This is a genomic window from Azospirillum brasilense (assembly GCF_001315015.1).
Taxonomy (GTDB): Bacteria; Pseudomonadota; Alphaproteobacteria; order Azospirillales; family Azospirillaceae; genus Azospirillum; species Azospirillum brasilense.
Genome location: NZ_CP012914.1, coordinates 57,672 through 112,224, shown reverse-complemented (window position 1 = coordinate 112,224; position 54,553 = coordinate 57,672). Strand labels below are relative to the sequence as shown.

The following is a 54,553-nucleotide window of genomic DNA, read 5'->3' as shown; positions in this document are numbered from 1 at the left end:
TCGGAGATCGACCTGCCGGGATTTCACGTCTTCGTCGCGATGCTGCGCGACCTCAGCGCCTTCAAGGCCGCCGAGCAGGCGCTGATCGAGGCCAAGGAGGCGGCGGAGCTGGCCAACCGCGCCAAGACCGCCTTCCTCGCCAACATGAGCCACGAGCTGCGCACGCCGCTGAACGGCATCCTGGGCTTCGCCGACGTGATCCACCAGCAGATGCTGGGGTCCCTGGAAAACCCCATGTACGTCAACTTCGCGGCGGAGATCAAACGGTCGGGCGAGCTGCTGCTCGCCAACATCAACGACCTGCTGGAGATGGCCACCATCGAGGCCGGTCAGGTCGGTGTCGAAGAGGCGCTCTGCGACTTCCGCGACGTGGTGGTGTCCTGCGTCCGTCTGGTCGCCAAGCGGGCGGAGCGCGGCAAGCTGCACGTCGAGGCCGACATCGCCAGCGAGCTGCCGCCCCTGCTGGCCGACCCGCGGGCGCTGAAGCAGGTTTTGCTGCATCTTCTGTCCAACGCCATCAAGTTCACCCCCGAAGGCGGGCGCATCGGCGTGTCGGCCCGCGTGGACTCCGCGGGCGCCCTGGTGGCCGAGGTGTTCGACAGCGGCGTCGGCATCCCGGAGGACCGGCTGGAAACCGTCTTCCAGCCCTTTTTCCAGGGCGACTCCTCTCTGGCCCGCCGGTTCGAGGGCATCGGGCTCGGCCTGTCCATCGCCAAGTCGCTGGTGGAACGCCACGGCGGCCGGCTGGAGATCCGCTCGCTGGAGGGGACCGGCACGTCGGTGGTTATCCACCTGCCGAAGGAGCGTTTCCTGACGGATTGGTGAGGTCCAGCCGGCGTGTGAGCCCGATGGCGTCGAGGAAGGCCTCGTCGTGGCTGACCACCAGCAGCGCCCCGTCATAGGCGCGCAGCCCGGCTTCCACCGCTTCGATGGACTCGATGTCCAGGTGGTTGGTCGGCTCGTCCAGGATCAGCAGGGGCGGAGGGACGGCACCGCCGAGGACGCAGGCGAGGCCGGCGCGCAGCGTCTGCCCGCCGCTGAGGGTCGACACGCGCTGCAACGCGGCGTCGGCGCGGAACATGAAGCGGGCCAGCGACGCCCGGCAGGCGTTCTCCCCTTCCCGCGGGTTGAGGCGCCGGAAATTGTCCAGGATCGTCGCCGACGGATCGAGAAGGCTCACCCGCTGGTCGAGCATGACGGCGCCGGCAACGACGCGGACCGTCCCGGACCAGGGAGCGCGATGGCCGGCGACGAGCGCCAGCAGCGTTGTCTTGCCCGATCCATTGGGTCCGGTGACGGCGACGCGCTCCGGCCCGGTGATGGTGAGGGACAGGTCGCGGACGACCGGCCTTCCCGCTTCGTAGCCGGCGGTGACGCCATCGAACGTCAGCACGGTCCGGCCAGGCGGAAGGCCGGTGGGCGGCAGCACGACCGACAGCGGCTGAAGGACTTCGATGCGTGCGCGGGCGCCGGCCACGGCGTCGAGCGCGTCGGCCTTCTGCTGGACGGCGCGGCGGGCGTTGTCGCCGCCGGTGGCCTCGCTGCGCTCCTTCCGGCCGCCAAGGAGGATGCGCGGCAGATCGCCCTTCGCCGCCTTCCGCTGCCCCGCCCGGTCCTTGCGCGCCTTCCGTTCGGCGGTGGCCTGCGCCGTCCGGGCCGCCTCCGCCACGCGTTTCTCGGCATCCGCCAGATCGTGGCGAGCGGCGTCGAGGGCCAGCGCCCGGGCGGCGCGGTAGTGGCTCCAGTTTCCGCCATAGCGGGTCGCACCGAGGGACGTCAGCTCGACGATGGCGTCCATGTGGTCGAGCAGGTTCCGGTCGTGGCTGACCACCACCGCCCCGCCCCGCCAGGAGGCCAGCAGCCCGATGACCGCCTCCCTCCCCTCGCGGTCGAGATCGTTGGTCGGCTCATCCAGCAGCAGGACATCGGGCTCCGGAAAGATCGCCGCAGCCAGGGCGGCGCGGGTGCGCTGCCCGCCCGACAGGCAGGTCAGCGGCGTCTCGGGCTCCGCCTCCAGCCCCACCCGGCCGAGCGCCGACCGGATGCGGCCTTCCAGCGTCCAATCCACCTCGGCCAGCGCGTCGGCGTCCGCGTCGCCCCGCTCGGCGCGGCGCAGCAGGTCCAGCATGGCGGTCGCGCCGAACAGCCCGGCGACCGTGTCGTCCGGTCTCACCGACAGGTTCTGATTCAGGATTCCCAGGCTGCCGCGGACCGACACCGTCCCGGATTGCGGGCGCAGCGCGCCCGTCATCAGCTTGAGAAGAGTCGATTTCCCGGTGCCGTTGCGTCCGACGAGCCCGGTCCGTTCAAGACCGAACCCCAGGCTGATGTCGGATAGGACGGGACGCCCGTCAGGCGTGGACCAGGACAGGTTCGCCAGGGTGATGGCGGGCGGTGTGATGGAAGCAGGCATGGACGCGGATTTCCCCGAAGACGAAACGAACGGACGTTGCGGTCGGGTTGAAATCCATCGTTCTACGCATCCTGCCGTGATGAGATGCCGACCATCCTAAGGCCAGCCGGGCCGCCGATCAAGAAAGCCGATCAAGGCGGGTGGACTCTCATAGCCCTCTCCCCTCTGGGGAGAGGGTGCCCGCGAAGCGGGCGGTGAGGGGGTTGCGCGTGGCGGTACGTCCGGCACAAGCGCAACCCCCTCACCCTAACCCTCTCCCCAGAGGGGAGAGGGGACTTCAATGCGATAGCCGCAGCGCGCCCTACAGAATGAACTTCGACAGGTCGGCGTTCTTGGCGAGGCCGCCGACCTGGGCGCGGACGGTCTCCGCGTCGATGGTGACGGTCTGGCCGGCCTTGTCGCTGGCGGTGAAGCTGATGTCTTCCAGCAGCCTTTCCAGGACGGTGTGCAGGCGCCGCGCCCCGATGTTCTCCACCGTGGCGTTGATCTCGGTGGCAAGGCGGGCCAGCTCGTCGATGGCGTCGTCGGTGAAGACGAGATCGACCTCCTCGGTCTTCAGCAGCGCCTTGTACTGCTTGATCAGGCTGGCTTCCGGCTCGGTCAGGATGCGGCGGAAATCGTCCTGCTCCAGCGCCTTCAGCTCGACGCGGATCGGCAGGCGGCCCTGCAGCTCCGGCAGCAGGTCCGACGGCTTGGACAGGTGGAAGGCGCCGGACGCGATGAACAGGATGTGGTCGGTCTTCACCGCGCCATGCTTGGTGCTGACCGTCGTGCCCTCGATCAGCGGCAGCAGGTCGCGCTGCACGCCCTCGCGGCTGACGTCGGCGCCGCCCTTGTAGTCGGAACGGGCGGAGATCTTGTCGATCTCGTCGAGGAAGACGATGCCGTTCTGCTCGACCGCCTGGATCGCTTCCGAAACGACCTTTTCCTGGTCCAGCAGCTTGTCCGACTCTTCCGCCATCAGGACGGTGTAGCTCTCGGCGACGGACATGCGCCGGGACTTGGTGCGCCCGCCCATCGCCTTGCCGAAGATGTCGTTCAGGTTGAGCATGCCCATCTGGGCGCCCGGCATGCCGGGGATGTCGAAGGTCGGCAGGCCGCCGGCGGTGTCGGCCACCTGGATTTCGATCTCGCGGTCGTTCAGTGTGCCCTCGCGCAGCATCTTGCGGAACTTCTGCCGCGTCTCCGGGCTGGCGTTCTCGCCGCACAGCGCGTCGACCACGCGCTCCTCGGCGCGCAGCTCGGCCTTGGCAGCCACTTCCTTGCGCAGCCGCTCCTTGGTCAGGCCGATGGCGGCCTCCACCAGATCGCGGACGATCTGCTCGACGTCGCGGCCGACATAGCCGACCTCGGTGAACTTGGTCGCCTCGACCTTCAGGAAGGGTGCCTGGGCCAGCTTCGCCAGACGGCGGGCGATCTCCGTCTTGCCGACGCCGGTCGGGCCGATCATCAGGATGTTCTTGGGCAGAACCTCCTCGCGCAGCCCCTCGGGGAGCTGCTGGCGGCGCCAGCGGTTGCGCAGCGCGATGGCGACCGCGCGCTTGGCCTCGTGCTGGCCGACGATGTAGCGGTCGAGTTCGGAGACGATCTCGCGCGGGCTGAAGGCGGCGGTGGCGGCGGCGATGCTGGGGGCGGACATGGCGTGGGACCCGGTCTGAGGGTTAGAGCTTTTCAAGCGTGACGTTCTCGTTGGTGTAGACGCAGATGCCGGCGGCGATCTTCATCGCCTTGCGGGCCACGGCCTCCGCGTCCAGACCATCGACGTCGACCAGCGCGCGCGCCGCCGACAGGGCGTAGGCGCCGCCGGAGCCGATGCCAATGAGGCCGTCCTCCGGCTCCAGCACGTCGCCGTTGCCGGTCAGGATCAGGCTGACGTTGCGGTCGGCCACGGCCATCATGGCCTCCAGCCGGCGCAGGTAGCGGTCGGTGCGCCAGTCCTTGGCCATCTCCACGCAGGCGCGCAGCAGCTGGCCGGGGTGCTTCTCCAGCTTGGTCTCCAGCCGCTCGAACAGGGTCAGCGCGTCGGCGGTGGCGCCGGCGAAGCCGCCCATCACCGTGCCGCCGGCGAGCCAGCGCACCTTGCGGGCGTTCGATTTCATGACCGTCTGGCCGACGGACACCTGGCCGTCGCCGGCAATGACCACCTGCCCGTTCTTGCGGACCGAGAGGATGGTGGTGCCGTGCCACTGGATGGGATCGTGGGAAGTCATCGGGACCGTGGTCTAAGGAAGAGGCGCCCGTGCCCGAACGGCCCGGCGCGAACCCGGCCGATATAGGCACATCGGAACACGGGTCTATGTGGGGGGACGGCGGGTCCCGTCAAGTCTGGCGTCATGGGGCGGCCTACCATGTGGTGGAATTGGCCGGGGAGCAAGCTGCGTCATCTCAACCCCCAGGCGGGCCAGCGCCTCCATCACCGGGACGAAGGCGGACAGGCCGTGCCCGCCACCCGGCGGCGGACCGGAACGGGCGACGCCCAGCAGGTTGCCCGCCTCGTCCACCAGCGCGTCGCCCGGCGCCGCGTCCGGCCCGGTCAAATCGGCCTGGAGCAGCGTCGCCTCCACCCCCGGCGCGGCTTGCGGATCGGGGCGCCGGGCCGCCAGAATGCCCGCCGCCGTGTCGTCGCCCCGCTCCAGGACCGCTGTCACCGGCTCGCTGACCGCCGGGATGTCCAGACGCAGCGGCGCCGCGCGCAGCCGGGCCGGCACGCGGATCAGGGCGATTCCGCCCGGAACGTCGCGCGCCATCACCGTTCCGTCCAGCGACACCCCGCGGGACGGCGCGACGGTGACGGTCGCGTCCGGCCCGGCGTCGAGCGTCAGCAGAAGCGACTGGCCGTCCAGTTCCCCCAGCACGATTCCCCGGCCTTTGCGCTCGTCCGGTCCGACGCGAACCGTGGCGGCGGACACGCGGGCGGCGGGATCGTCGGCGTAGCCTTGGAGCGGGTCGGCGATGCGCAGAATCAAGGTCGGCGGGCGGGTTTTCTCCAGAAAAGGTGCCGGTCCGCCGGACGCGCCGCCAGGATCAACCGTCGCGGTTGACACCACAGCCGGGCCACTTGACGCACCCGTGGGTGCACTTGACACTCCCACCACCCCACTTGACACTACCGGGGCCGCACTTGACGCTCCCGGATGGGCGGTTGACACTCCTCCCCACCCACTTGACACTATGGCAGCGCCACTTGACGCTATCGCCCCGCCCCGCGACACCGCGGCGCGGAAGCCGGGGTCGGCGCCCAGCGCCTCCACCGCCGTGCCGAAGGCCTCCTCGATCAGCAGAACGTCGCCCTGCGGCACGCCGCTGTCCTTGCGGGCCACCCCCGTCGTGGTGACGCGGTGGACGAGCCGGCCCGTCACGGCGTCGTAGACCGCCCAGTCGACCCGCAGGCTACCGATGCCGGACACCCCCTCGCTGCTCCCTGTCAGCCAGCTCCGGCGGCGGCACAGGTCGCTGTTCACCGCGCGCAGGTCGCCGCGCAGGATGTAGCGGGCGCGCTTGCGATCGAACTCCGCCTCGTAGTCGCTGCCTTGGACGCCCGCCACGTCGTAGCCGGCGTCGGTCAGAACCTCGGCGAAGCGCTCCTGAAAGGTGGAATTCTCGTGCAGACTGCGCCCGCTGGTCCAATAGACGTCCTCATAGGGCGGCCAGCACTCCAGCGCCCAGACATAGCGCCCCGTCACCATGCCCCGCCGCATCGAGCCGAGCGAGAGGCCGTCGAAGCGGACCGGCTCCGTCGAACCGCGGGCGACGGGTGGGGATTTGCGGGTCTGCGGCAGCTCCCCGCCCATGCAGGCGGCCAGCACCAGCAGGGCCGCGAGGGACAGGAAAAGGCGTCCGGGCGTCGGCATGTCCGATGGCATATCCCATTATGCGCGTTGAGCGTGCACACGACCATGCACACACACGCATTATGCGGCATCGCGACCGACGGTCATAGGCGTTTTCGGAGGCGGCACCTCTGGCGCGCCCGCGCGCTTCCTGATAAAACCCGGACTCATGGACCAGAGCCTTGCCAATGGCGTCCGCCGCGCCTCGATCGAGCGGAACACCACCGAAACCCGGATCCGGGTCGCCGTGAATCTGGACGGCACCGGCGTCTATGACGTGAAGACCGGCGTCGGCTTCCTCGACCACATGCTGGAGCAGCTGTCGCGCCACAGCCTGATGGACCTGTCGGTGGCGGCGGAGGGCGACCTGCACATCGACGCCCACCACACGACCGAGGACAGCGGCATCGCCATCGGCCAAGCGGTGGCGAAGGCGCTGGGCGACCGCAAGGGCATCCAGCGCTACGGCCACGCCTACGTCCCGATGGACGAGACGCTGACCCGCGTCGCGCTCGACTTCTCCAACCGGCCCTACCTGATCTGGAAGGTGTCCTTCAGCCGCGACAAGATCGGCGACATGGACACTGAGCTGTTCCGCGAGTGGTTCCAGGCCTTCGCCATGGCCGCGGGCGTGACGCTGCACGTCGAATGCCTCTATGGCGAGAACAACCACCACATCGTGGAAAGCTGCTACAAGGCGCTTGCCCGCGCGCTGCGGGCCGGGATCGAAATCGACCCGCGCAAGCGCGACGCCGTGCCCTCGACCAAAGGGACGCTGGGCGGCTCCCTCTGAAAAAAACCGGCGGCTTCGACAAGGCCGGGTCTCTGCTGAAGGCTTTCGTTTCATGGAAACCGTTGCGCTGATCGATTACGGCTCCGGCAACCTGCGTTCCGCCGCCAAGGCTCTGGAGCGCGCGGCGGCGGGGTGCCATGCCTCCTTCCAAGTCCTGGTGACCTCCGACGCCGACGCCGTGCGCAAGGCCGACCGCGTCGTCCTGCCGGGCGTCGGCGCCTTCGCCGACTGCAAGCGCGGCCTGTCGGAGGTTCCCGGCATGCTCGACGCGTTGGAGGAGGTGGTGCACGGCAAGGGCCGCCCCTTCCTGGGCATCTGCGTCGGCATGCAGCTGATGGCGGAGCGCGGGCGCGAGTACGGCGTGACCGAGGGGCTGGGCTGGATCAAGGGCGAGGTGGTGAAGCTGGAGCCCGCCGACCCGACGCTGAAGATCCCGCACATGGGCTGGAACGAGCTGGACATCCGCCGGGAGCACCCGGTGCTGGCCGGCCTGCCGGAGCGGGCGCACGCCTACTTCGTCCACTCCTACCGCTTCGCCGTGGAGCGGCCGGAGGACGTGATCGCCAGCGCCGATTACGGCGGGCCTTTCGCAGCGGTGGTCGGACGCGACAATCTGGTCGGCACCCAGTTCCACCCGGAAAAGAGCCAGGAGACCGGCCTCGCCCTGGTCGCCAACTTCCTGACCTGGCGGGTCTGACGATGACCGACGTCACGGTCGAGCGCATCGACACGCTGAAGACCGGCGATCTGCACGACCTGTGCGACGCCGCCGACGACGCCGTCAAGGCGGGGGGCGGCTTCGGCTGGGTGGCGCCGCCCGCCCGCGAAATCATGGAACGCTATTGGAAGGGCGTTCTGGTGGTGCCGGAACGCATCCTGTTCGTCGGCCGGCTGGACGGCGTCATCGCCGGCTCCGCCCAGCTGGTGAAGCCGGCCCGCAACAACGAGGCGCAGGCCCACGCCGCCACCCTGACCACCAGCTTCGTCGCCCCCTGGGCGCGCGGCCACGGGCTGGCCCGCCGCCTGACCGTGGCGGTGGAGGAGGAGGCGCGGGCGTCCGGCTTCCGCGTGCTGAACCTCGATGTGCGCGAAACCCAGAGCGCAGCCATCACGCTGTACGAGGATCTGGGCTTCCGCCGTTGGGGCACGCATCCCTTCTATGCGCTGGTGGACGGCAAAAGGCTGGCCGGACATTTCTATGTGAAAGACCTCACCCCCGACACGCTTCACGACACGCCATAGGACGAGACACCGCGATGATCATCTATCCCGCCATCGACCTCAAAGACGGTGCCTGCGTTCGGCTGCTGCGCGGCGAGATGAGCCAGGCGACCGTCTTCAACACCGAACCCGCCGACCAGGCCCGCCTGTTCGAAAGCCAGGGCTTCGAATGGCTGCATCTGGTCGATCTGAACGGCGCCTTTGAAGGCAAGCCGGTCAACGGCAAGGCGGTCGAGAGCATCCTGGGCGCCGTGACCGTTCCGGTGCAGTTGGGCGGCGGCATCCGCGACCTGAAGACCATCGCCCTGTGGCTGGAGAAGGGCGTCAGCCGCGTCATCCTGGGCACCGTCGCCTTGCGCGAGCCGGAACTGGTCCGCGAAGCCTGCCGGGAGTTCCCCGGCAAGGTCGCCGTGGGCATCGACGCGCGCGAGGGTTATGTGGCGGTCGCCGGCTGGGCCGAGACCTCGACCATCAAGGCGCTGGATCTGGCGCTGAAGTTCGAGGACAGCGGCGTCGCCGCCATCATCTACACCGACATCAACCGCGACGGTGCCATGGGCGGCGTGAACGTCGAGGCGACCTCCGACCTCGCCTTCCACCTGACCACCCCGGTGATCGCGTCGGGCGGCGTTTCCTCCATCGACGATCTGATCGCGTTGAAGAAGGAGGAGGACACCGGCATCCAGGGCGTCATCTGCGGCCGCGCGCTCTACGACGGGCGCATCGATCCGAAGACGGCGCTTGATCTCCTCTCATCCGTTTCCGTTTCTGGCACCCCCGTCACCGGAAAGGCCGGCTGATGCTCAAGATGCGCGTCATCCCCTGCCTGGACGTCAAGGACGGGCGGGTCGTCAAGGGGGTCAACTTCGTCGATCTGATCGACGCCGGCGACCCCGTGGAGCAGGCCCGCGTCTATGACCGGGAAGGGGCGGACGAGCTGACCTTCCTCGACATCACGGCCAGCCACGAGAACCGCGACACCATCTACGACGTGGTGCGCCGCACCGCCGAGCAGGTGTTCATGCCGCTGACCGTCGGCGGCGGCGTGCGCACGGTGGACGACATCCGCAAGCTGCTGCTGGCCGGCGCCGACAAGGTGTCGATCAACACCGCGGCCATCCACCGTCCGGAGTTCGTCCAAGAGGCGGCGGAGAAGTTCGGCGCCCAATGCATCGTCGTCGCCATCGACGCCAAGCAGGTCGAGCCAGGCCGCTGGGAGATCTTCACCCACGGCGGGCGCAAGGCCACGGGCATCGACGCCATCGAGTGGGCCAAGCGCATGGAGTCCTACGGGGCCGGCGAAATCCTGCTGACCTCGATGGACCGCGACGGCACCAAGAGCGGCTTCGACCTCGCCCTGACCCGCAAGGTGGCCGACGGGCTGCGCATACCGGTGATCGCGTCGGGCGGCGTCGGCACCCTGGACCATCTGGTGGAGGGCATCCGTGAGGGCCACGCCACGGCGGTGCTGGCGGCCTCCATCTTCCATTTCGGCACCTACACCATCGGGCAGGCCAAGGCGGCGCTGGCCGAGGCCGGCATTCCGGTGCGCCCGGCCCGCATGGCGGAGGCCGCACATGGCTGAGGACAAGATCTCCGCCGCGGTCCTGGACCGGCTCTACGCCACCGTCCAGGCGCGCAAGGGCGCCGATCCGGAGACCTCCTACACCGCCAAGCTGTTCCACCGCGGCACCGCCAAGATCGCCCAGAAGGTCGGCGAGGAAGCGGTGGAGACGGTCATCGAGGCGGTGCGCGGCGACAAGGCGGCCATGGCCTCGGAATCGGCGGACCTGCTCTATCACCTGATGGTGCTGTGGGCCGACGCCGGGCTGGAGCCCGCCGCGGTGTGGGAGAAGCTGGCCCAGCGCGAGGGCACCAGCGGCATCGCCGAGAAGAACGCGCGCAAGTCTTAAAGAACATCAAGGCGGAAGGGGAAACGACGCGATGGCCAAGACCTACGATCCGAACAACGTCTTCGCCCGCATCCTGCGCGGCGAAATCCCGTGCAAGAAGGTCCTGGAGACCGAGCACGCTCTGGCCTTCCACGACATCAACCCGCAGGCCCCGACGCACATCCTGGTGATCCCCAAGGGCGCCTACGTCGACATGGACGATTTCAGCGCCCGCGCGACGGAGGCGGAGATCGCCGGCCTGTTTCGCGCGGTCGGCGAGGTGGCGCGCGGCGCCGGCGCCGCCGAGCCCGGTTACCGCATCCTGTCCAACTGCGGCGAGGACGCGAACCAGGAGGTTCCGCACCTGCACATCCACGTCTTCGCCGGCCGCCGCCTCGGTCCGATGATCACCAAGGGGTGAGCCTCGGCGTGGCGATCCACGTGAAACATCGGCCTGAAACAGAAGGGCGCGGGGGAAACCCCCGGCGCCCTTTTCTTTTGGTCCGGTTCTTTTCGCTCACACCATGGCGCGGATCTGCCGCTCCGCCGCTTCGCCGTCGATGCGGCAGTAGACGGCCTGGACGACGCTGAAGGCACCGAAGGCGAACAGCCCGGCGGCCACCACCCCGAGCAGCCAGGGGCCGTAGGGCTGCTGCTGGAGAAACTGCAGCGCCTTGAGCAGCCCGCCGGACTCCGACGAGTCCGACTGCCACGCCGCCACCAGGAAGAAGCTGCCGACCACCGCGAAGACCAGCCCCTTGGCGGCGAAGCCGAAGCGGCCGATCGGACAGATGACTTTCATGGTGTCCGGGTCGGCGTTCAGCTCGCGGCGGAAGCTGGCCTTGTAGGCCTTGACGGCGTGGGCGACGGCCGCACCGATGATGGCGACCCCCACCGCGGCGACCAGGACGCGGCCCATCGGTTTGGCCAGCAGCCACGCCGTCCAGTCGTGCGCCGCTGTCTCGCCGTCGCCGCGCCCGCCGCCTTGCCCGGCCAGCAGCTTGATGGCGAAGATCGCCAGACCGGCGTGGATCACCCCGGCGACGATGAAGCCGGCGCGGACCACCAGCCCCTTGGGCGAGGTCCCGACATGGTCGACGTCCAGCACCGCCTGCATGACCCGCCACAACGCGTAGCCGGCCAGACCGAGCGCGGTCAGCGCCAGCAGGACCGAACCGAAGGGGTTCTGGAACAGCTCGACCAACGCGCCCTTGGTGTCGGTCGGCCGGTTGCTGCCGTAGGCCGCCGTGACGGCGAACCAGCCGACGATCAGATAGACGAGGCCGCGCGCGGCGTAGCCGAGCCGCGCCAGCCCTTCGATTTCGTTGAGCCTGTCGATGTGCCGTTGCAGCGGGGTCATGGCCCCCTCCCCCGTGTGTCAACCAGAGCCGCCGTTGGCCGGAACGACCAGGATCGGCGGTGGTTGACACAACCGAAGCCGCTGCGCTTCGGTTCCTCGGCGGGAGGAAAGAGACGCCGATCAGCTTGCCGGGGCGACGGTCTTCGGCAACAGGACGTAATACTCCCCGGCGCTCTTCATCACGCCGGCCTTCTCCTCCGCCTCCGGACCGTGACCCCAGAAGACGTCGCCGCGGACCGGGCCGCGGATGGCACCGCCGGTGTCCTGGGCGATCAGCAGGCGGCGCAGCCGCGTCTGGGCGTCCAGCGGGTCCTCGGCGTCCAGCCAGACCGGCACGCCGTAGGGCAGGAACTTGGAATCGATGGCGAGGCTGCGCCCCGGCGTCAGGGCGACATTCTGGGCGCCGTTCGGCCCCTCCCCCTTCAGCTCCTGGAAGAAGACGTAGGACGGGTTCTTGTTCATCAGCGCCGCCGCCTCGCCGGGGTTGGCCTGCAACCAGGCGCGGATGGTCTGGAGCGACACCTCCTCGCGCTTCAGGGCGCCGCGGTCGATCAGCTCCCGCCCGATGGCCACGTATTTGTGGCCGTTCTGGGCGGCGTAGCCGACGCGCGTCTCCGTTCCGTCGGGGAAGCTGACCCGGCCCGACCCCTGGATGTGCAGGAAGAAGGTGGCGATGGGGTCCTGCAGCCAGACCAGCTCCAGCCCCTTGCCGCTCAGCGCCCCAGCCTCGATGGCCGCGCGGTCCTCGAAGGGCTTCAGCCGGCCCGCGGTGACCCGCCCGGCGGTGCGCTCGCCCTTCCAGCGGTCGGCGAACTCGCCGAGATCGACCATCACCAGATCGGCGGGGCGCTTGTAGAGCGGCACCGGAAAGGCCGGGTCCGGCGTCCGGCTGCCCTTCAGCTCGACCTCGTAATAGCCGGTGAAGAGGCCGCGCCGCTCCTCGTTGTTGGCCGCGGCGTAGGGGGTGAACCACGTCTCGAAATAGGCGCGGGCCGCCGCGTCGTCGCCGGGCGGCAGCTTGGCCAGCTCGGCGCAAGGGGCCTGCCAGTCCGCCGCCTTGCCGCCGACCCCGTCGGGGCCGATGGAGCGGTCGGCGGCCAGCGCCTTGACCTTCGCGCAGGAGCGCTGGAAGGCCGGGACGGCCTCCGCCACGCGGTCGGCGCTCCAGCCGGGCAGCGCCGCGAAGGCGACGGGGGTGAGGACCAGCTTCTCGGGCGGAGGCGGAGGCGGCGCCTTGGCCTCCTCCTCCTTCCGCTCGCAGCCAATGAGAAACGCCGCGGCAAGGACTGCCGCGGCGCTGAGACGAACAACCGGAAGAGACAGCATCAGAACCGATCGGTCATTGAGGGGTGCGGGTTTCGACGAGCGCCCAGTTCGGGTCGCCGGCGCGGGTGTTGCGGGCGAAGGTCCAGACGTCCACGGCCTCGACCACGCTGTTCGGATCGCCGTCCACCACGGCGCCGGCGCTGTTGCGCACGACGTTCATCTGCTCCGACACGAATTTCACCGTGACCAGGGCGGTGCGGCCGTCCATGCGGGCCTCCACCACGTCGGCGTCGGTGATCGTCTCGATGCGGGTTTCCAGCGTCTCGCCGGCCGACTGGCGCTCGCGCACCGCACGAGCGAAGTTGTCGTAGACCTCGTCCGAGAGCAGCGGGCGCAGCGTGGCCGTGTCGCCCTTGGCGAAGGCCTCCACGATCATCTGGAAGGCGCCGCGGGCGCCCTGCAGGAAATACTTCTCGTCGAAGCTGGGGTCGGCGGCCTTGATCTGCTCCAGCGCGGTGGCCAGCGACACCGGCTCGTCGGGCGACGGGGCGGCGTTCGGCACGGGCCGCTCGCGGTTGGGCATCGCCACCACGTTGTCGGGCTGGTTGTTGGGGCGGGCCGTGAAGGGGTTCGGCCGCTGACGTTCCTCACCGGTGCGCCGGCCGAGCACGCTGCGCAGCCGGTACACGAGAAACGCCGCGATCATCGCGAAGATCAGGATCTCGACGAACACAAACCCATCTCCCATCATCCATCCTTCCGGGTGACTGAAGGCCGGCCCCGAAATCACCGGCCCCGCTTGATCCACTACTGGACCCTCCGGCGGGTGAGCATTAAGTGTACCGGAACGGTGCCGGGACCAAGTCCCTGCTCGCTCTCTCCGCCGAGGATTCCACCCGATGACCCGTGCCGGAGCTGTTCTTCCAACCAAAGATCGGGTGCGTACCCTGGTGTAGATAGGCCCTTGGGGTTGAAAGAGCAAGGACGGCCATGAATCCACTGTTGCTGTTGTTCCTTCTGCTGCCGATCGCGGAGATCGCGACCTTCATCGAGGTCGGCGACTGGATCGGCGCCGGTCCGACGGTCGGGCTGGTCATCCTGTCCGCCATCCTCGGGTCCGTCCTGATCCGCTGGCAGGGCCTGTCCGTGCTGAAGCGCGCGCAAGCGTCGGCGGAGCGCGGCGAGAGCCCGGTCGGCGCGGTGTTCGAGGGCTTCTGCGTCGTCGTCGCCGGCCTGCTGCTGATCATCCCCGGCTTCCTGACGGACATCGTCGGACTCCTGCTGTTCGTGCGCCCGATCCGCAACGCCTTGGGCCGCTGGCTGTTCGACCGTATGAAGGGGGTCGCGTCCTACCAGATGGGGGGCCGCATGGGGGGCCGGAGCTGGAGCAGCAGCGGCCCCGCCGGGTCGGACGGTCACCCGCGCAACCGCCCGCCGCCAGGGGTGATCGACGTCGATTACCAGGAGGTCGACCCCGACGGCGGCCGTCCGGGAAGCGGCGGTCCGGCGGACCGCGACGGGCGCGACGGGCCCGACGACATGCCCAAGCTCGGCGACTCCCGCTGGGCGCCGCCCGGTTCGCCCCACCGCAACGACCGCGGGTGAAACGCAGCGGTTTCACTTTGTGGAGCCAGCGTTTCCGTGCTAGCCAGCGGGTCTTGAAGACCTTTCCATCGTGATGCCGCCCAGCGGCCAGGAGTTGTCCATGTCCGATCAGCAGATCAACGGTCAAGATCAGGAAGCCGCCTCGTCGCTGCCGATGCATGTGCTGGCGCAGTATGTGAAGGACCTGTCCTTCGAGAACCCCAACGCCCCGCAGAGCCTGCTGCCCGGCCAGCCGCAGCCGCAGGTCAACATCGGCGTGGACGTGCAGGTTCAGCCGATGGGCGAGGACGTCTACGAGGTCGTGCTGAAGCTGCATTGCGAGGCCAAGCAGGCCGAGGCGACCGCCTTCCTGGTCGAGGTCGCCTATGGCGGCCTGTTCCAGCTTCCGGGCCTGCCGCAGGAGCATCATCGCCCGGTGCTGCTGATCGAGGCGCCGCGGATGCTGTTCCCCTTCGCCCGCGCCATCGTCGCCGGCTGCACCCAGGACGGCGGCTTCCCGCCGCTGATGATCAACCCGATCGACTTCGTCGACCTGTACCGCCGCCAGACCGCCGGCCAGCAGGCCCAGGCCGAAGAGGCGCCGCAGTCGCCGTTCTGATACGGCGGTTCTGACGGCAGCGTTCCGATCCGGGCCATTCGGTTTCGGACAAACAAAAAGGCGGGAGGCTCCACCGGGGCCTCCCGCCTTTTTTCGTGCCCTCCCCCACCCTTCGTCCGGACGGGGGAGAGGAAACCACCGACTACTGGTTCATGGATTCGAAGAATTCCGAGTTCGACTTGGTGTGCTTCAGCTTATCGACCAGGAAGTCCACCGCGTCGGTCACGCCCATCGGCATCAGGATGCGGCGCAGGATCCACATCTTCGAGATGGTGCCCTTGTCGACCAGCAGCTCCTCCTTGCGGGTGCCCGACTTGGAGATGTCGATGGCCGGGAAGGTGCGCTTGTCGGAGAGCTTGCGGTCCAGCACGATCTCCGAGTTGCCCGTGCCCTTGAACTCTTCGAAGATCACCTCGTCCATGCGGCTGCCGGTGTCGATCAGCGCGGTCGCGATGATGGTCAGCGAGCCGCCCTCCTCGATGTTGCGGGCCGCACCGAAGAAGCGCTTCGGGCGCTGCAGCGCGTTGGCGTCCACGCCGCCGGTCAGCACCTTGCCCGAGGAGGGAACGACGGTGTTGTAGGCGCGGGCCAGACGGGTGATGGAGTCCAGCAGGATGACCACGTCGCGCTTGTGCTCGACCAGCCGCTTGGCCTTCTCGATGACCATCTCGGCGACCTGAACGTGGCGGGTCGCCGGCTCGTCGAAGGTGGAGCTGATGACCTCGCCCCGCACGGAGCGGGCCATGTCGGTCACCTCTTCCGGACGCTCGTCGATCAGCAGGACGATCAGATAGGCTTCCGGGTGGTTGGTCGCGATGGAATGGGCGATGTTCTGCAGCATCACGGTCTTACCCGTGCGCGGCGGGGCGACGATCAGCCCGCGCTGGCCCTTGCCCAGCGGCGCCACGAGGTCGATGATGCGGCCCGTGTAGTTCTTCTTGGTCGGGTCGTCGACTTCCATGCGCAGCCGCTCTTCCGGATAGAGCGGGGTCAGGTTGTCGAAGTTGATGCGGTGGCGGACCTTGTCCGGCGCATCGAAGTTGATCGTGTTGACCTTGAGAAGGGCGAAGTAGCGCTCGCCATCCTTGGGCGCGCGGATCTGCCCCTCGACCGTGTCGCCGGTGCGCAGGCTGAAGCGGCGCACCTGGCTGGGGCTGACGTAGATGTCGTCGGGGCCGGGAAGATAATTGGCCTCCGGCGAGCGCAGGAACCCGAAGCCGTCCTGAAGAACCTCGAGCACGCCGTCGCCGTAGATCGGGACATCGTTTTCCGCCAGCTGCTTGAGGATGGCGAACATCATGTCCTGCTTGCGCAGCGTGCTGGCGTTCTCGATCTGCAGTTCCTCCGCGAACGCCAGCAGTTCGGCGGGGCTCTTGCACTTCAGCTCTTGGAGATGCATGGGGGTGCCTTAAGGGAATCGGTCATGCGAGGGGGAGTGCCAGAGGTCCCGGGCCGGCGCAGGGTGCGTCGGTTGAGCGTCGAACGGCGCTGAAGGCTGGGAATGCCTGTCGGACGTCGCGCCCAGATCGTTGGGGAGGGACGGAACGGCGGATGTGGGATGGGTGTCCGCGAGGCTTGCCGCCCCGTGGTGGGAAAGATGGTTAGCGGAACGCCGTCTGCAAGTCAAATGAAAGCGAATTCTTGGAAACAGGGCGGAATCTTGCGCGTCTTCGTCCGGGTCATCTCATCCGGGTCACGATGCCGCATCCCCTGTTATCCAGACCACCGGGCCACGACCTGGGACGTTTAGGACAGAAACGGTTTGGTTGACATCATGAGCCCGCATGACCGTTCCGGACCCGGAACCATCGTTGCTCCCGAAGCCTCCACCGACCCCCTGCCCTGGCACGCCCAGCCCCCGGACGAGGCCTTGGCCGCGCTGGACAGCCCCGACGACGGGCTGACTCCCGAGGAGGCGGCGGACCGCCGGCACCGGTACGGCCCCAACCGCCTGAGCCCGCCACCCCGCCGGTCGGCGCTGATGCGCTTCCTGGCGCAGTTCGACAATCTGCTGATCTATGTGCTGATCGGCGCGGGAGTCGTCACGGTCCTGCTGGGCGAGTTCGTGGACGCCGCGGTGATCGCCGGCGTCGTGCTGATCAACGCCGCCATCGGCTATGTCCAGGAAGGCAAGGCGGAGCAGGCGCTGGACGCCATCCGCAACATGCTGTCGCCGCAGGCGGTGGTCGTGCGCGGCGGCCATCAGGTCACCGTCCCGGCGGAGGAGCTGGTGCCCGGCGACCGGGTGCTGCTGGCCTCGGGCGACAAGGTGCCGGCCGACCTGCGGCTGGTCCGCGTCAAGGGCCTGCGTGTGCAGGAGGCGGCGCTGACCGGGGAATCCATGCCGGTTGCCAAGAGCGCCGACGCGGTGGCCGCGGACGCTCCCCTGGCAGAGCGCGGCGGCATGGCCTATTCCGGCACGCTGGTGGCCCAGGGACAGGCCACGGGCGTCGTGGTGGCCACAGGGGACCGGACGGAGCTGGGCCGCATCGGTACGCTCCTGGCGGGCGTGGAGGAGCTGACCACGCCGCTGCTCGCCCAAATGGCGGTCTTCGGGCGCTGGCTGACCATCGGCATTCTGGCGCTGACCGCGCTGACCTTTCTCTACGGTTCGCTGGTCCAGGGGGAGCCCTGGCCGGAGATGGTCATGGCCGCGGTCGGTCTGGCGGTGGCGGCGATTCCGGAGGGGCTGCCGGCGGTGATGACGATCACGCTGGCCATCGGAGTCACCCGCATGGCCCGGCGCAACGCCATCATCCGCCGTCTGCCGGCGGTGGAGACGCTGGGTTCGGTCGGAATCATCTGCTCCGACAAGACCGGCACGCTGACCCGCAACGAGCTGATCGTGCAGACCGTGGTGACCGCCGCGGGCGACTGCACAGTGACCGGCACCGGCTACCGCCCCGAAGGCGAGTTCCGGCGCGACGGCAAAGCCCTGGACCCCGCCGCCGATCCCGTCCTGGCCGAGCTGGCCCGCGCCGCCCTGCTGTGCAACGACGCCGAGCTTCAGCGGGGCGAGGAGGGCTGGACGGTGGCCGGCGACCCGACCGACGGCGCCCTGCTGGCACTGGGCATGAAGGCCGGGCTGGACGCGCGGGAGGAGGCTGTCCGTCGCCCACGTACGGACGTCATCCCCTTCGAATCCGAACACAAGTACATGGCCACCCTGCACCACGACCATGAGGGGCACGGGCTGCTGTACGTCAAAGGCGCGCCGGAACGCGTGCTGTCCATGTGCGCGCACGTACGGGCCGCGGATGGTGGCAGCGCGCCGCTCGACAGCGCCCACTGGCTGGCGCGGGTGGAGGAGCTGGCGGCGCGCGGCCAGCGCGTCCTGGCGCTCGCCGGGCGCCCTGCCCCGCCCGGCCAGACCGTTCTGGACATGGACGACGTGCGCAAGGGGCTGACCCTGCTCGGCCTGTGCGGCTTCATCGATCCGGCGCGCGAGGAGGCGGTGGCGGCGGTGGCCGAGTGCCAGGCGGCGGGAATCCGGGTGAAGATGATCACCGGCGACCACGCCGGCACCGCCCAGGCCATCGGGCGGCAGTTCAACCTGTCGGGCGACGCCGTGTCCGGGACCGACTTGGACCGGCTGGACGACACGGCGCTGGTTTCCGTGGCGCGCAACGCCGACGTCTTCGCCCGCACCACGCCGGAGCACAAGCTGCGCCTCGTTCGCGCGCTCCAGACGGCCGGCTACACCGTCGCCATGACCGGCGACGGGGTGAACGACGCGCCCGCCCTGAAGCGCGCCGACGTCGGCGTCGCTATGGGCTGCAAGGGCACGGAGGCCGCGAAGGAGGCCGCCAGCATGGTGCTGGCCGACGACAACTTCGCCTCCATCGCCCACGCCGTGGAGGAAGGGCGGACCGTCTACGACAATCTGCGCAAGACGATCCTGTTCATGCTGCCGACCAACGGCGCTCAGGCGATGGTGATCCTGGTCGCCGTGCTGGCCGGCTACACGCTGCCGATCACCCCGGTCCAGATTCTCTGGGTCAACATGGTGACGGCGGTGACGCTGGGCTTGGCGCTGGCCTTCGAGCCGCCGGAGGCCGCGGTGATGAAGCGCCCGCCCCGCCCCAAGGACGAGCCGATCCTGCCCGGCTTCCTGATCGGGCGCATGGTGTTGGTGATGGCGCTCCTGGTCGCCACCAGCTTCGGATTCTTCCTGCTGCACGAAGGGCACGGCGATCCGACGCCGGTCGCCCGCACCATGGCCGTCAACGCGCTGGTGATGGGCGAGATCTTCTTCCTGCTGAACGCCCGGGCGGTCACCGCCTCGGTGCTGAACCAGCGGGGGCTGTTCGGCAGCCGCCCGGTGTGGATCTCCATCGGGCTGATGCTGGTCTTCCAGCTCGCCTTCACCTACGCCCCGCCCCTGCAGAGCCTGTTCGGCACAGCGGCGGTGGACTGGACCCAGTGGGTGGCCATGACGGCGGCCGGTCTGGCGATCTTCCTGGCGGTGGAGGCCGAGAAGGCGGTCACCCGCCGGGTGATGGGGCGGCGGGGCTGACCGCCCCTACGATTCCGGGCCGCCCATGTCGTGGAAGCCGATGTCGTAGCAATGGTCGGCGACCCAGTCGCGGAACGCCTCTTCGCCCAGCCTGCCGGCGGCGAGCGCCAGGATGATGTCCGCCGCCTCCCGCTCCGCCGCGTCCAGTTCGAAGCCGTTCAGGCCGAGACACAGGCCCAGCGCCACGAACGCGGCGCGCTTGTTTCCGTCCACGAAGGGGTGATTGCGGCAGACGCTGACGCACACCGCAGCGGCCAGATCGAAAATGGTCAGCCGGTCGTCACCATAGGCGATGAGCTGGTAAGGACGGGCCAGCGACGCCTCCAACGCCCCGAGGTCGCGCATGCCGGGCGCGCCGCCATGTTCCAGCAGCAACTCGCCATGCAGGTCGAGCACCGCCTGGAGCGGCGGGTTGACGTAGGGACGTCCCTGGATCGACGGGTGGTCCACGCCGACCTACTTGGACAGGATGTCCATGGTGCGGCGGTAGCGCGCGGAAAAGCGCCGGCCGATGTCCATGGCGCGGTTGTAGCTGTCGTCGGTCTTGGAGATCTCGATGCGGCCATCGCGCACCTCCACGGACACCGCGTCGCCCCGCTGAAGGTCCGCCGCCGCAAGCACGTCGCGCGGCAGGGTGAGCCCGGTGGAATTGCCGACCTTGGTCAGTTTGGTGGTGTGCATGGCGACCTCCGCGCTGGATCGGCACAGAATGTAATTACGTTCGTTATTACGTCAAGGGCGATGGCCGGCCCGTACCGGTCATCGCCCTGCCCCATTCCGTCAAAACGGCTTCACGATCACGAAGATGACGATGCCGATCATCAGCAGGGTCGGCGCCTCGTTCCACATGCGGAAGAAGCGCTGCGGGCGGGTGTTGCGGTCCGCCTCGAAGTCCTTGCGCCAGCGCGCCATCATCATGTGCGTGACGGTCAGGGCCAGCACGAACAGCAGCTTGGCGTGCAGCCAGCCCTGCTTCATCCAGGCCGGTTCCATCACGATCATCGCGATTCCGAACAGATAGGCCGCGCCCATCGCCGGATTCATGATGGCGCGCAGCAGGCGGCGTTCCATCACCTTGAAGCGCTCCGAGGATTCGGAGCCCGGCGCCGTCTCACAATGATAGACGAACAGCCGCGGCAAATAGAGAAGCCCGGCCATCCAGGCGATGATGCTGATGACGTGCAGAGCCTTGACCCAGAGGTAAAGCACTGGAATCCCCTTCCCTTCCCGTTGCGCGCTTTTTTTAACCCACCGGCGCCTCAGCCCCGGTTCGGCCAGTCCTTGATCAGACGGGCCAGCTCGGCCACGTGTTCCGGCGGGGTGGTCTGGATCACGCCGTGGCCCAGGTTGAAGACGAAGGGCCTGCCGGCGAGCGTCTCCAGAATCTCCGACGCCGCATTGCGCAGGGCCTCGCCACCGGCGGCGAGCATGATCGGGTCGAGGTTGCCCTGCACCGGCAATCTGGATTGCAGATTCCCGGCCGCCCAAGCCACCGGGACGGTGGTGTCGAGCCCGACCGCATCCACACCACTGCCCGTCACGTACTCCTCATAGGAGAGGCCCGCACCGCGCGGGAAACCGATGACCGGAATCGCGGGGTGGCGCGCCTTGATCAGATCCACGATGCGGCGCGTCGGCTCGATCACCCAGCGGCGGAATTCGCCCGCCGGCAGGACGCCCGCCCAGCTGTCGAAGAGCTGCACCACCTCGGCTCCGGCTTCGATCTGGGTGCACAGGTAGTCGGCGGTCACCTCGACCAGCAGATCCATCAGCGCACCGAATCCGGCGGGGTCGCCGTAGGCCCAGCGCTTGACATGCGCGTACTCCTTGGACCCCGCCCCCTCGACCATGTAGCAGGCGATCGTCCAGGGCGCCCCGGCAAAGCCGATCAGCGTGGTGTGCGCGGGAATCGCGCTGGAGAGGCGGCGGACGGTCTCGTAGACCGGTTCCAGCCGCTCGTGGAAGCGGTCGCGCGACAGGCGCTTGAGGTCGTCCACGCTTCTCACAGGGTCCAGCTTCGGCCCCTCGCCCTCCAGAAAGGCCAGCGGCTGGCCCAGGGCGTGCGGCACCACCAGGATGTCGGAGAACAGAATCGCCGCATCCATGTCGTAGCGGCGCAGCGGCTGCAGGGTCACTTCGACCGCGTGATCCGGGTTGTAGCACATGTCCAGGAAGCTGCCGGCCTTGGCGCGCAATTCCCGATATTCCGGCAGGTAACGGCCGGCCTGGCGCATCAGCCAGAAGGGCGGGCGCGAACGCACCTCGCCGGTGAGGGCGGCGAGCATCGGCTTGGCAATCTTGGTCACGGCCTCGGACACGGCGGATCGTTCCCCTGTAAGTGAATCGGGTCTGCGGGTTTTCACCCTTCTACTCAGTATTCTTTTTAAAGAGAGAAAGGAAGAAGGGGTGGTGGGTGCCTGTGGAAAACGGGAATCCCCGCTTTGCGCAGAATCGTCCACAGGCCGGACGGTGCGCTGTGGACGAAAATCGGATTCTGTGGACGACTCCGGACGCTTTCGCCGGAAACGGCGGAAATGCTATATCGGGAAGCCTGGGAATCCCGTGGATAACATGGTCCGCGGGAGTCATTGTACCCATGTTCCGGAGAGGGCGCGCGGATTGTCCCGAAGGGGGCGCCAGCGGGGGCGACGAGTCCCGCCCCGAGGGACAGAATCCAGGAGATCCCCGTTGTCCACAGATTCGGACGGGTTCTCCACAACACGTTGGGGACGGATGAGACAGTTCCACCTGCATCTTGTGTCGGACGCAACCGGCGAGACGATCAACAGCGTCGCCCGCGCCTGCGTCATCCAGTTCGACGATGTTCGCCCGGTCGAGCATTTCTGGAATCTCGTGCGGACCGAGCGTCAGCTCGACATGGTTCTGGAGGGCGTCCAGGAGAATCGCGGTCTCGTCATGTTCACTCTGGTGGACGAGAAGCTGCGCCGCCGCCTTCAGGACTTCTGCCGCGAGGTGCAGGTTCCCTGCATTCCGGTCCTCGACCCGCTGATCAACGCGCTGGCCGCCTTCCTCGGCGTGGAATCACAGCGCCAGCCCGGCCGCCAGCACGCCTTGGACGCCGAATATTTCGGGCGTATGGACGCGATGGATTTTGCGCTGGCCCACGACGACGGCCAATCGAGCTGGGACCTGCACGAGGCCGACGTGATCCTGATGGGCGTGTCGCGCACGTCCAAGACGCCGACCTGCATCTATCTGGCGAACCGCGGCATCAAGGCGGCGAACATCCCGATCGTTCCCGGTTGCCCGATGCCGCCGGAGATCGAGAAGCTGACCCGGCCGCTGGTCGTCGGCCTGACCAAGGACCCGGACCGTCTGGTGCAGATCCGTCGCAACCGGCTGAAGCTGCTGAACCAGAACGAGTCCTCGACCTACGTCGATCCCGAGGTGGTGCGCGCCGAGGTCACCGACGCCCGGCGCATGTTCACCCGGCGCGGCTGGCCGGTGATCGACGTGTCGCGCCGCTCCATCGAGGAGACGGCAGCGGAGATCATGATGCTGCTCGCCCGCCGCCAGACCGGCGGCCTGCCCGGGGTGGTCCCCGAGGGGCCCCTGACGTGAGCGGAGCGATTCCCACCGTCGTCCTCGCCTCCGGTTCCCGCACCCGGGCGGAGATGCTGGAACGCGCCGGGGTGCGCGTCACCCTTGCCCCTGCCGCGGTGGACGAAGAGGAGATCAAGCTGGCCGCCCGCGCCGAGGGCGCCCCGGTCGAGGATGTGGCCGAGGCTCTGGCCGAGCTGAAGGCGCAGCGCGTCACCCGTAAGCATCCGGGCGCTCTGGTGATCGGCGCTGACCAGATGCTGGAATGCGAGGGCCGCTGGTTCGACAAGCCGGCCGACCGCGACGCCGCGCGGACCCAGCTTCAGGACCTGCGCGGCAAGACGCACCGGCTGGTGAGCTGCGCCGTGGTGATCCGCGACGGCGAGCGGCTGTGGCACCATGTGGACCGCGCCCGCCTGACCATGCGCCCGTTCAGCGACGCCTTTCTGGAGTCCTACCTGAACGCAGCGGGCGACGACGTGATGGGGTCGGTCGGCGCTTATCACCTCGAAGGCTTGGGCGCGCAACTCTTCCACCGGGTGGACGGCGACTTCTTCACGATCCTCGGGCTGCCGCTGCTGCCGCTGCTCGGGTTCCTGCGGGTGCATGGGGTGATTGCGGAATGACGATCAGCGGCAAGGCGAAGCTGGCCGGGGTGATGGGCTGGCCGATCGGCCATTCGCGCTCGCCCCGGCTGCACGGTTATTGGCTGGAGCGGTACGGCATCGACGGCGCCTATGTGCCGCTGGCCGTGCCGCCCGACCGCATCGAGCAGGCCATCCGCGCTCTGCCCGCGCTGGGCTTCCGCGGCTGCAACGTGACGGTGCCGCACAAGGAGACCGCTTACCGCACGGTCGACCGTCTGGACGCCACCGCTAGGCGGATGGGTGCCGTCAACACCATCGTGGTCGGCGAGGACGGGGCGCTGGAAGGCCGCAACACCGACGGCTTCGGTTTCATCGAGAACCTGAAGAGCGGCGCGCCGGGCTGGAAGGCATCGGACGGGCCGGCGCTGGTCATCGGGGCCGGTGGCGCGGCGCGGGCCGTCGTCGCCTCTCTCCTCGACGAGGGTGCTCCGCGGGTCTGGCTGGTCAACCGCACACGGGCGCGGGCCGACGAACTGGCCGCTGATATCGGCAACAGTGATGGGGTTGGCGCCATCGAGACCGCCGATTGGGTTTCACGTGAAACGCTTCTCGAAGGTGTGGCGCTGGTGGTGAACACGACGACCCAGGGCATGGCCGGCCAGCCGCCGCTGGAGCTGGACCTCCGCGCCCTGCCCGGTTCGGCCGTCGTCACCGACATCGTCTACACGCCCCTGATGACCCCGCTTCTGACCGCCGCGCAGGCGCGCGGCAACCGGGTGGTGGACGGCGTCGGCATGCTGCTCCATCAGGCCCGCCCTGGCTTCGCCGCTTGGTTCGGCCGGGAGCCGGAGGTGACCGAGGGGCTGAAGGCGGCCGTTCTCCAGGGCTGAGGGCGCGCGATGATCGTCTTGGGACTGACCGGCTCCATCGGCATGGGCAAGAGCACGGCGGCGCGCATGCTGAAGCGCATGGGCGCGCCGGTCTGCGACAGCGACGCCGTGGTGCACGGCCTGCTGGGGCGCCACGGCACGGCGGTGCCGGCCATCGCGGCGGCCTTCCCCGGCGTCGTGGTGGATGGTGCGGTGGACCGGCGGGCGCTGGGGGCCGCGGTGTTCGGCAACCCGGCGGCGCTGAAGCGGCTGGAGGCGATCCTCCACCCGGCGGTGCAGGCCGCTCAGCGGCGCTTCCTCCGGCAGGCGGCGCGCCGCCGCGTCCGCGTGGCGGTGTTGGACATCCCCCTGCTGTTCGAAACCGGCGGGGAGCGCAAGGTCGACCGCAGCGTGGTCGTCACCGCCCCCTTCCTGGTGCAGAAGTCACGGGTGCTGGCGCGGCCGGGCATGACGCCGGACAAGTTCGCCGCTATTCTGGCCCGGCAGATGCCCGACGCGGAGAAGCGGCGGCGCGCCGACCACGTCGTCAACACCGGCGACGGACGGCGGGCCACCCGGCGGGCGCTGCGCAACATCCTCGCCGACGTGAAGCGGCGCCGCGGCCGGCAGTGGCCGCCGCGGGGATACCAGCCCGGACAGGTGGTTCATGCGTGAGATCGTCCTCGATACGGAAACGACCGGCTTCAAGCCCGAGGAAGGGCACCGGCTGATCGAAATCGGCTGCGTCGAGCTGCACAACCACGTCGCCACCGGCAAGACCTTCCACTGCTACGTCAACCCGGAGCGCGACGTGCCGCCGGACGCCGTGGCGGTGCACGGGCTGACGACGGAGTTCCTGGCGGACAAGCCGCTGTTCAACGACGTGGTGGCGGAGTTCGTGGCCTTCATCGGCGACGCGCCGCTGGTCATCCACAACGCGGCCTTCGACATGCACTTCCTGAACTGGGAGATGCGGATCGCCGGCTATCCGGTGATGCCGAAGGACCGGGCCATCGACACGCTGCTGATGGCGCGGCAGAAGTTCCCCGGCGCGCCGGCCACCTTGGACGCGCTCTGCAAGCGCTTCGGCGTGGACAATTCCAGCCGCACCTACCACGGCGCGCTCCTCGACGCCCAGCTTCTGGCCGAGGTGTATCTGGAGCTGCGCGGCGGGCGGCAGGCCGGTCTGGCGCTGGCCTCCGGCCCGGCAACGGGCGGCCCCGCGGCGATCCGCATCGACCGCCCCTACCGCGCCCCACGCGCCCACGCGCCGAGCGAGGAGGAACTGGCGGCCCATGCGGAGCTTCTCAAGAAGCTGAAGAACCCGCTCTGGGCCGCCGAGTGAGGTGTCATTCCCTCTCCCGTCCCGGGAGAGGGCTTTGAACCTTACGGCAACAGCACCGTCGATCCGGTCGTGGCGCGGGACTCCAGCGCCCGGTGGGCCTCCGCCGCGTCGCGCAGCGCGAAGGTCTGGCCGACGTTGATGGTCACCCCGCCGGTGTGCACCACCTCGAACAGGTCGGCGGCGCTGGCCATCAGGTCGTCGCGCTTGGAAACGTAGCTGAACAGGGTCGGGCGCGTGACGTAGAGCGAGCCTTTGGCCGCCAGCACCTGGAGATCCAGCGGTGGGACCGGCCCGGACGCCGCGCCGAACAGCACCATGAAGCCGCGAGGGCGCAGGCAGTCCAGGCTGTCCATGAAGGTCGTCTTGCCGACGCCGTCATAGACCACCGGCACGCCCTGCCCGTCCGTCAGGTCCTTCACGCGGTTCACGAAATTCTCGCGCGTGTAGACGATGGGATGGTCGCAGCCAGCGGCGCGGGCCAGCTCCGCCTTCTCGTCGCTGCTGACCGTGCCGATCACGGTGGCGCCCAGATGCTTCGCCCACTGGCAGAGGATCTGGCCGACGCCGCCCGCGGCGGCCTGGACCAGGATGGTGTCGCCCGGCTGCACCGCGTAGGTGGAGCGCAGGAGGAACTGCGCGGTCATGCCCTGGAGCAGCATGGCGGCGGCCTGCCGGTCCTCGATCCAGCTCGGCAGCGGAATCAGCCGGTCAGCGGGGGCGAGGCGGGATTCGGCGTAGGCGCCGATCAGCGGCGCGTAGCCCACCCGGTCGCCGGGCTTCAGCGTCGTCACGTCCGGCCCCACGGCCTCGACCACGCCGGCGCCCTCGGTCCCGATGATGGCGGGAAGCTGCGGCAGCTTGTAGGCGCCGGAGCGGTGATAGGTGTCGATGTAGTTCAGCCCGACGGCGGTCTGGCGCAGCCGCACCTGACCGGGGCCGGGGTCGCCCACCTCGATCTCCTCCCAGCGCAGCGCTTCGGGTCCGCCGTAGTCGTGGATGCGGATCGCGTGAACCATAGTGGTCGGTTCCTTCCCTTTTTATAGAAGCTGAAGCTCCAGCGTATCGCCGGCCTGTTCCGCTGTCACCCGGTACCGCCGCTCGTGGCGGAGCAGCCAGTCCTTGGTCCGCAGGCCGCCCATGCCGGAATAGCCGCCGGGCGCCCCGCCGCCACCGACGATGCGGTGGCAGGGGATGATGACCGGGATCGGGTTGGCCCCGCAGGCCCCGCCGACGGCCCGCGGCGCCGTGTCCAGCATCCGCGCGACGTCGCCGTAGGTCAGGACGCCGCCGTAGGGAATGGCCTGCATCGCCGCCCAGACCTTCTGCCGGAAGGCCGTCCCGCGGGGGGACAGCGGCAGGTCGAAATCCAACCGCGTGCCGGCGAAATAATCGCGGAGCTGGCGCGCCGCCTCCTCCAGCACGGGGTCCGGCCGGTCATCGCCCAGCCGTCCCCAGTCGAGCGCCACGATGGCGCCGGCGGCGCTGGTCAGGGTCAGCAGGCCCAGCGGGCTGTCGACGGTCAGGCTGCCGGCGGCCGGGTTTTTGAGGGTCTGCGTCATGACGTCATCTCCGGGTCAGGGCGGCGGCCAGTGCGTCGGGCGCGGTCACCGGGGGGGAGCAGGTCATGCCGGTGCAGACATAGGCGGTCGCCACCCCGCCCTGCAAGCCCTTGCCGTGGGCCGGGTGCCCGGCGGGCAGATCCGTCCCCGGCGGCAGGACGCTGAGGATGCGGTCGGGAAGCGGACGGTCGAGCACCGCCCGGCGCAGCGCCGCCGTGTCCGGCGCCTGCGGGTCGCCGACGATGACGATCTGCTGCGCCTTCTGAAGAAGCTCCGCCGCGTTCAGATAGGTCGGCAGCGGGAAGAAATTGCGGCTCAGCTCGCCGGAGAAGGCGGCGGCCAGGGCATCCGCCCGCTCCCGGTAGGCGGCCTCGCCGGTGCGGTGGTGCAGTGTCGCCAGGACCGCCAGCATGGTGCCGTTGCCGCTGGGGGTCGCCGCGTCGCCGGCCGACTTGGTGCGGACGATCAGGTCGTCCGCGTCGTCCGCCGTGTAGAAATAGCCGCCGGCCTGGGCGTCCCAGAAATGCGCGTCGAGCACCCGCACCCAGGCCCGCGCCTGTTCCAGCGCTCCGGCGTCGCCGGTCGCCTCGTGCAGGGCGAGTGCCGCGCGCGCCATGTGGGCGTAGTCGTCCAGCGTCGCGCGGTGCTTGAGCTGCCCGGCCCGCCAGCTGTGCAGCAGCCGCCCGTCCTCGGTCATGCGGTCGCGGACGAAGGCATAGGCGCGCTGCGCGGCCGCGATCCACTCCGGCTCGTCGAAGACCATGCCGGCCTGGGCGAGCGCCGCGATCATCAGGCCGTTCCAGTCGGCCAGCACCTTGTCGTCCCAGCCCGGCTTGATCCGCTTTTCGCGCTCCCGCCAGAGGATCGCCCGCTGTTCGGCCAGCGTCGCCTCGGTCTCAGCGTCCAGCGCCTCGATGCGGTGCAGCCGGTTGAGGATGGTCGCCCCCTCCCAGTTGCCCTGCGGCGTGACGCCGTAGGCGCGCTTGAAGACCTTGGCGCCGGGGCCGAGGAGCCGGTCGATCTCCTCCTCGTTCCAGATGTAGAACAGGCCCTCCTCGCCCTCGCTGTCGGCGTCCTGGGTCGCGGCGAAGCCGCCGCCCTCGGCGATCATCTCGCGCAGAACCCAGCCCACCGTTTCCCGGATGCGTGTTTCGAACAGCGGCTCCCGCTCCGCCTGCCAGACCAGGGTCATCAGGTCGAGAAGCTGGGCGTTGTCGTAGAGCATCTTCTCGAAATGCGGCACCAGCCACATCTCGTCCACCGAGTAGCGGGCGAAGCCGCCGCCCAGATGGTCGTAGATGCCGCCCTGGCTCATATGGGCCAGCGTGTTGGTGACCGCCTCGCGGTACGGCTCCTTGCCGGTGCGCAGCCAAGCCCGCCACAGCAGCGTGAAGATCGGAACCTGGGGGAATTTCGGGGCGTGGCCGATGCCGCCGTGGAAGGGATCGACCTCGCGGACCAGCCGGTCGGCGATCTGGTCGAGCATGGCGAGGTCGACCTCCCCCGCCGCCCGGTTCTCGGCCAGCTTGCCCAGCGCATCCTTCAGCGCGGCGACGTTGCGGGTCACGTTCTCCGGCTTGTTGCGGTAAGTCTCCGCCACGCCGCGCAGCACGTCGGGGAAGCCGGGCCGCCCGTAGCGCGAGGCCGGCGGGAAGTAGGTGCCGCCCCAGAAGGGTTCGGCCTCCGGTGTCAGGAACATGGTCAGCGGCCAGCCGCCCTGCTGCCCCAGCATCGCCAGGGCGGACTGGTAGATCTGGTCGACGTCCGGCCGCTCCTCCCGGTCCACCTTGATGTTGACGAACAGCTCGTTCATCAGCCCGGCAATCTCCGGGTTCTCGAAGCTCTCGTGCGCCATCACGTGGCACCAGTGGCAGGCGGCGTAGCCGACCGACAGCAGCACCGGCTTGTTCTCGCGCCTGGCCCGCTCGAAGGCGTCGCGGCCCCAGGCCATCCAATGGACGGGGTTGTCCTTGTGCTGAAGCAGGTAGGGGCTGGTCTCCCGGCCAAGCAGGTTCGCGGGCATCGCAGGCGTTTCCGGTCTGTGGCGTGGTTGGGAATAAACTGGCGCGGCGGTGCCGTTGCGCCAGGGCTTCCTATCTGTATAGTGGGGCATGAGCCGAAGCGGCGCTCAACCCTTAATTTCCTGCGTACCGCGCGCTTTCCAAGGGAATGGGGCCATGAAAATCACCATCGACATCGACTGCACACCCGAGGAGGCGCGCCACTTCCTGGGTCTTCCCGACGTGAAGCCCATGCAGGACGCCATGATGCAGGAGATCCAGGACCGCATGCAGGCCTCCCTGCTCGCCATGGACCCCGAGACGATGATGAAGACGTGGCTGCCGGCGGGAATTCAGGGCATGGAGCAGCTTCAGAAAATGTTTTGGTCCCAGATGGCCGCCGCCATGGGACAGGATGGACGCAAGTGACCGATCCGAAGCCCTACTTCGAAGCCCATGTTTTCTCCTGCACCAACCGCCGCCCCGACGGACACAAGCGCGGCTCCTGCGCCGCCCGGGGGTCCGAGAAGCTCCGCGACTACATGAAGGCGCGCGCCCGCGAGCTGGGTCTGGACGGCCGGGTGCGCATCAACGCCGCCGGTTGCCTGGACCGTTGCGAGCTGGGTCCGGTGCTGGTCATCTATCCGGAGGGCGTCTGGTACACCTACCGCTCCTTCGCCGATGTGGACGCGATCCTGGAGACGCACCTGATCGGCGGTGGCCGTGTGGAACGGCTCATGCTGAAGCCGGAACAAAAAGAATTGCTGCCGGAACAGGTCGGCTGATCGTTCCGGAACCGGCACGATGACACTCGGCACAATGATTCCGACGATCTTTGCCCTCGCCACCGCCCCCGGCCGCGCCGGTGTGGCGGTGGTTCGCGTTTCGGGCCCGGCCTCCGGCGACGCCCTCGCCGCCCTGACCGGCAAGCCGCTGCCCGAACCCCGCATGGCCACGCTCGTCCGCTTGCGCGATCCCAAGAACGGGGAGGCGCTGGACGATGCCCTCGTGCTGCGCTTCACCACTCCCCGCAGCTTCACCGGCGAGGACGTGGTGGAACTGCACCTCCACGGTGGGCGCGCCGTGGTGGCTGGCGTGGTGGAGGCGCTCTCCGCCCTGCCCGGTCTGCGCGTTGCCGAGCCCGGCGAGTTCACCCGTCGCGCCTTCGAGAACGGCAAACTCGACCTGACCGAGGCCGAGGCGGTCGCCGACCTCGTGGACGCCGAGACCTCCGCCCAGCGCCGTCAGGCCCTGCGCCAGATGGAAGGCGCGCTCGGCACACTCTACGACGGCTGGCGCGAGCGGCTGACCCGGTCGCTGGCCCACATCGAGGCCGACATCGATTTCCCCGACGAGGACCTGCCCTCCGGCGTGTCGGACGCCGCGCGTCCCGTGCTGGACGCCCTCGCCTCCGGGATCGACGCCCATCTCGACGACCGTGGCCGTGGGGAGCGGCTGCGCGAGGGTCTGCACATCGCCATCGTCGGCGCGCCCAACGCCGGCAAGTCGAGCCTGCTGAACGCCCTCGCCCGCCGCGAGGCTGCCATCGTCTCGGCCCGCGCCGGCACCACACGCGACGTGATCGAAGTCCATCTCGACCTCGGCGGCTACCCGGTGGTGTTGGCCGACACGGCGGGCCTGCGCGAGGCGGCCGCCGACGAGGTCGAGGAGGAAGGCATCCGCCGCGCGCTCGACCGCGCCGCCCGCGCCGACGTGAAGGTCGCCGTGTTCGACGCCACCGCCCTGCCCGCGCTTGACCCGGCGACGGTCGCGCTGCTCGACAAGGACACGGTGGTGGTCCTGAACAAGACGGACGTCGTCGATGCCGCGGTGCCGACGGTCGGCGGCTGGGAGGCGGTGGCGGTCTCGGCCCGGACCGGTGCCGGCCTGCCGGAGTTGGAACGGCGTTTGACGGCGTTTACCGCCGACCGTCTGGCCGGCAGTGGCGCTCCCGCCCTGACCCGCGCCCGTCACCGCTCTGCCTTGGAGGAGTGCCGGGATGCCCTTCGCCGTGCCCTGACAGCCCCTCTGCCGGAGCTGATGGCCGAGGATGTGCGTCTGGCGAGCCGCGCCCTCGGTCGCATCACCGGACGGGTCGATGTCGAAGACCTGTTGGATGTGATCTTCCGGGATTTCTGCATCGGCAAGTGAGCCAAGCGGGGGCGTGACAAAGGCGACGCGCCGCTCTGTTTCACGTGAAACACGGGCTTTGCTGCATCGCCGCGCTTGGCGTCCGACGCTGACTCGGCTATGGTCCAGCCATGCGAACGTTCGACGTCATTGTTGTCGGCGGAGGCCACGCCGGTTGCGAGGCTGCCGCCGCTGCGGCGCGCATGGGTGCGCGCACCCTGCTGCTCACCCACAAGCTGGACACCATTGGTGAGATGTCCTGCAACCCGGCCATCGGCGGGTTGGCAAAAGGGCATCTGGTGCGCGAGATCGACGCTCTCGATGGCGTCATGGCCCGCGCCATCGACCGCGGCGGCATCCAGTTCCGCATCCTGAATCGCAGCAAGGGACCGGCCGTCCGTGGCCCGCGCGCCCAAGCCGACCGCAAGCTCTACCGGCAGGCTGTGCAGGCGATCCTCGCGGAACAGGCGAACTTGTCCATCGAGGCCGGTGGCGCTGAGGACCTGACCATCGGCGACGAAGGCCGGGTCACCGGCGTGGTGACCGGTTCCGGCGAGACCCTCGCCGCGGGCGCCGTGGTGCTGACCACCGGCACTTTCCTGCGCGGCCTGATCCACATCGGCGAGGAAACCACCCCGGCGGGTCGCGTCGGCGAGGCGCCGTCCATCGGTCTGTCCGACACGCTGGCGCGTCTGGGCTTTCCGCTGGGCCGGCTGAAGACCGGCACGCCGCCGCGGCTCGACGGCAAGACCATCGACTGGGCCGCCTTGGAAAAGCAGCCGGGCGACACGCCACCCCCGCCCTTCTCCTACCTGACCGACCGCATCGACACGCCGCAGATCGACTGTGCGATCACCTGGACGACACCGGAGATGCACGCGCTGATCCGCGGCAACCTCCATCGCGCGCCGATGTATTCCGGCCAGATCCAGAGCACCGGACCGCGCTACTGCCCGTCCATCGAGGACAAGGTGGTGCGCTTCGCCGACAAGGAGCGCCACCAGATCTTCCTGGAGCCGGAGGGGCTGGACGACGACACGGTCTACCCGAACGGCATTTCGACCTCCCTGCCCCGCGACGTCCAGCTCGGCTTCCTGAAGAGGATGCCGGGGCTGGAGCGGGCGGTGATGATCCGTCCCGGCTACGCCATCGAGTACGACTTTGTCGACCCGCGGGAGCTGAAGCCGACGCTGGAGACCCGACGGACTCGCGGCCTGTTCTTCGCTGGCCAGATCAACGGCACCACCGGCTACGAGGAAGCGGCGGCGCAAGGCCTGATGGCTGGCATCAACGCCGCTCTGCTGGCCGGCGGCTCGGCGGAGGGGTTCGTGCTTGACCGCGCCGACGCTTACATCGGGGTGCTGGTCGATGACCTGATCACCCGAGGAACCAACGAGCCCTACCGGATGTTCACCTCGCGCGCCGAGTATCGGCTGATCCTGCGCGCCGACAATGCCGACCAGCGGCTGACACCCAAGGGGCTCTCCATCGGCTGCGTCGGGTCGGCGCGGCGTGACGTTTTTACGGCGAAGGCCGAGGCGCTGTCCGCCGGTCGCACGCTGGTGCGCGCCCTCCAGGCCACCCCGGCGGAGCTGCAGCGGCAGGGCATCGCGGTCAACCAGGACGGCGTGCGCCGGACCGCCGCCGATCTGCTGCGCTATCCGGACCTCGACCTTGCCACCCTCGCCCGGCTGTGGCCGGAGCTGGCGACGATTCCCGCCGATGTTGTCGAGCAGTTGGAGATCGACGGGAAATACGCCGGCTATCTCGACCGGCAGGAGGCCGACATCCGTGCCTTCCGCAAGGAGGAGGCGCTGGAGCTTCCCGACGATCTCAATCCCGACAGCATCGGCAGCCTGTCCGCGGAGATCCGGCAGAAGCTGCGGCAGGCCCGTCCGGCGACCTTGGGGGCAGCGGCCCGCATTCCCGGCATGACCCCGGCGGCGCTGGTCGCCCTGCTCCGCCACGTGAAACGGCGTGACGTGAAGGTGGCCGTCTGATGAGCCTGTTCGATGCCGCGGCTTTCCAGGCCGAGACGGGTGTTTCACGTGAAACGCTGGACCGCCTTGCCGCTTACGAGGCGACGCTGCGCAAATGGCAGCCGAAGATCAACCTCGTCGGCCCCTCCACTCTGCCCGACGCTTGGCGCCGGCATTTCCTCGACTCCGCGCAGCTCCACCCGCTGCTGCCCGAAGGCACTCGGGTGCTGGTCGATCTTGGCAGCGGCGCCGGCTTTCCCGGCCTCGTCCTCGCCATCATGGGCGTGCCGGAGGTGCATCTCGTGGAGAGCGACTCCCGCAAATGCGCCTTCCTGCGCGAGGCGGCCCGCGTCGCCGGAGCGCCGGTCACCGTGCACAACAAGCGGATCGAGGCGGTGCCACCGATCGTCGCCGACGTGGTGACGGCCCGCGCACTGGCGCCGCTGAACGATCTGCTGAATTGGGCCCATCCCTTCCTTCAGGACCGGGGTGCGGCACTGTTTCCCAAGGGGCAAAATGTGGCGGACGAATTGACCGATACCACCAAATATTGGAAGATGCGGACCGAGCGCTTCGACAGCCGCACAGACCCCACCGGAACCATCCTGCGTGTGAGTGGTATCGCCCGTGTCTAAGACCGCGACCCTGATGCATTCCCGCTCCGAGGCTTCCCGAGAGGCTGACATGCCCTCCGCCCTTCCCTCCGTCACCCCGGCCGCCAGGGTCATATCGATTGCCAATCAGAAAGGCGGCGTGGGCAAGACCACGACCACCATCAATCTGGCAACCGCTCTGGCCGCCATCGGCAAGCGCGTCCTGGTGATCGATCTCGATCCCCAGGGAAACGCCTCCACCGGCCTCGGCATTCCGCGCGCCGAGCGTCGTGTCGGCATCTACGACGTGCTGTTCGACGGCATGCCGCTGGAGGACGCCGCGACGGTGTCGACCGTGCCGAACCTGTCGATCATCACCTCGTCGGTCGATCTGTCCGGTGCCGAGGTTGAGCTGGTCACCTCCGAGCGGCGCGAGTTCCGGCTGCGCGAGGCGGTCGACAAGAGCGCGCTGGAATACGATTACGTGCTGATCGACTGCCCGCCGGCGCTCGGCCTGCTGACGTTGAACGCGCTGGTCGCCTCCCACGCCGTGATGGTGCCGCTGCAGTGCGAGTTCTACGCGCTCGAAGGCCTCAGCCACCTCGTCCGCACCATCGAGCGGGTGAAGCGCGCCTTCAACCCCGAGCTGGACATCCACGGCGTCGTGCTGACCATGTTCGACAAGCGCAACAACCTGTCCGACATGGTGGCCGCCGACGTCCGCGGCTTCTTCGGGGAGAAGGTCTACGACACCGTCATCCCGCGGAACGTGAAGGTGTCGGAGGCGCCGTCCCACGGCAAGCCGGTCCTGATCTACGACATGCGCTGCCCCGGGTCGCAGGCATACATCCATTTGGCCGGCGAGGTGCTGCGCCGTGAGAAGAGGCTGAGCGCGTGATGGAGGATACCAAACGTTCGGACGGCGGTGCCCGCCGCGCCAGCCTGGGCCGTGGCCTGTCCGCCCTGTTCGGCGAGGCGGCGGAGGATTACTCCGCGCTCGACAAGGTGCGCCAGTCCAAGCAGGTGCCCATCGAGTTCATCCATCCCGGCAAGTACCAGCCGCGCCGCACCTTCGACGACGAGGCGTTGCAAGGGCTGGTCGAGTCGATCCGCGACAAGGGCATCCTCCAACCCCTGCTCGTCCGCCGCGATCCCGAGACGACCAACTCCTATGAGCTGATCGCCGGCGAACGCCGCTGGCGCGCCGCACAGATCGCCGGCCTGCACGAGGTGCCGGTCGTCATCCGCGAACTGTCGGACCGAGAAGCGCTGGAAATCGCGCTGATCGAGAACATCCAGCGCCAGGACCTGACGCCGCTCGAAGAGGCCGAAGGCTACAAGCGGCTGATGGAGGAGTTCGAGCACACGCAGGAGGATCTGGCGCGTTCGGTCGGCAAGAGCCGCAGCCACGTTGCCAACATGATGCGCCTGCTCGCCCTGCCCGATCCGGTCAAGGGCATGGTGCAGGAGGGGGCGCTCAGCGCCGGCCACGCCCGCGCCCTGCTCACCTCCTCCGACCCGGTGTCGGTGGCGCGCGAAGTGGTCAAGCGTGGGCTGAACGTCCGCCAGACCGAAGACCTGATGCGCGGCAGCGCTCCGGTCAAGACCAAGAAGGCCGGTGGGCGTGGTGGTGCCGCCACCGACCCGACGCTGAAGGACGTCGATCTGGTGAATCTGGAGGAAGAGATCTCCGCCCGCATCGGGCTGAAGGTCGCTATTACACCCCAGGGCAAAGGCGGCTCCATCACCATCCATTACCAGACGCTGGACCAGCTCGACGACGTGCTGCGGCGCCTTGGTGGGGAGTAGGATGTCGCGGAACCAAACTGTCACTTTAGTGAAACGGCGCTAACATGATCTCCCCCTAAACAGGGTCGTCCGGCCGCAGCGACGCGGCCGGAGCCGACACAGAGGGGGAAGTTCATGAAGCCCATCCACGGCCTGTGCCTCGCCGGCCTCACTGCGGCCCTGATTGCGGGGCCGGCTCTTGCGGACCAAAAATTCCCGGCGGAGCTGGCCGGGCACGGCGTCATCGACGCGGCGACCTTCGTGGCGCCGCCCGCCGACGCGCCGAATCTCTTCCGCACTTCCGGCAAGTTCACCGCCGCCGACCGCAAGCGCGTCGACCAGCCTCGCAGCATCGACGGCACGTCCTTCCTGTCGGCGCCCAATGCGCCGCGCGGCACCGGCATGGCGTTGCCCTTCGAGGGCCAGCCGGTCCAGGGCTTTTCCGGCATCAAGGCGCTGGGCGAGGGAAGCTTCCTGGTGCTGACCGACAATGGCTTCGGCAGCAAGGGCAACTCCGCCGACGCGATGCTGACGGTGCACCGGCTGACCATTGACTGGAAGACCGGCACGGCGGCGGTGACCGAGACGCTGTTCCTGCGCGATCCCGACCGCAAGGTGCCCTTCCCCATCGTCACCGAGGCGACCGCGGAACGTTATCTGACCGGTGCCGATTTCGATGTCGAGAGCGTCCAGATCATCGGCGACCGGATGTATTTCGGCGACGAGTTCGGCCCCTACATCCTGGTGACCGATCGCACCGGCAAACTGCTGTCCCTGCATGAGAGCAAGGTGGACGGCAAGCCGGTGCGCTCCCCCGACCATTACGCAGTGTCCACACCGGCGGTGCCGGGCGCCGTCGGCTTCGAGGTGCGGCGGTCGCGCGGCTTCGAAGGGATGGCCGCGTCGAAGGACGGCCAGTTCCTCTACCCGCTGTTCGAAGGGCCGCTGTGGACCGGCAGTGCCTGGGAAACCAAAGACGAGCGGGAGTATCTGCGCATCGCCGAGTTCGACGTCGCCAAGGGCGACTTCACGGGCCGCAGCTTCAAGTACCTGCTGGAGGCCAACGGCAACAACATCGGCGACTTCAACATGATCGACGCCACCACCGGCCTGATCATCGAGCGCGACAACGGCGAGGGCAACCCGGCCCAGGGCTGCACCGGCCAGCCGACTCCGGACTGCTTCAACGCCCCGGCCCGGTTCAAGCGCGTCTACAAGATCGACTTCGCCCAAGCCGACGCGGAGGGTTTCGTGAAGAAGGTGGGCTATGTCGACCTGATGGACATCGACGATCCGAAGGGCGTCGCCCGGCTCGGCGGTGACAAGGGCACGTTCACCTTCCCCTTCGTGACCATCGAGAATGTCGATGTGGTGGACGCCGAGCACATCGTCGTCGGCAACGACAACAACCTCCCCTACTCGTCGGGCCGCGCGCTGGGCAAGCAGGACCACAACGAACTGATCCTGCTCCGCGTGCCGCAGTTCCTGGCCGCGAAGTAAGGAGAAACGGTCAGCGCCGCGCCAGCGAGGCGAGCTGGAAGAGAACCCGGGCGCAGAGCGTCTGGTCGGGCATGTTGGTGCGCTTGCAGTCCGCCTCGGCCTCGACCAGCCGTTCCAGCGCCTGCCGCACCAGCGGCGCCGGCCAGCGGCGGGCCTGACCGGTCAGCCGCGGCTTCATTTTGAAGAACACCGGCGGGCGCAGCGCCTCCACCGCGGCGTCCGCCGACTTGCCCGCCGCCACCTGCCCGGCGACCATCTGCAGACGTTGGAAATGACGCTGGGCGGCGCGCAGGATCGGCACCGGGGACATGCCCTCGGCGAACAAACGGGCCAGCGAGCGGTCGAGCGTCGCGAAGTCGCCCTCCGCCGCCGCCCAGATCGGCTCGTCGAGCGACAGGGCCGCGCTGTCGCCGACGCAGGCCTGGGCGTCCTCCAGTCGGACGCGCGTCTCCGTGCCCATGTAGAGCGCCAGCTTCTCCATCTCGCCGCGTGCCACCATGCGGTCGCCAACCAGGTTGCCGGCGAGGAAGGTCAGCGCGTCGGGATCGGCGGTCAGGCCATGGCCGTGCAGGATGTCGGCGATGACCCGGCCAAGCGCGGCCTCCTCCTCCACATAGCAGGGAATGGCGACGGCGCCGTCCGCCCCTTCGAACAGGGTGCGCAGTTTCGACCGGTTGCCGAGATCGCCCGCTTCGACGATGACCAAACTGTCGCCGGGCGTCCGATCGGCCAGAAAGGCGGTGAAGGCGGTGGTGACGTTGTCCTCCGCCTCGCGCACGCGGATCAGACGGCGGCCCCCGGTAAAGGACAAGGCGGCGGCCTCGTCGGCCAGCCGGGCCGGATCGTCGGCGACGGCGCGGCCCAGCATCTCCGTTACCCGGAAGGGATCGGACAGATCGGTGACCACGGTACGGCCCAGCCCCATGGCGCGGTCGCGCACCAGACCGGTGTCCGGGCCGTAGAGCAGGACCGCGCGGATCTTGGGATCGGGGCTGCGCAGGAAACCGTCGATCGCCCGGGCTTGCAGCTTCACGAAGACACCGTCGGTGGCGGAGGTCCGGCCTCCGGTTGTCCTGTGCGGATCAGGGCTTGCGGCCGAGCTGGGCGGCCACGCGGGTGGTGATCTCGTTGGAGATTTCCAGGAGCGCGCGGTCGTAGGCGTTTTCGACCGTGGCCAGGGCGCCGTACTGCTGCTCCAGCACGTTGTAGCTGATGTAGGAGCGCGCGTTGGCCTGGAACAGGATCGCACCCGTCGCCGCGTCGATGAGCTGGTAGGGCGCGTTCACGACGAGCTGGGCACGGGTGGCGGTCGCGTCCTTCTGAAGGGACAGCTTCTGCTCCGACGCGGTCAGCGCGGTCTCCAGCCGGTAGCGCGGGGCGGCGGGGCGGCCGTCGGCGTAGAAACGATCGATCAGCAGGTTGCGCAGCTTTTGGCCGTAACGATCCTTGATGCCGTTGATCTCGACCTGCTGAAGCTCGGCGCTGCCGATGCTGTTCGCCCCGAGGTTTCCATACATGGGCTGGAAACCGCAGGCCGCCGTGGCAAGCACGGCCGGCGCGACCAGGGCGAGGGCCAGAAGCCTCCGCCGCCGGACGCCGGCTTTGCTGCCGGTATGAAGGTCAGACGACGACATTGATCACCCGGTTCGGGACGACGATGACCTTGCGCACCGGCTTGCCCTCCAGGGCGCGATGGACGTTGGGATCGGCCAGGGCGGCCTGCTCCGCGGCGTCCTTCGCCATGTCGCGGGGCAGCTCCAGCGTGGCGCGCAGCTTGCCGTTGACCTGCACCGCCATGGTGACCGAGTCCTCGACCACCAGGCCGGCGTCGGCCTGCGGCCAGGGCTGGTTGACCAGCAGCGTGGCGTGGCCGAGCTGCGCCCACAGCTCTTCGGCCAGATGGGGCATCATCGGGGCGATCAGGCGCACGGTGGCCTCGAAGCCCTCGCGGAGCACCCAGGCCTCGCCCTCGCCCGTGCCGTCCAGCTCGGCGAGCGCGTTGGACAGCTCGCGCACGCGGGCCACCGCCTTGTTGAAGCGGAACTTCTCCAGGTCTTCCGAGATGCCGGCGATGGCCTTGTGGACCTGACGGCGGGTTGTCTCCGCCTTGGCGCCGAGGGCGTCCGGCTTCGGCGCACCGGCGGGCGGCAGAGCGACCGGCGATTCCGTCACCATCCGCCACAGGCGGTTGATGTAGCGCCAAGCGCCGTCGATACCGGCCTCGGTCCATTCCAGGTCGCGTTCCGGCGGGCTGTCGGACAGCATGAACAGGCGGGCGGCGTCGGCGCCGTAGGTGCCGATGATGTGCGCCGGGTCCACCACGTTCTTCTTTGACTTCGACATCTTCTCGACACGGCCGACCGTCACCGGGCCGTCGTTGTCGTTGCGGATGTAGTCGCCGAGATCGTTCTTGCGGATGTCGGTCGGGGCCAACCAGGCGCCGGTGCCGGCGTCCTTGTAGGTCTCGTGGTTCACCATGCCCTGGGTGAAGAGGCCGGCGAACGGCTCCTCCACGTTCAGGTAGCCGCACTGCTTCATCGCCCGCGTCCAGAAGCGGGAGTAGAGCAGATGCAGCACGGCATGCTCGATGCCGCCGATGTACTGGTCCACGGACAGCCAGTAGTCCACCGCCTCACGCGTGAAGGCGACGTCCTCGGCCTTGGGCGAGCAGAAACGGGCGAAATACCAGCTCGACTCGATGAAGGTGTCGAAGGTGTCCGTCTCGCGCACCGCCGGCTTGCCGCAGGTCGGGCAGCTCGTGTGCTTCCAGGTCGGGTGGTGGTCCAGCGGGTTGCCGGGCTTGTCGAAGGTCACGTCCTCCGGCAGGACCACCGGCAGATCCTGCTCCGGCACGGGAACGATGCCGCAGCTCTCGCAATGGATGACCGGGATCGGGCAGCCCCAGTAACGCTGGCGGGAGACGCCCCAGTCGCGCAGGCGGTACTGGGTGGTGCGCTCGCCCTGCCCCTGCTCCTCCAGCCGCTTGCCGACCTCCTGCTTGGCCGGCTCGACCTCCATCCCATCGAGGAAGCGGGAGTTGCGCAGCAGGCCGGGGCCGGTGTAGGCCTCGTCGCCGACCACGAAGGTCGCGGGATCGGCGTCCGCCGGAACGACCACCGGCTGGACCGGCAGGCCGTACTTGCGGGCGAAATCCAGGTCGCGCTGGTCATGGGCCGGGCAGCCGAAGATGGCGCCCGTGCCGTATTCCATCAGCACGAAGTTGGCGACGTAGACCGGCAGTTCCCAGGACGGGTCGAAGGGATGCACCACCCGCAGCCCGGTGTCGAAGCCGCGCTTCTCGGCGGTCTCGATCGCTTCCTCGCTGGTGCCCAGGCGGTTGCACTCGGCGATGAACTCGGCCAGCGCGGGGTTGCCGGCGGCCAGCTCGGCGGCCAGCGGGTGGTTGGCGGAGATCGCCGCGAAGGAGGCGCCGAACAGCGTGTCGGGCCGGGTCGTGAAGACCTCCAGCTTGTCCGTCCGCCCGACGAGGTCGAAGCGGAAACGCACGCCGGTGGACTTGCCGATCCAGTTCTCCTGCATCAGGCGCACGCGCTCCGGCCAGCGGTCCAGCGTGTCCAGCCCCTTCAGCAGCTCGTCGGCGTAGGCGGTGATCTTGAGGAACCACTGCGACAGCTTGCGCTTCTCGACCAGCGCCCCGGTGCGCCAGCCGCGGCCGTCGATCACCTGCTCGTTGGCGAGGACCGTGTTGTCGACCGGATCCCAGTTGACCCAGGACTCCTTGCGGTAGGCCAGGCCTTCCTTGAGGAAATCCAGGAACATCTTCTGCTCGTGGCGGTAATACTCCACGTCGCAGGTGGCGATCTCGCGGTCCCAGTCGATGGACAGGCCCATCGTCTTCAGCTGGCCGCGCATGGCCGCGATGTTCTCGCGCGTCCATTTGGCCGGGTGGGTCTTCTTCTCCAGCGCGGCGTTCTCCGCCGGCAGGCCGAAGGCGTCCCAGCCCATCGGGTGCAGCACGTTGAAGCCGCGGGCGCGCTTGTAGCGCGCGATCACGTCGCCGATGGTGTAGTTGCGCACATGCCCCATGTGGATGCGCCCCGACGGGTAGGGGAACATCTCCAGCACATAGTACTTCTCACGGGAAGCGTCCTCGCGCGCGGTGAAGCAGCCCTGCCGCTCCCACTCGCCCTGCCACTTCGCTTCGGTTTCCTTGACATTGTAACGCGACATGACCGCAGACGCCGTTCCGTGAGTTTCGTGGATCTAGACAAATAAGGCGCCGACGGCGGGGCAACAGGCGGCGGACCGATGCCCGCGCCCCACCCCGCCCGGCGCCCCCGTTCAGCGTGCCGCGGCCTGCTGGGCGACGCGGATCTGGCGGGCGCGGGTCAGCACCGCGTCCTCCAGCGTCGTCGCCGTCTCCGGCCCGACCGCGCTGTCGCGCCAGTCCGACCCGGCGCGCTGCTGCTTGAAGACCGACACCCGCACGCCGTCGGCACGGAGCTGGCGGTCCATGATGTACAGGTTGACCTTGAAGCGCTCGTTCGGGGCGTCCGGCGGCGTGTACCAGTCGGTCAGGATGACGCCGCCGAACGGGTCGGCGGAGACGATCGGCATGAAGGACAGCGTGTCCAGCGAGGCGCGCCACAGGAAGCTGTTGACGCCGATCCCGTTGGGATCGCCCTGCTCGGCGCCGTTGCGCTTGTTCTTGCCGAACAGGCTGAAGCCGCCGTCGGTGCCGAGAAGGCTGCCGAACTTGTATTCCTTCTTGATCTGCTCATCGACGGTTTCCGTCTGGCCGCCCCAGCTGGAGCAACCGGCCACGGCGAGCGACGCCGCGAGCACGACGGGGGCAAGGCGAAGGACACGGGAACGGCGCATGGTCGGAACCTGGATCAATAAATTCGGGGTACCGCGCACGATACCGCGGCGGATGCCGGTGAAAAGACCATAAAAGCCCGCCCGCGGCAACAGCCGATGCGGGGCGCAGCCTGTGCCTTTGCTGTGTCCGGGGCGTCGCCGGAGCCCTGCGGACGGGACGGCGCGGGCGGCGGAATTTGAACGGCGGTGCACAATCAAGGTGTGTTCCGTCGGACACACTGTTCCTTCATTGCTGCAACTTTTCGATTTCCGGCTTGCTGGCGTCCCCGCATCTGCGTACCACAGAGCCAGCCAGGACGTTAACCGGGCTGAAAATTCTGCTGCCAGGATGGAGGCAACAATCATGAACCGTTATCTGCTCGCGGGCTGCGCCGCTGCCGCTCTGGCTCTGGGTGCCGGCGCCGCCAACGCTCAGGCCAAGTTTGAAGTCAAGGTCGGCGGCGACGCCTACTTCGAAGGCGGCTACGTCAACGAAGACCGCGACGAGGGTGCCCGTTCGGTTGACTTCCGCAACCGCTTCCGCGTCATCGTGACCCCGACCGCCAAGGCCGACAACGGCCTGGAGTACGGCGGCCGCATCCGTATGCGCGCCAACTCCGGCGCCGGCAACGCCCGCACGATGGACGCCGACCGCGGCTACATCTTCGCGCAGGGCGCGTTCGGTCAGGTCCAGATGGGCGTGACCAACTCCTTCAACGACGCCACCTACGTCACGGCCCCGCAGGATTACCTGCCGCTGGCCATTTATGACGGCGTCACCGCCTGGATCGGCCAGACCTCCGACATCGGCGGCGGCCTCGCCGGTCTGAACGGCTCGATCCTGAACCAGTCGCTGGTCGTCGAGAACAACGCGACGAAGATCGTGTACTTCTCGCCGCGCTTCGCCGGCCTGCAGGTGGGCGCCAGCTACACCCCGCGCAACGACGACTCGCACGCCTCGGTCAACCGCGCTGACCTGACCCCGGTCACCGCCACCGGCCGCGGCTTCTCGACCACGTTCGAGGATCTGGTCGAAGTCGGCGCCAACTACAGCAACACCTTCGGTGGTGTCGCTCTGAAGGCGAGCGCTGGCTACTACTGGGGCAACGCCGCCGGCACGACCACGGTCGGCGCCAGCGTCGAGGACCTGAACGCCTGGCAGGTTGGCGCCCAGGTTGGCTACGCCGGCTTCTCGCTCGGTGGTTCGTACACCGACTTCGGTGAGTCGGGCCAGATCCAGACCGCGACCTCGGACAACGAGAAGAGCCGCCTCTGGGTTGTCGGCGCTCAGTACACCGCCGGCCCGATCGTCGTCGGCGCCAACTACAAGAACGGCAAGGACGCTGGCAGCCTCTACACCGCCGGCAGCCGCAAGCTGGAAGTCTACGAGTTCGGCGCGGGCTACACCGTCGCTCCGGGCCTGACCCTGCAGGCTCAGTACGACTACTTCAAGGCCGACAGCGACCTGAGCACGGCCGCTGCGGACCTGGACAACGACGGTCACGTCGTCCTGCTCCGTACGGTCCTGGCGTTCTAATCTGCGGTCATCCGTGGATGGAGAAGGGCGGTGGCTTCGGCCACCGCCCTTTTTCTTTGGGCATTTTTCCCCTGAGCGTTGTGCCTTTGCCGTGCGCCTCCCGTCCGCCGACATGGCGCAATTGCGTGCGCAAAGTTTGGTCACCGCGCTCAAAATCTCATCAAGCAATGTGCTATATTTACGGCATACGGGAAAAACCGTTTGCTCTCAAATACTTATGACTGTGTCTGAATGGCAACTGTGTTACAGTTGAACCGTTTTCCCTGTTAAATCGCCCTTGCCGGGTAAAGGAACGGGTGGCTTAGTAGTTGGTGGGAAGCACAACCGCACGGCTCCAGTCTCCTTGGGAGCCTGCTAGAAGGATGGACCATCAATGAAGCGTTCTCTTGTTACGGGCTGCGCAGCCATCGCGATCATCGCCTGCAGCGGCATGGCTTCCGCCCAGACCAAGTTCGAGGTCAAGATCGGCGGCGACGCTTTCTTCCAGGGCGCCTATGTCGAGCAGGACCGTGACGAAGGCACCCGCTCCACGGAGTTCGCCAACCGCTTCCGCGTGATCGTCACGCCGGTCGCCACGGCCGACAACGGCCTCGAGTATGGCGGCCGCGTCCGCATGCGTGCCGCCAACGGCACCGGCAACGTCCGCACCATGGACGCCGACCGCGCCTTCATCTTCGTGAACAGCGGCTTCGGCACCCTGCAGGCCGGCACGATCAACGGCCTGTCGGACGAGTTCGGCATCATCGGCCCGAACGTCGAAGGCATCGCCGGCGGCCCGGACAACAACACGGTGGAATTCCTCACCGGTTCGCAGACCTACTCGCTGCTGCCGACCACCACCAACAACTTCCGCGCCTTCGCCTCGGGCGACGTCGGCACCAAGGTCATCTACCTGACCCCGACCATCGCCGGCTTCCAGGGCGGCGTCTCCTACACGCCGCGCACGGGCGACTCGCACACCTCGATCAACCGCCGCCAGGACAACGGGGGCTTCCAGGACGTCGTCGAGGCCGGCGCCACCTACACCAACGAGTTCGGCGGCTTCAGCGTCGCGGCCAGCGCCTTCTACCAGTTCGGCGATGCGGTCGATGACGGCGTCGGCGTCGGCGCAACCCGCTTCGAGAAGCTCAGCTCGGTCCATGCCGGCCTGAACGTTGGCTACGGCGACTTCAAGATTGGCGGCAGCTATGCCTACAGCGGCGACAGCGGCTACGACAAGTCGCTGACCGTGAAGGAGAAGCAGGACATCTGGATTGTCGGCGCCCAGTACGCCGCCGGCCCGTTCATCCTGGCCGCCAACTACTCGCAGTCGCGTTCGAACGGCACCAGCCCGAACACCGGCTTCGTGGCCCCGGTCAAGGCCGAGCTGTATCAGGCCGGCGTGACCTACACCATCGCGCCCGGCCTGACCACGGGCCTGGAGTACAGCTACCTCGACCTCGACTCGAAGATGACGACGATCGACAACGGTGGCATCAACCCGGACGACCGTGCGCACATCATCATGATCGACACCCGTCTGGCTTTCTGATGGCCTTACGGCAGGTCTGACAAAAACGGCGGCGGATACCCATCCGCCGCCGTTTTCATTTGGCCTCTGGTTCTTACTTCTTGGTCGTTGGTGCCGCTTCGGTCTCGCAAAGCAGCAGGATCGCCGCGTTCTCCATCGGGGTCCAGACGGCCAGCAGGCGCTGCTTGGCCTTCTCCGCCGTGTAGGCTGTGGTTCCCGGATCGCGGATGGAGCGGACCTTCACCTCGCCCAGCTTCCAACCAGCCTTGCGGAAGCTTCCCAGGGTGGATTCAAGGATCTGGTCACGGCGGGCGTCGTCGTCCTTCTTGAACTCCCAACCATAATTTTCCTGCTTGGTGCAGCGTCGGTTGAGGTCAGCGGCGGCGGCGCCCATGAACTCCTTGTAGGTGCCGTCGTCCTGCAGCGGGAACGGTTGCACGACGAAGGACGCTTGGGCGATGGCCGACCCCGCCGCCGTCTTGGGAGTTTCCTTGGGAGTTTCCTTGGGAGCCTCCTTCGGCGCTTCCTTGCCGGCGGCAGGCTTGCCGCCATTCTGGCTCCCGGCGTTTGGGTTCCCGGTGCCTTGGGCAAGGGCGCTGCCAGCCGTGAACGGCGCTGCCCCCAGAATCAGTGCCGACAGGATCAGGGGACGCATCCAACCACGCATGCCGTGTTCTCCTCGGGGTGCTTGCGTTTCGTCGGTCCGTCCGTTACCACGCCCTCCGGTCCCTGTACAGGCAGGCGCCGCAGAGGGAGCCAGCAGAAGGGGGAGGACCGGCATGTCCGCTTCGCACACCGACACACCAGACGGCACCGTCACGGCCCGGCTCGAAGCCGTCCGCCGCTCCATCCAGGACGGCTGCGCCGCCGCCGGGCGCGGTCCCGGCGCGGTGACTCTGGTCGCCGTCTCCAAGACCCACCCGGTCGAGGCGGTGGAGGAGGCCCTGGCCGCCGGCCAGCGGGTCTTCGGCGAGAACCGCGTGCAGGAGGCCAAGGCGAAGTTCCCCGCGCTGCGCGAGCGCTTCCCGGACTTGGAACTGCACCTGATCGGCCCGCTCCAGACCAACAAGGTCAAGGACGCGGTGGCCCTGTTCGACGTGATCCAGACAGTGGACCGGCCCAAGCTGGCCGAGGCCCTGGCCGAGGAGATGGCGCGCAGCGGGCGCCGCCCGCGCTGCCTGATCGAGGTCAACACCGGCGAGGAACCGCAGAAGGCCGGCATTCCCCCGGCGGAGCTGGACGCCTTCCTGACCGCCTGTCGCGACACCTGGAAGCTGCCGGTGAGCGGCCTGATGTGCATCCCGCCGGTGGACGAGGAGCCGGCGATGCATTTCGCCCTGCTCGCCGACATGGCGCGGCGCGCCGGCCTGCCCGAGGTCAGCATGGGGATGAGCGGCGATTACGAGACGGCGGTCCGCTTCGGCGCCACCCATGTGCGGGTCGGCACGGCGATCTTCGGTGCACGGCCCTATCCCGCCGCTGGTTAGCGCCTTTTACGCCGCCGGGTCCGGCACGGTCAGCACGGTGCCCGGCGCGCAATCCTTGAGAAGCCGCAGAAGGTCCGGCAGGGGCAGCGCGACGCAGCCCGCGGTGGGCGCCCCGTCGGGCCGCGCCACATGCATGAACACGGCGCTGCCCAGCCCCGGCACCACCGGATCGTCGTTGTGCCCCATCACCACGATGACGTCGTAGACGTGGTCGTCGCGCCACAGCTCCTCGTGGCTGGCAGCGTAGGGGCGCTTGACCGGGCGGTTGTAGGCGGGGTCGGCGGGGTCGTCGCACCAGCCGTCGTCGGGCGCGATGGGCGACACCGGCAGGCCCGTCTCGGGCCGCGCCAGCCGGTCGGGGCGCCACAGAACGCGGCGCAGCGCGAAGCGGCCGACCGGGGTGGCGCCGTCGCCTTCCCGCTTGTCGGAGCGGATGCCGCCGCGGCCCAGCACGCAGCGGAACGAGCCGCCCGGCCAGTCGAGGCGGCCTTCGGACGGCGGGTCCGCAAGACGAACCGTGATCGTCATCGCCCTTCCCTCACCCGTTTGCGGCCCATCCGTTTCCGGGATCATCGCACTCAGCCCGACACCCGCAGGCTGGGCGCCGGGGTCTGCGCGGCCCGCCGTCCCTGCTCGTACTTGGCCAGATTGCGCATCATCGTCTCAGACAGCATGTCCGGTGTCACCGGCGCGAAGGCGTTGCTATTGGCCGCCGGCGGGGTGACGTTCGCCTGTGCCGGCGCGTTGGTCGGCCCGTTCGCAGCCCCGGTTCCGGCTGCCGTGTCCGCTTGGCCTTCCGTGGCCTTCCGAGCGCCGGAGGGGGCCGCTGTCGCGGCGAAGCCGATGGTGGAGGAATGTGGCTTGGCGGCGGCGTATCTGGCCATCAGGCTGTTCGCCAGCGGGGTATCGCGCGCCGGCATGCGCGAGGGGTGCGGCGTGGCGGAGTCCGCAAGGCCGTCACGCCCGGACCCGGTCACCGCCGTCCCCATCCCACGCGATGACTCTGCGGACCGCTTGGCGTCCGGCAACTCCGCCGTGACGGTGCGGACCGGCTGGGCGGCCGGCGCCGCGGCGGCCGCAGCCGGCGCCGAGGTGCCGGCGGCGGAGTCCGGCAGGGCGGCGACCGCGGTGGCTCCGGAGGTGCCGGCGGGCGGATGGCCGGCGGCGGCGTCCCCGTCGAAGCCGAGCGAGGCCATGATCTGCCCGCCGATGTCCTTGCCCTGGGCCTGTTCCACCACCGCGTTGGCGATGGACGCCATGCCGCCCAGCGGGCCGCCGAACAGGATGCCGCCGATGACCTTGGACGACGGCTTGATCGTGTCGCCGGTGATCTCGCGATAGATGGTGTTGACGAGGGGGATGTGCTGAAGCGGGTTGATGATGTCCAGGAAGTCGCCAAAGGACATCTCGGCCTCGGCCTCGTACCGGTCGGGGCTGTCCCGGCTTTCCATGGCCGTCAAGGGGGGCGTCGCTTGGGCCGGCGACCGCTCGCGCTGCACCGGCCGCGAAGCGGCGGCTGCGTCGATGGTGGTGGCGTCGATGGCCATGGGCGGTCTCCCGTCGCGGTGTCCAGCCCTGTCCTAAGCAACTGGTGTGCCAGTCCCTTGGGCTGAAATCCCGTCCCATCGGGCGCCTTCGGGTTCGGATGCGACCCGCGACCCGGCAAGAGCTGCCGGGCAAGGGGCGTTTCCTGCCTCCTGAAGAATCGATTCTCAGAACATGTGGCCGCTGCGCTCCGCCTTGGTGCGCAGATAGCCTTCGTTGTGGCCGTTGGCCGGGAAGATGTGGGGAACGCGCTCGACCACCTCGATCCCGCAGCGGGCGAGCTGGCGCAGCTTCTCCGGGTTGTTGGTCATCAGCCGCACGGCGGTGAAGCCCAGTTGCCGCAGCATCTCCGCCGCCGGCAGATAGACCCGCTCGTCGGCCTCGAAACCCAGGATCTCGTTGGCGTCCACCGTGTCGAAGCCGCGGTCCTGAATGCGGTAGGCGCGCAGCTTGTTGACGAGGCCGATCCCCCGCCCTTCCTGCGCCAGATAGAGCAGGACTCCGCTGCCGTGCCGGGCGATCTCCGCGATGGCGCCGCGCAGCTGCTGACCGCAGTCGCAGCGCAAGCTGCCCAGAAGGTCGCCGGTGAAGCATTCCGAATGCAGGCGGGCCAGCACCGGCTCGCCCGCCACCGGGTTGCCGACGATGATCGCCAGATGCTCCGGCCCGCCGTCGATGGGACGGAAGGCGGCGATGCTGGTGTTCTCGGCGCCGGACAGCGGGACGCGGGCCTCGGCCACCCGACGCAGCGTACGCACGACATGGACGCGGTAGTCGGCGATGTCGCGGGCGCGGACCAGCAGCAGGTCGTGCTCCGCCGCCCATTCCGCGGCGCTGCCGGTGTGATCGGTGGCCGGGGCGACGATGGCCGCCGGCAGCAGCCGCGCCAGCCGGGCGAGGTCGACCGCCGCGGTCTCGCGCGATCCGGGGTCCATGGCCGTGGCGGTCAGGCCGTCGGGCATGTCGCCGTCCGGGCGGTGTTCGGGATCGGCCAGCGCGTGGGCCTCGTCCGCGGTCAGGCAGCGGGGAAGCGACAGGGCGACGACGCCCGTCCCCTCCCCCATCAGCTTCAGCACCGTGGCGCGGCGGCGGGTGACCGCCAGGACCGGCGCGGCGCCGGTCAACTGCACCAGCCGCTGCACGGCGTCGATCGCCACGGATTCCACCGACACCGCGGCGCCGACGCTGCCGTCGGCGGTCTCGATGGCGACGGCCTCGCCCCGGCGCAGGGCGGCCGTGGCCCGGTCCACCGCGCGCATGGCGGCTTCGTCCATGGGCAGGACGGCTTCGGGCGGGGCGGAGTCGGACGGGGCGTCGGCGTACATAACGGAGGCTTCGCGTGCTGCGCCCCGAAGGGCGAAAATCCCGACATGGGTCGGAGAGCGCCGGAAGCAAAGCGCAGGTGGCGCACCCCTGTCCAGCAAATCCCGCGCGCCACACCGTTGCCGACGGCGCAACGATGGCGCAAACCGCCGCCGGTGTGGGCGAAACCGGGTTGCGCCATGCTCAGGCCCTTCCGATAAGTCTAGGGCAATCCCCCGCGGGCCATGATAAGTTCCGCGCCCGGAGCCACCGGTGAACGCCCCCGAATGACGCTTGCGAAACGCATCCTTCTGATCGACGACGACACCGCCCTCCGGCAGTCTCTCGCCGAACAGCTCCAGCTTCTGGAGGAATTCGAGACGGTGGAGGCCGGGGACGGCGCCTCGGCCCTGGCCGTGGTGCGGGAGGGCGGTTTCGCCGCCATCCTGCTCGATGTCGGGCTGCCGGACATGGATGGGCGCGACCTCTGCCGCCTGTTGCGGCGCGAGGGGGTGCGCTGCCCGATCATCATGCTGACCGCGGCGGCCTCCGACGCCGACACCATCCTCGGGCTCGATTCCGGAGCCAGCGACTATGTCACCAAACCCTTCCGCATGGGGGTCCTGCTGGCACGGCTGCGCGCCCAGCTCCGTGTCCACGAGCAGAGCGAGGATGCCGTCTTTGCCATCGGCCCCTACAGCTTCCGCCCGGCGGGCAAGTTGCTTCTGGCGGACGGCGGCGCCCGCAAGATCCGCCTGACCGAGAAGGAAACGGCGATCCTGAAATACCTGTACCGGGCCGGCGGTGCCGTGATCGGGCGGGAGACGCTGCTCGGAGAGGTGTGGGGCTACAACGCCGGGGTCACCACCCACACGCTGGAAACCCACGTCTACCGCCTGCGCCAGAAGATCGAGCGGGATCCGTCCAACGCCGAAATCCTGGTGACGGAGCCCGGCGGCTACCGGCTGGTGCCCTGATCCCCGGTCAGGCGACCGCCGGCCGGCGGCGGCGCGGAACCATCCTTCTCCCTGCCCATTGAAAAGATTGATTTCCGCGCCGCGTTGGCACGGATTCCCGTTGGGCAAGGAGATGACGTCTTGGTAGCCATCGTCGATCACGGCAGACCGGCAAGGGCCATCCATCCCTTGCACGCGGTGCTGCTCGCCGCCTCCCTCCCGCTGTTCCTGGGGGGCCTGCTCTGCGACATCGCCTATTCCAGGAGCTTCGAGATCCAGTGGAGCAACTTCGCCGCCTGGCTGATCGCCGGCGGCATGGTTTTCGCCGGCGTCGCGCTCCTCTGGGCCTTCATCGACCTGTTCCGCGCCGGCCGGCGCCGCGGTCGCGGGCTCGCCTACTTCGTCCTGCTGTTCATCACCGTCGCGCTTGGCCTCGTCAACGCCTTCGTGCACGCAAGGGACGCCTGGGGAACCATGCCGGAGGGCCTGATCCTGTCGGCGGCCGTCACCGTGACCGCCGTCCTGGCGACCTGGTTCGGATTCGCCAGCTTCCGCATGGACCGGCATGTGGGCCACCGCATGGGAGACCCGCGATGAACCGTTCCAGCCTGTTGGCTGCCGCCGCGCTCGTCGCCCTGCTGACCGCCTGCGACGACAGCAGCACCCCATCGCAGCCGGTCTATGGCGCCAACCCGCCGCTGCCGGAGCAGCAGCGCGGCCTGCTGCCCAGCATGAAGATCGCCAAGCCCGCCAATTGGGGGGATCGGAAGCCGACCGTGCCGGAGGGCTTCACCGTCACGGCGATCGCCACCGACCTCGGCATCCCGCGCCAGACGCTGGTCCTTCCGAACGGCGACATCCTGGTCGCCGAAGGCCGGGGCGGCTCGGCCCCGCCGCTGCGGCCCAAGGACATCATCGCGGGCGTCATCAAGTCCAAGGGAACGACCTCGGTCCCCAGCGGCAACCGCATCACCCTGCTGCGCGACGCCGACGGCGACGGCCGGTACGAGGAACGCACGGTCTTCGCCGACCAGCTGAACGCGCCCTACGGGCTGGCCTTCGTGAACGGCCAGATCTACGTCGCGAACCAGGACGCGCTGGTGCGCTTCCCCTACCGAGAGGGCCAGACCCGCGCCGAGGGGCCGCCGGAGAAGGTCACCGACCTGCCCTCCTACATCAACCATCACTGGACCAAGTCGCTGGCCGCCAGCCCGGACGGGCGGTTCCTCTATGTCGGCATCGGCTCCAACAGCAACATCACCGAACGCGGGATGCCCGCCGAGGCCGACCGCGCGATGGTCTGGGAGATCGATGCGCAGACCGGCGCGCACCGGCCCTACGCCACGGGCCTGCGCAACCCCACAGCGCTGGCCATCCAGCCGGGGACCGGCACGCTGTGGGCGGTGGTCAACGAGCGCGACGAACTCGGCCCCAACCTCGTCCCCGACTACCTGACCTCGGTCCGCGAGGGTGCCTTCTACGGCTGGCCCTACAGCTACTGGGGGCAGAATGTCGATCCGCGCGCCCAGCCGCAGAAGCCGGAGATGGTCGCCGCGGCGATCAAGCCGGACTACAGCCTGGGCTCGCACGTCGCGGCGCTCGGCGTGGCTTTCTCCTCGCCGGTGATGGGCGAGCGCTTCGCCGACGGCGTGTTTGTCGGCGAGCATGGCAGTTGGAACCGCAGCGTGCCCAGCGGCTACAAGGTGATCTTCGTCCCCTTCCGCGACGGCGCCCCCTCCGGCGATCCGATCGAGGTGGTGACCGGCTTCATGGGTGAGGACGGCCACACCTACGGCCGGCCGGTCGGCGTCACGGTGGATCCGAAGGGCGCGCTGATCGTCGCCGACGACCTGTCGAACACCGTCTGGCGCGTCGCGGTGACGGATCGCTCGCCCAGCGCGGAAGGACCGGCGGATCTGGGCAGCGCGACGACCGATGGGAACGGATCGTCCAACTGAAACGGGCCAACTGAAACGGGAACACCGTGTCAGGGCCGTTTGCCGAGCGGTCCTGAGCGGTCCGAGATGGTGACGGCGACCGGATAGCCCATCCAGCGCTGGCGCTTGTTCTCCAGGGCCGCGCCGCCGCGGGCCGGGCCGGTCGGACGCCCGCCGCCCCACAGGCCGCGGCCGCGCGGCACCACGGGCAGCAGGCGGATCTTCCGCCCGACGATGGCCAGTCGGCGGCGCCAATGGGCGACCAGCTTGGTCGAGGTGCCAACCCGCCGCGCGATCTCGTGGTCGGCCAGCAGGGCGCTGTTGGGGTCCTGCAGCAGGTCGAGGATGGCCCGGCGCTTGTCCAGGCTGGTGTGGCGGCTGTGCTTGCGCTCCAGCGCCTTGCCAAGGTCCCAGAGCTTCTCGGCGGTTTCGCGGGCGAGACCGCGCCAGCGGTCGGCCTCCTCGCGCTGGCGCTCCATATCGCCGTTGCTCTTCTCAAGCTGCCGCTTCAGCCCGGCCACCTCCAGCTCCAGATCGCGCACCTGACGGCGCAAGCCCTGGACGAGCTGGTCGGGCGGCGGCGGACGGTCGGGCGGCGGGGCGCTGGCGGCGGGCGGCGGTTCCGGAGTGGTGGAGACCGGACGGGCACCGCGGGCAAGATCGCGGAACGACAGGCCGGCCCTCGACAGCATGATGCGCGCGGCGCGCAGAGCGGACTGGGCCTCGCCCTGATGCTCCGACTCGGCCATGGCGAGGACTTTGGCGAGTTTGTCTGGGTCCATCCGAGGGGTCGGGGTCCGGAGGCGATTTTTCGCGTCGATGGGCGAACGGGCGCAAACTACCACATCTTATTGGATTGGGCATCTCCACATCTCGGCGGTGCGGCACGCCTTTTCCTCCTACCCCCGTCTCGCGCCGTCCCCCCTTCCATCGAGGCTGAACGGCCACCGGACCGGCCTAAGGACGTGCCGGAGGGTCGTTTCGTGAAAAAACCTTTTCACTCGACTCGCGAGGGTCCTACCGCCAAATTGTCGGTACCATGACGGCACGAACCGTTTCCGACGCCTGTTCCGGTGCGCCTGACACCCCGCCGGACTTCACCGTTCGCTTCTGGGGCGTGCGCGGCAGCATCGCCTCCCCGGGACCGGACACGGTCCGCTACGGCGGCAACACCCCCTGCGTCGAGCTGCGCTGCGGGGAAGCGCTTCTGGTCCTCGACGCCGGCACAGGCCTGCGCCCGCTGGGCGAGGCGCTGATGCGCCGGGGGGAGCCGGTGGACGTCGATCTGCTTCTGACCCACAGCCACCTCGACCACATCTGCGGCCTGCCCTTCTTCGCACCGGCTTTCGACGCGGCCAGCCGCGTGCGGATCAGGGCCGGTCATCTGGAGCGGGAGCGGACGATGCGCTCCGTCCTGGAATGCATGATGTCGGCGCCGCTGTTCCCGGTCCCGGTGGAAATCTTCCGCGCCGACTGCACCTTCCACGACTTCGTCAGCGGCGAGACGCTGGCGGTCAAGCCGGGCGTCACCGTGCGCACCGCTCGGCTCAACCACCCGGACGGGGCCACCGGCTACCGCGTGGAGTTCGCCGGGCGCAGCCTGTGCTACGTCACCGACACCGAGCACCCCGCCGCCGGGCGCGACCCCGCCGTGATGGAACTGGTGCGTGGCAGCGACCTGCTGATCTACGACTGCACCTACACCGACGCCGAATACGCCGCCCGCGTCGGATGGGGCCATTCGACCTGGGAGGAGTGCCTGCGGATCGCCGACGAGGCCGATGTGAAGCGCGCGGTCATCTTCCACCACGATCCCCGGCGCAGCGACGCCGAGCTGGACATCATCGCCACCGCCGCCGAAGCCCGGCGCCCCGGCACGCTGGTCGCCCGCGAAGGCATGGCGCTTCCCCTCTGATCGGCAACTATCCCCTTGGACAGTGATGCGCCGAGGACACGGCCAAGCCTCCGTTCGCGTCCCGTGGCCCGTTGTCACTGCCGGATCGTGTGACAATTATGGTATGAAAACCGCCTGCAACCGCAGAGAGAACTCTGG

55 protein-coding genes (1 of these 55 running past the window's edge) are annotated in these 54,553 nt (G+C 68.8%); 31 read left to right on the top strand and 24 right to left on the bottom strand.

What is annotated here, in order from left to right; genetic code table 11:
• Positions 1-825, top strand: partial view of a sensor histidine kinase gene (locus tag AMK58_RS00535; RefSeq protein ID WP_059398473.1) — the 3' portion only. The gene continues 717 nt to the left of window position 1, outside the view; only the last 825 of its 1,542 coding nucleotides appear in the window; its start codon lies off the left edge, out of view; the stop codon is at positions 823-825.
• Here the strand turns inward: AMK58_RS00535 and AMK58_RS00530 are convergent.
• The 4 genes from AMK58_RS00530 to AMK58_RS00515 form a co-directional block, all read right to left on the bottom strand.
• Positions 785-2,413 (bottom strand): ABC-F family ATP-binding cassette domain-containing protein, encoded by a 1,629-nt coding sequence (locus tag AMK58_RS00530; protein WP_035670275.1) that lies wholly within the window; start codon positions 2,411-2,413, stop codon positions 785-787. The two genes, AMK58_RS00535 and AMK58_RS00530, sit on opposite strands and share 41 nt — an antisense overlap.
• A gap of 301 nt (positions 2,414-2,714) precedes the next feature.
• Positions 2,715-4,052, bottom strand: coding sequence for an ATP-dependent protease ATPase subunit HslU (gene hslU / locus AMK58_RS00525; protein ID WP_035670278.1), 1,338 nt, complete (start codon positions 4,050-4,052; stop codon positions 2,715-2,717).
• Positions 4,053-4,074: 22 nt separating this feature from the next.
• Positions 4,075-4,623 carry an ATP-dependent protease subunit HslV gene (gene hslV, locus AMK58_RS00520; RefSeq protein ID WP_014238902.1) on the bottom strand — a complete coding sequence of 183 codons (549 nt, stop codon included), beginning with the start codon at positions 4,621-4,623 and terminating at the stop codon, positions 4,075-4,077.
• 84 nt (positions 4,624-4,707) lie between these two features.
• Positions 4,708-6,264: a serine protease family protein gene (locus tag AMK58_RS00515; RefSeq protein ID WP_051140026.1), complete on the bottom strand. Its 1,557-nt coding sequence runs from the start codon at positions 6,262-6,264 to the stop codon at positions 4,708-4,710.
• 148 nt (positions 6,265-6,412) lie between these two features.
• Between AMK58_RS00515 and hisB the strand changes: the two genes are divergently transcribed.
• The 7 genes from hisB to AMK58_RS00480 are packed head-to-tail and all read left to right on the top strand — an operon-like array spanning position 6,413 to position 10,570.
• On the top strand, positions 6,413-7,036 hold the full coding sequence (gene hisB / locus AMK58_RS00510) for an imidazoleglycerol-phosphate dehydratase HisB (protein WP_035670281.1): 624 nt from the start codon (positions 6,413-6,415) through the stop codon (positions 7,034-7,036).
• Between the two features lie 52 nt (positions 7,037-7,088).
• The gene (gene hisH, locus AMK58_RS00505; protein ID WP_035670285.1) at positions 7,089-7,733 is read left to right on the top strand and encodes an imidazole glycerol phosphate synthase subunit HisH; all 645 of its coding nucleotides are present in this window, start codon (positions 7,089-7,091) and stop codon (positions 7,731-7,733) included.
• A gap of 2 nt (positions 7,734-7,735) precedes the next feature.
• Positions 7,736-8,278: a GNAT family N-acetyltransferase gene (locus AMK58_RS00500; protein WP_035670288.1), complete on the top strand. Its 543-nt coding sequence runs from the start codon at positions 7,736-7,738 to the stop codon at positions 8,276-8,278.
• A gap of 14 nt (positions 8,279-8,292) precedes the next feature.
• Positions 8,293-9,057 carry a 1-(5-phosphoribosyl)-5-[(5-phosphoribosylamino)methylideneamino]imidazole-4-carboxamide isomerase gene (hisA, locus tag AMK58_RS00495; protein ID WP_035670291.1) on the top strand — a complete coding sequence of 255 codons (765 nt, stop codon included), beginning with the start codon at positions 8,293-8,295 and terminating at the stop codon, positions 9,055-9,057.
• Positions 9,057-9,842, top strand: a complete 786-nt coding sequence (hisF, locus tag AMK58_RS00490) for an imidazole glycerol phosphate synthase subunit HisF (RefSeq protein ID WP_035670296.1) — start codon at positions 9,057-9,059, stop codon at positions 9,840-9,842. Before hisA ends, hisF begins: the two co-directional genes overlap by 1 nt.
• Complete coding sequence (locus AMK58_RS00485; RefSeq protein ID WP_035670299.1) at positions 9,835-10,170, top strand: phosphoribosyl-ATP diphosphatase; 336 nt, start codon at positions 9,835-9,837, stop codon at positions 10,168-10,170. Before hisF ends, AMK58_RS00485 begins: the two co-directional genes overlap by 8 nt.
• A 31-nt stretch (positions 10,171-10,201) precedes the next feature.
• Positions 10,202-10,570, top strand: a complete 369-nt coding sequence (locus AMK58_RS00480; RefSeq protein WP_014238910.1) for a histidine triad nucleotide-binding protein — start codon at positions 10,202-10,204, stop codon at positions 10,568-10,570.
• 96 nt (positions 10,571-10,666) lie between these two features.
• On the opposite strand, the gene AMK58_RS00475 is transcribed toward AMK58_RS00480, so the two are convergent.
• The 3 genes from AMK58_RS00475 to AMK58_RS00465 form a co-directional block, all read right to left on the bottom strand.
• Positions 10,667-11,509, bottom strand: a complete 843-nt coding sequence (locus tag AMK58_RS00475; RefSeq protein WP_035670301.1) for a DUF1206 domain-containing protein — start codon at positions 11,507-11,509, stop codon at positions 10,667-10,669.
• A 120-nt stretch (positions 11,510-11,629) separates the two neighbouring features.
• The gene (gene mltA / locus AMK58_RS00470; protein WP_035670303.1) at positions 11,630-12,835 is read right to left on the bottom strand and encodes a murein transglycosylase A; all 1,206 of its coding nucleotides are present in this window, start codon (positions 12,833-12,835) and stop codon (positions 11,630-11,632) included.
• A gap of 13 nt (positions 12,836-12,848) precedes the next feature.
• Complete coding sequence (locus tag AMK58_RS00465) at positions 12,849-13,523, bottom strand: Tim44/TimA family putative adaptor protein (protein ID WP_035670305.1); 675 nt, start codon at positions 13,521-13,523, stop codon at positions 12,849-12,851.
• 242 nt (positions 13,524-13,765) lie between these two features.
• Between AMK58_RS00465 and AMK58_RS00460 the strand changes: the two genes are divergently transcribed.
• Together AMK58_RS00460 and secB are read left to right on the top strand one after the other, a co-directional pair.
• The gene (locus tag AMK58_RS00460; protein ID WP_051140027.1) at positions 13,766-14,380 is read left to right on the top strand and encodes an FxsA family protein; all 615 of its coding nucleotides are present in this window, start codon (positions 13,766-13,768) and stop codon (positions 14,378-14,380) included.
• A gap of 100 nt (positions 14,381-14,480) precedes the next feature.
• The gene (gene secB / locus AMK58_RS00455) at positions 14,481-14,978 is read left to right on the top strand and encodes a protein-export chaperone SecB (protein ID WP_035670309.1); all 498 of its coding nucleotides are present in this window, start codon (positions 14,481-14,483) and stop codon (positions 14,976-14,978) included.
• A gap of 142 nt (positions 14,979-15,120) precedes the next feature.
• Here the strand turns inward: secB and rho are convergent, their stop codons facing one another.
• Positions 15,121-16,377, bottom strand: coding sequence for a transcription termination factor Rho (gene rho, locus AMK58_RS00450; protein ID WP_014238917.1), 1,257 nt, complete (start codon positions 16,375-16,377; stop codon positions 15,121-15,123).
• 375 nt (positions 16,378-16,752) lie between these two features.
• On the opposite strand from rho, the gene AMK58_RS00445 reads away from it, so the two are divergent.
• Positions 16,753-19,494, top strand: a complete 2,742-nt coding sequence (locus tag AMK58_RS00445; RefSeq protein WP_079285566.1) for a cation-transporting P-type ATPase — start codon at positions 16,753-16,755, stop codon at positions 19,492-19,494.
• Positions 19,495-19,500: 6 nt separating this feature from the next.
• Here the strand turns inward: AMK58_RS00445 and AMK58_RS00440 are convergent, their stop codons facing one another.
• From AMK58_RS00440 to hemE, 4 genes are all read right to left on the bottom strand, one after another.
• Complete coding sequence (locus AMK58_RS00440; protein ID WP_035670312.1) at positions 19,501-19,944, bottom strand: type II toxin-antitoxin system death-on-curing family toxin; 444 nt, start codon at positions 19,942-19,944, stop codon at positions 19,501-19,503.
• A gap of 6 nt (positions 19,945-19,950) precedes the next feature.
• Positions 19,951-20,175, bottom strand: coding sequence for an AbrB/MazE/SpoVT family DNA-binding domain-containing protein (locus tag AMK58_RS00435; RefSeq protein ID WP_014238921.1), 225 nt, complete (start codon positions 20,173-20,175; stop codon positions 19,951-19,953).
• Positions 20,176-20,274: 99 nt separating this feature from the next.
• The gene (gene hemJ / locus AMK58_RS00430) at positions 20,275-20,703 is read right to left on the bottom strand and encodes a protoporphyrinogen oxidase HemJ (protein WP_035670314.1); all 429 of its coding nucleotides are present in this window, start codon (positions 20,701-20,703) and stop codon (positions 20,275-20,277) included.
• Between the two features lie 50 nt (positions 20,704-20,753).
• On the bottom strand, positions 20,754-21,779 hold the full coding sequence (gene hemE / locus AMK58_RS00425; protein ID WP_104675373.1) for a uroporphyrinogen decarboxylase: 1,026 nt from the start codon (positions 21,777-21,779) through the stop codon (positions 20,754-20,756).
• Positions 21,780-22,227: 448 nt separating this feature from the next.
• Between hemE and AMK58_RS00420 the strand changes: the two genes are divergently transcribed.
• From AMK58_RS00420 to dnaQ, 5 genes are read left to right on the top strand one after another with little or no spacing between them, the layout of a single operon-like run.
• The gene (locus AMK58_RS00420) at positions 22,228-23,076 is read left to right on the top strand and encodes a pyruvate, water dikinase regulatory protein (protein WP_035670316.1); all 849 of its coding nucleotides are present in this window, start codon (positions 22,228-22,230) and stop codon (positions 23,074-23,076) included.
• On the top strand, positions 23,073-23,681 hold the full coding sequence (locus AMK58_RS00415; protein WP_035670318.1) for a Maf family protein: 609 nt from the start codon (positions 23,073-23,075) through the stop codon (positions 23,679-23,681). Before AMK58_RS00420 ends, AMK58_RS00415 begins: the two co-directional genes overlap by 4 nt.
• Positions 23,678-24,532: a shikimate dehydrogenase gene (locus AMK58_RS00410; protein WP_035670320.1), complete on the top strand. Its 855-nt coding sequence runs from the start codon at positions 23,678-23,680 to the stop codon at positions 24,530-24,532. Before AMK58_RS00415 ends, AMK58_RS00410 begins: the two co-directional genes overlap by 4 nt.
• A gap of 9 nt (positions 24,533-24,541) precedes the next feature.
• On the top strand, positions 24,542-25,186 hold the full coding sequence (gene coaE / locus AMK58_RS00405) for a dephospho-CoA kinase (protein ID WP_035670323.1): 645 nt from the start codon (positions 24,542-24,544) through the stop codon (positions 25,184-25,186).
• Positions 25,179-25,856, top strand: a complete 678-nt coding sequence (gene dnaQ, locus AMK58_RS00400; protein ID WP_059398471.1) for a DNA polymerase III subunit epsilon — start codon at positions 25,179-25,181, stop codon at positions 25,854-25,856. The genes coaE and dnaQ overlap by 8 nt, the downstream gene beginning before the upstream one ends.
• 41 nt (positions 25,857-25,897) lie before the next feature.
• On the opposite strand, the gene AMK58_RS00395 is transcribed toward dnaQ, so the two are convergent.
• Genes AMK58_RS00395 through AMK58_RS00385 form a run of 3 tightly spaced genes read right to left on the bottom strand, consistent with a single transcriptional unit; the run spans position 25,898 to position 29,438 of the window.
• Positions 25,898-26,872 carry a quinone oxidoreductase family protein gene (locus AMK58_RS00395; RefSeq protein ID WP_059398470.1) on the bottom strand — a complete coding sequence of 325 codons (975 nt, stop codon included), beginning with the start codon at positions 26,870-26,872 and terminating at the stop codon, positions 25,898-25,900.
• A gap of 21 nt (positions 26,873-26,893) precedes the next feature.
• Positions 26,894-27,415, bottom strand: a complete 522-nt coding sequence (locus tag AMK58_RS00390; protein ID WP_051140825.1) for a methylated-DNA--[protein]-cysteine S-methyltransferase — start codon at positions 27,413-27,415, stop codon at positions 26,894-26,896.
• Between the two features lie 4 nt (positions 27,416-27,419).
• On the bottom strand, positions 27,420-29,438 hold the full coding sequence (locus AMK58_RS00385; protein ID WP_059398469.1) for a thioredoxin domain-containing protein: 2,019 nt from the start codon (positions 29,436-29,438) through the stop codon (positions 27,420-27,422).
• 154 nt (positions 29,439-29,592) lie between these two features.
• Here AMK58_RS00385 and AMK58_RS00380 point away from each other — a divergent pair, with 154 nt between their 5' ends.
• The 8 genes from AMK58_RS00380 to AMK58_RS00345 all read left to right on the top strand — a co-directional run bounded on the left by AMK58_RS00380 (position 29,593) and on the right by AMK58_RS00345 (position 37,405).
• Positions 29,593-29,844, top strand: coding sequence for a DUF6489 family protein (locus AMK58_RS00380; RefSeq protein ID WP_014238933.1), 252 nt, complete (start codon positions 29,593-29,595; stop codon positions 29,842-29,844).
• The gene (locus AMK58_RS00375; protein ID WP_035670343.1) at positions 29,841-30,200 is read left to right on the top strand and encodes a (2Fe-2S) ferredoxin domain-containing protein; all 360 of its coding nucleotides are present in this window, start codon (positions 29,841-29,843) and stop codon (positions 30,198-30,200) included. The genes AMK58_RS00380 and AMK58_RS00375 overlap by 4 nt, the downstream gene beginning before the upstream one ends.
• 34 nt (positions 30,201-30,234) lie before the next feature.
• Entirely contained in the window at positions 30,235-31,566 is a 1,332-nt protein-coding gene (gene mnmE / locus AMK58_RS00370) for a tRNA uridine-5-carboxymethylaminomethyl(34) synthesis GTPase MnmE (RefSeq protein WP_059398468.1), read from the top strand.
• 110 nt (positions 31,567-31,676) lie between these two features.
• The gene (gene mnmG / locus AMK58_RS00365) at positions 31,677-33,545 is read left to right on the top strand and encodes a tRNA uridine-5-carboxymethylaminomethyl(34) synthesis enzyme MnmG (protein WP_059398467.1); all 1,869 of its coding nucleotides are present in this window, start codon (positions 31,677-31,679) and stop codon (positions 33,543-33,545) included.
• Positions 33,545-34,159 (top strand): 16S rRNA (guanine(527)-N(7))-methyltransferase RsmG, encoded by a 615-nt coding sequence (gene rsmG, locus AMK58_RS00360; RefSeq protein WP_059398466.1) that lies wholly within the window; start codon positions 33,545-33,547, stop codon positions 34,157-34,159. The genes mnmG and rsmG overlap by 1 nt, the downstream gene beginning before the upstream one ends.
• Before the next feature lie 49 nt (positions 34,160-34,208).
• Positions 34,209-35,015, top strand: coding sequence for a ParA family protein (locus AMK58_RS00355; RefSeq protein ID WP_035670351.1), 807 nt, complete (start codon positions 34,209-34,211; stop codon positions 35,013-35,015).
• Complete coding sequence (locus AMK58_RS00350; protein ID WP_014238939.1) at positions 35,015-35,926, top strand: ParB/RepB/Spo0J family partition protein; 912 nt, start codon at positions 35,015-35,017, stop codon at positions 35,924-35,926. Before AMK58_RS00355 ends, AMK58_RS00350 begins: the two co-directional genes overlap by 1 nt.
• A 114-nt stretch (positions 35,927-36,040) precedes the next feature.
• Positions 36,041-37,405 carry an esterase-like activity of phytase family protein gene (locus AMK58_RS00345; RefSeq protein ID WP_035670356.1) on the top strand — a complete coding sequence of 455 codons (1,365 nt, stop codon included), beginning with the start codon at positions 36,041-36,043 and terminating at the stop codon, positions 37,403-37,405.
• Between the two features lie 10 nt (positions 37,406-37,415).
• Here the strand turns inward: AMK58_RS00345 and holA are convergent, their stop codons facing one another.
• The 4 genes from holA to AMK58_RS00325 form a co-directional block, all read right to left on the bottom strand.
• Positions 37,416-38,438, bottom strand: coding sequence for a DNA polymerase III subunit delta (gene holA / locus AMK58_RS00340; protein ID WP_035670359.1), 1,023 nt, complete (start codon positions 38,436-38,438; stop codon positions 37,416-37,418).
• Positions 38,439-38,487: 49 nt separating this feature from the next.
• Positions 38,488-39,039 carry an LPS assembly lipoprotein LptE gene (gene lptE / locus AMK58_RS00335; RefSeq protein ID WP_035670362.1) on the bottom strand — a complete coding sequence of 184 codons (552 nt, stop codon included), beginning with the start codon at positions 39,037-39,039 and terminating at the stop codon, positions 38,488-38,490.
• Complete coding sequence (gene leuS, locus AMK58_RS00330) at positions 39,026-41,596, bottom strand: leucine--tRNA ligase (protein ID WP_035670364.1); 2,571 nt, start codon at positions 41,594-41,596, stop codon at positions 39,026-39,028. Before leuS ends, lptE begins: the two co-directional genes overlap by 14 nt.
• A 111-nt stretch (positions 41,597-41,707) precedes the next feature.
• Entirely contained in the window at positions 41,708-42,247 is a 540-nt protein-coding gene (locus AMK58_RS00325; RefSeq protein ID WP_059399019.1) for a DUF3576 domain-containing protein, read from the bottom strand.
• Between the two features lie 343 nt (positions 42,248-42,590).
• Between AMK58_RS00325 and AMK58_RS00320 the strand changes: the two genes are divergently transcribed.
• The gene (locus tag AMK58_RS00320; protein ID WP_035670399.1) at positions 42,591-43,763 is read left to right on the top strand and encodes a porin; all 1,173 of its coding nucleotides are present in this window, start codon (positions 42,591-42,593) and stop codon (positions 43,761-43,763) included.
• A 373-nt stretch (positions 43,764-44,136) separates the two neighbouring features.
• Positions 44,137-45,294 (top strand): porin, encoded by a 1,158-nt coding sequence (locus tag AMK58_RS00315; RefSeq protein ID WP_035670401.1) that lies wholly within the window; start codon positions 44,137-44,139, stop codon positions 45,292-45,294.
• A gap of 73 nt (positions 45,295-45,367) precedes the next feature.
• On the opposite strand, the gene AMK58_RS00310 is transcribed toward AMK58_RS00315, so the two are convergent.
• Positions 45,368-45,940 (bottom strand): hypothetical protein, encoded by a 573-nt coding sequence (locus AMK58_RS00310; RefSeq protein WP_059398465.1) that lies wholly within the window; start codon positions 45,938-45,940, stop codon positions 45,368-45,370.
• Between the two features lie 112 nt (positions 45,941-46,052).
• Between AMK58_RS00310 and AMK58_RS00305 the strand changes: the two genes are divergently transcribed.
• Complete coding sequence (locus AMK58_RS00305; protein ID WP_035670406.1) at positions 46,053-46,760, top strand: YggS family pyridoxal phosphate-dependent enzyme; 708 nt, start codon at positions 46,053-46,055, stop codon at positions 46,758-46,760.
• Between the two features lie 6 nt (positions 46,761-46,766).
• Here AMK58_RS00305 and AMK58_RS00300 read toward each other — a convergent pair whose 3' ends face one another.
• The 3 genes from AMK58_RS00300 to ribA all read right to left on the bottom strand — a co-directional run bounded on the left by AMK58_RS00300 (position 46,767) and on the right by ribA (position 49,630).
• Positions 46,767-47,288 carry a L,D-transpeptidase family protein gene (locus AMK58_RS00300; protein ID WP_035670408.1) on the bottom strand — a complete coding sequence of 174 codons (522 nt, stop codon included), beginning with the start codon at positions 47,286-47,288 and terminating at the stop codon, positions 46,767-46,769.
• A 50-nt stretch (positions 47,289-47,338) separates the two neighbouring features.
• Positions 47,339-48,307, bottom strand: coding sequence for a RodZ family helix-turn-helix domain-containing protein (locus AMK58_RS00295; RefSeq protein WP_059398464.1), 969 nt, complete (start codon positions 48,305-48,307; stop codon positions 47,339-47,341).
• A gap of 165 nt (positions 48,308-48,472) precedes the next feature.
• A complete protein-coding gene (gene ribA / locus AMK58_RS00290; RefSeq protein ID WP_175424473.1) occupies positions 48,473-49,630 on the bottom strand; it encodes a GTP cyclohydrolase II in 1,158 nt (385 codons plus the stop codon).
• A gap of 264 nt (positions 49,631-49,894) precedes the next feature.
• Between ribA and AMK58_RS00285 the strand changes: the two genes are divergently transcribed.
• From AMK58_RS00285 to AMK58_RS00275, 3 genes are all read left to right on the top strand, one after another.
• The gene (locus AMK58_RS00285) at positions 49,895-50,584 is read left to right on the top strand and encodes a response regulator transcription factor (RefSeq protein ID WP_035670429.1); all 690 of its coding nucleotides are present in this window, start codon (positions 49,895-49,897) and stop codon (positions 50,582-50,584) included.
• A gap of 120 nt (positions 50,585-50,704) precedes the next feature.
• On the top strand, positions 50,705-51,160 hold the full coding sequence (locus AMK58_RS00280) for a DUF2231 domain-containing protein (protein WP_035670435.1): 456 nt from the start codon (positions 50,705-50,707) through the stop codon (positions 51,158-51,160).
• On the top strand, positions 51,157-52,521 hold the full coding sequence (locus tag AMK58_RS00275) for a PQQ-dependent sugar dehydrogenase (protein WP_035670438.1): 1,365 nt from the start codon (positions 51,157-51,159) through the stop codon (positions 52,519-52,521). Before AMK58_RS00280 ends, AMK58_RS00275 begins: the two co-directional genes overlap by 4 nt.
• 29 nt (positions 52,522-52,550) lie before the next feature.
• Here the strand turns inward: AMK58_RS00275 and AMK58_RS00270 are convergent, their stop codons facing one another.
• Positions 52,551-53,282, bottom strand: a complete 732-nt coding sequence (locus AMK58_RS00270; RefSeq protein WP_236778148.1) for a hypothetical protein — start codon at positions 53,280-53,282, stop codon at positions 52,551-52,553.
• A 257-nt stretch (positions 53,283-53,539) separates the two neighbouring features.
• Here AMK58_RS00270 and AMK58_RS00265 point away from each other — a divergent pair, with 257 nt between their 5' ends.
• Positions 53,540-54,415, top strand: a complete 876-nt coding sequence (locus tag AMK58_RS00265; RefSeq protein ID WP_035670441.1) for an MBL fold metallo-hydrolase — start codon at positions 53,540-53,542, stop codon at positions 54,413-54,415.
• The last annotated feature ends 138 nt before the right edge of the window (positions 54,416-54,553 follow it).

Coding starts and splice junctions, on each gene's coding strand:
- hisA (WP_035670291.1), top strand. CDS start 8,293: ATGATCATCTATCCCGCCATCGACCTCAAAGACGGTGCCTGCGTTCGG.
- AMK58_RS00315 (WP_035670401.1), top strand. CDS start 44,137: ATGAAGCGTTCTCTTGTTACGGGCTGCGCAGCCATCGCGATCATCGCC.
- mnmG (WP_059398467.1), top strand. CDS start 31,677: ATGCGAACGTTCGACGTCATTGTTGTCGGCGGAGGCCACGCCGGTTGC.
- AMK58_RS00460 (WP_051140027.1), top strand. CDS start 13,766: ATGAATCCACTGTTGCTGTTGTTCCTTCTGCTGCCGATCGCGGAGATC.
- hslV (WP_014238902.1), bottom strand. CDS start 4,623: ATGACTTCCCACGATCCCATCCAGTGGCACGGCACCACCATCCTCTCG.
- AMK58_RS00355 (WP_035670351.1), top strand. CDS start 34,209: ATGCCCTCCGCCCTTCCCTCCGTCACCCCGGCCGCCAGGGTCATATCG.
- AMK58_RS00320 (WP_035670399.1), top strand. CDS start 42,591: ATGAACCGTTATCTGCTCGCGGGCTGCGCCGCTGCCGCTCTGGCTCTG.
- hisB (WP_035670281.1), top strand. CDS start 6,413: ATGGACCAGAGCCTTGCCAATGGCGTCCGCCGCGCCTCGATCGAGCGG.
- mltA (WP_035670303.1), bottom strand. CDS start 12,835: ATGCTGTCTCTTCCGGTTGTTCGTCTCAGCGCCGCGGCAGTCCTTGCC.
- AMK58_RS00310 (WP_059398465.1), bottom strand. CDS start 45,940: ATGCGTGGTTGGATGCGTCCCCTGATCCTGTCGGCACTGATTCTGGGG.
- dnaQ (WP_059398471.1), top strand. CDS start 25,179: ATGCGTGAGATCGTCCTCGATACGGAAACGACCGGCTTCAAGCCCGAG.
- AMK58_RS00325 (WP_059399019.1), bottom strand. CDS start 42,247: ATGCGCCGTTCCCGTGTCCTTCGCCTTGCCCCCGTCGTGCTCGCGGCG.
- hisH (WP_035670285.1), top strand. CDS start 7,089: ATGGAAACCGTTGCGCTGATCGATTACGGCTCCGGCAACCTGCGTTCC.
- AMK58_RS00530 (WP_035670275.1), bottom strand. CDS start 2,413: ATGCCTGCTTCCATCACACCGCCCGCCATCACCCTGGCGAACCTGTCC.
- AMK58_RS00395 (WP_059398470.1), bottom strand. CDS start 26,872: ATGGTTCACGCGATCCGCATCCACGACTACGGCGGACCCGAAGCGCTG.
- AMK58_RS00265 (WP_035670441.1), top strand. CDS start 53,540: ATGACGGCACGAACCGTTTCCGACGCCTGTTCCGGTGCGCCTGACACC.
- AMK58_RS00350 (WP_014238939.1), top strand. CDS start 35,015: ATGGAGGATACCAAACGTTCGGACGGCGGTGCCCGCCGCGCCAGCCTG.
- AMK58_RS00515 (WP_051140026.1), bottom strand. CDS start 6,264: ATGCCGACGCCCGGACGCCTTTTCCTGTCCCTCGCGGCCCTGCTGGTG.
- lptE (WP_035670362.1), bottom strand. CDS start 39,039: ATGTCGTCGTCTGACCTTCATACCGGCAGCAAAGCCGGCGTCCGGCGG.
- AMK58_RS00410 (WP_035670320.1), top strand. CDS start 23,678: ATGACGATCAGCGGCAAGGCGAAGCTGGCCGGGGTGATGGGCTGGCCG.
- rsmG (WP_059398466.1), top strand. CDS start 33,545: ATGAGCCTGTTCGATGCCGCGGCTTTCCAGGCCGAGACGGGTGTTTCA.
- AMK58_RS00485 (WP_035670299.1), top strand. CDS start 9,835: ATGGCTGAGGACAAGATCTCCGCCGCGGTCCTGGACCGGCTCTACGCC.
- AMK58_RS00295 (WP_059398464.1), bottom strand. CDS start 48,307: ATGGCCATCGACGCCACCACCATCGACGCAGCCGCCGCTTCGCGGCCG.
- ribA (WP_175424473.1), bottom strand. CDS start 49,630: ATGTACGCCGACGCCCCGTCCGACTCCGCCCCGCCCGAAGCCGTCCTG.
- hslU (WP_035670278.1), bottom strand. CDS start 4,052: ATGTCCGCCCCCAGCATCGCCGCCGCCACCGCCGCCTTCAGCCCGCGC.
- AMK58_RS00275 (WP_035670438.1), top strand. CDS start 51,157: ATGAACCGTTCCAGCCTGTTGGCTGCCGCCGCGCTCGTCGCCCTGCTG.
- hisF (WP_035670296.1), top strand. CDS start 9,057: ATGCTCAAGATGCGCGTCATCCCCTGCCTGGACGTCAAGGACGGGCGG.
- mnmE (WP_059398468.1), top strand. CDS start 30,235: ATGATTCCGACGATCTTTGCCCTCGCCACCGCCCCCGGCCGCGCCGGT.
- AMK58_RS00300 (WP_035670408.1), bottom strand. CDS start 47,288: ATGACGATCACGGTTCGTCTTGCGGACCCGCCGTCCGAAGGCCGCCTC.
- AMK58_RS00465 (WP_035670305.1), bottom strand. CDS start 13,523: ATGGGAGATGGGTTTGTGTTCGTCGAGATCCTGATCTTCGCGATGATC.
- AMK58_RS00445 (WP_079285566.1), top strand. CDS start 16,753: ATGAGCCCGCATGACCGTTCCGGACCCGGAACCATCGTTGCTCCCGAA.
- leuS (WP_035670364.1), bottom strand. CDS start 41,596: ATGTCGCGTTACAATGTCAAGGAAACCGAAGCGAAGTGGCAGGGCGAG.
- AMK58_RS00475 (WP_035670301.1), bottom strand. CDS start 11,509: ATGACCCCGCTGCAACGGCACATCGACAGGCTCAACGAAATCGAAGGG.
- rho (WP_014238917.1), bottom strand. CDS start 16,377: ATGCATCTCCAAGAGCTGAAGTGCAAGAGCCCCGCCGAACTGCTGGCG.
- AMK58_RS00420 (WP_035670316.1), top strand. CDS start 22,228: ATGAGACAGTTCCACCTGCATCTTGTGTCGGACGCAACCGGCGAGACG.
- coaE (WP_035670323.1), top strand. CDS start 24,542: ATGATCGTCTTGGGACTGACCGGCTCCATCGGCATGGGCAAGAGCACG.
- AMK58_RS00305 (WP_035670406.1), top strand. CDS start 46,053: ATGTCCGCTTCGCACACCGACACACCAGACGGCACCGTCACGGCCCGG.
- AMK58_RS00380 (WP_014238933.1), top strand. CDS start 29,593: ATGAAAATCACCATCGACATCGACTGCACACCCGAGGAGGCGCGCCAC.
- AMK58_RS00435 (WP_014238921.1), bottom strand. CDS start 20,175: ATGCACACCACCAAACTGACCAAGGTCGGCAATTCCACCGGGCTCACC.
- AMK58_RS00345 (WP_035670356.1), top strand. CDS start 36,041: ATGAAGCCCATCCACGGCCTGTGCCTCGCCGGCCTCACTGCGGCCCTG.
- AMK58_RS00385 (WP_059398469.1), bottom strand. CDS start 29,438: ATGCCCGCGAACCTGCTTGGCCGGGAGACCAGCCCCTACCTGCTTCAG.
- AMK58_RS00500 (WP_035670288.1), top strand. CDS start 7,736: ATGACCGACGTCACGGTCGAGCGCATCGACACGCTGAAGACCGGCGAT.
- secB (WP_035670309.1), top strand. CDS start 14,481: ATGTCCGATCAGCAGATCAACGGTCAAGATCAGGAAGCCGCCTCGTCG.
- AMK58_RS00390 (WP_051140825.1), bottom strand. CDS start 27,415: ATGACGCAGACCCTCAAAAACCCGGCCGCCGGCAGCCTGACCGTCGAC.
- AMK58_RS00480 (WP_014238910.1), top strand. CDS start 10,202: ATGGCCAAGACCTACGATCCGAACAACGTCTTCGCCCGCATCCTGCGC.
- hemE (WP_104675373.1), bottom strand. CDS start 21,779: ATGCTCGCCGCCCTCACCGGCGAGGTGCGTTCGCGCCCGCCCTTCTGG.
- AMK58_RS00285 (WP_035670429.1), top strand. CDS start 49,895: ATGACGCTTGCGAAACGCATCCTTCTGATCGACGACGACACCGCCCTC.
- AMK58_RS00270 (WP_236778148.1), bottom strand. CDS start 53,282: ATGGACCCAGACAAACTCGCCAAAGTCCTCGCCATGGCCGAGTCGGAG.